Genomic DNA, 56,255 nt, shown 5'->3' on the forward strand with positions numbered 1-56,255 from the left:
CGAGCGCACGGTCAGCGCCACCGCCGGCCGGTCGCCCCGCCGCAGCGGGGTCAGCCGGCTGGGCAGCGCCACCGTCGCGCCCGGCTCGACGCGCACGAGCTGTCCCGGCGGCACGTCGGGGCGGGCGCCGGCGGAGGGCACCCAGGCGTCGCGGACGCGCGCCCGCAGCGTACGGCCGGAGGGGTTGTGCAGCAGCAGCGCGACGGTGGCGGTGCCGCCGAGCCGGACCGCGCGGTCCCCCTGCCGGGCGGCCGTGAGCGCTCCCGGCGGCGCGGCCAGCGCCCGGTCGAGCAGCACCAGCAGCAGCACCGCCCCGGTCATCACCAGCAGCCCGGCGAACGGCGACGGCCAGGCCGGCAGGGTCAGCGCGCCGACCGCCAGCAGGAGCGCCGCCCGCCAGGTCATCGCGGCGTCGGCACGGTGGCGAGCACCGTGTCCAGCACCTGGTCCACGCCGACGCCCTCCAGCTCCACCTCGGGGCGCAGCCGCAGCCGGTGCCGCAGCGTCGGCCGGGCGACCGCCTTCACGTCGTCCGGTACGACGTGGTCGCGGCCGGCCAGCCAGGCCCACGCCTTGGCCGTGTTGAGCAGCGCGGTGGCGCCCCGGGGCGAGGCGCCCAGCTCCAGCGCCGGGGTGTTGCGGGTGGCCCGGCAGAGGTCGACGACGTAACCGAAGAGTGGCTCGGCCACGTGCACCCGGCCGACCGCCGCCCGGGCCGCCGCCAGGTCGGCCGCGTCGGCCACCGGCCGTACGCCGGCAGCGGTCAGGTCGCGCGGGTCGAAGCCGGCGTGGTGCGCGCGGAGCACGCCCAGCTCCTCGTCCCGGTTGGGCAGCGGCACGGTGAGCTTGAGCAGGAACCGGTCGAGCTGCGCCTCCGGCAGCGGATAGGTGCCCTCGTACTCGATGGGGTTCTGGGTGGCGGCGACGATGAACGGGTCGGGCAGCGGCCGCCGTTCGCCCTCCACCGAGACCTGCCGCTCCTCCATCACCTCCAGCAGCGCCGACTGGGTCTTCGGCGGCGTCCGGTTGATCTCGTCGGCGAGCAGCAGGTTGGTGAAGACCGGCCCCTCGCGGAAGGTGAAGGCGGCGGTGCGCGGGTCGAAGATCAGCGAGCCGGTGACGTCGCCCGGCATCAGGTCCGGGGTGAACTGCACCCGCTTGGACCCCAGGTCGAGGGCGGTGGCGACGGTGCGGATCAGCAGGGTCTTGGCCACGCCCGGCACGCCCTCCAGCAGCACGTGCCCGCGGCAGAGCAGGGCGATGACCAGGCCGGTGACGACCGCGTCCTGCCCGACGACCGCCTTGGCGACCTCGGCGCGCAGCCGGTGCAGGGCGGCGCGGGGGTCGACGGGGTCGATGGTCGGCGGCTCGGCGGTACCGGCGGGTCGGGTCACCGGGGGTCTCCTTCGGCTCGGTGCGGGTGCGGTGCGGCTGGCGGGGGCGGCCCCACGGCGGGCGATGCGGCGGGCGGTGGCGGCCCGTAGGCGGCCGGTGGCGGCGTCTCGGCGGGTGGGGGCGGTCCGTCGGGGGCGTGCGGGGCGGCGACGCGGGTCAGCCGGTCCAGCGCGCGGGCCAGGTCCAGCAGGTCCTGGTCGGTCTCGGGCCCGGCGCCGTGCAGCACCTCGTCGGTCCACCGGGGGTCGTCGCCGGTGCGGGCGGCGACCGCGGCGGCCACGTCGGCCGGCGGCGCGGTCGGCGGCAGGTGCAGCCGGGGGGTCAGGCGGTCCAGGGCGGCGCTCCGCAGTGTCCGCGCGGCCGCGTCCCGGGCGCCCGCCTTCTCGTAGAGCCGCGCCCGGCCGAGCACCGTCTCCGCCGAGCGGACCGTGACCGGCAGCGGCTCCACCGCCGGCGGGCCGAGGCGGCGGGCCCGCCAGAGCGCGGCCAGCAGGGCGGCAAGGGCGAGCTGGGCCAGCAACGCCCACAGCCAGCCGGGGAAGGCCGACCAGAGCGGGTTCGGCGGGTCGGGCCTGCCGGCCCGGTCCTCGCCCCGGCCCTCGCTGTCGTCGTCGGTCTCCCCGCCCGGGTCGCCGGGCCGCCCGTCCCCGTCCCCGTCCCCGGTGCCGGTGCCGCCGCCCGGGCCGTCGTACCCGGTGGAGCCGCCCGGCGTCGGCGACCAGGCCGGGCTGCCGCTGCTGCCGTCGCCGAAGACCGGCGGGGGTTCGGGGCCGTCCAGGTCGAGCCACACCACCCGGCCGGTCCCGCCGAGCAGCGCGGTGGCGAACGCCCGGTTGTCCCACTCGTCGATCCGGTCGTTGCGGAACGGATCGCTGGCGCCCACCGCCACGGTGCTCTCGGGGACCCGGGGCAGCAGGGCGAGCCCGTCGGCGAAGCAGAACCCGACGGGCGCCGACGCGCCCGGGGCGAGCGCGTAGCGTTGCAGCCCGACCGCCACGCGTCCGAGCTGCCGCAACTCGGGCAGCGGGCAGGGCAGGCCCCGCGCGTCCGGCCCCACCGCCTGCGCGGCCCACCGGCGACCGGCCGGTTGCACCGGCAGCAGCCTGACCGCCTCCAGCACCCGTCGCGACGGGTCCACAAGCACCAGCCTGGTGGTCGAGGGCAGCGAGTCCAACGCGCCGACCGTGTCCGGGTGCAGCAGCGTCGGCGCGGGCACGAAGAGCGTGGCCGCCCCGCCGCGGGCGGCCAGCAGGGCGCGCAGCGTGTCCGTCTCCCGCTGCACGGTCACGCCCTGCCCGCGCAGCGCGTCGGCGAGCCGGCTGCCGCCGTCGTCCCCCGTCGCGACCGGCGAGAGGAAGCCCTGGTCGCCGGGGTCGGGCTGGTCGACCGCGTGGGTGATCAGGGTGGTGGCCAGCAGCGCAGCGGCCAGGCCCAGCGGGATCAGCAGCCGGTGCCAGCGGCGCCGCCGCCGGGGGGCGACGTCCGCGCGGGGCGCCGGTGGTACGGCGGTGGCCTGTGCGCTCATGGTCGTGGCCCGTCCTCGGGTCGCCCGGTCAGCAGCCGCTCCAGGTCGGCGGCGTGCTCCCGCATCCGGTGGTCGTGCTCGACGGAGGCGGGGCGCTGGCCGTACCAGAGCTCGGAGAAGATCGCGCCGGCGGCGCTCAGCGGTGGACCCACCTGGGGTCGGGTGTCCGTCGCGGCCCGCACCAGCTCGGCGACGGTCATGCCGGGCTGCGGCTGCACCACGTGCCGGGCGGCCAGCTCCCGGACCATCGCGCGCAGCCGCTCCCGGACGGCTTCGGCGTACCGGCCCTCGGCGGCGAACCGGTCCGCGAGGGAGACGTACGCGGCGGCGGGCAGCTCGGGCTCGCGGGGAGCGGGGACGACCGGCGGCGGGGCGTCCGACGGCGCGGTCTCCCTGCGGCGTCGACGCAGCCGGGGCAGCCGCCGGGGGACCCAGGCCGGGAACGTGTACCAGCCGACCGCGACCAGCACCGCGGCGAGCACCAGCAGCAGGGCGGCCAGGGGCAGCGGCACCCGGTCGCCGAGCGCCGCCGTGGTCTCGGTCCACCACCGGCTGAGGCTCATCGCCCGGCCGCCAGCAGGACGGTCTCCGGCGTGCCCGGCCGGGCCCGGGACAGCCGGATGTCCAGCCCCTCGGTACGCATCCGGGTCTCCAGGTGCAGCACCGCGTCCAGGCAGGCCAGGGTCGGGTAGGCGACGCTGTTCACGCCCGCCCAGACAGCCAGCGACAGCCACCCGGCCCAGGCGCGGTCGACGAGGTCGAACGAGTCCAGCCCGACGTAGACGCCGACGCCGAGGCCGACGCGCACGATCCACCACACGAGGTAGCCGAGCAGCCGGATCCAGCCGGCCCGGCCGGCGCCGCGGACGGCCAGGGCGGCGGCGCGCAGCGGGGCGCGCAGCGGATGCACCCGGTCGACGACCAGCGCCGGCGCCACGGCGCCGAGCAGGGCGAACCCGACGATCCACGCCGGCCCGAACAGCGCCACCCCGCACATCACCACGCCAACGAGCACGGCGAGCAGCGCGGTGGCGCCCCAGCGCGCGCCGGCCGGGCGGAGCAGTTCCCGCGGGCCCGGCGCGCGGCCGAACAGGGCGGCCCCGGCGGCCCGGGCGGCCGGATTTCCGAGCAGCAGGACGATCACCGCCTCGGTCGCCGCCCCCACCGCCAGCAGCAGCCAGTACGCGCCGAACCGCCCGAACTCCGGCAGCCAGGCGGGTGGCGCCGTGTCGGCGGCGAGCCGCAGCGGGTGCAGCAGGAGCTGCTCGGCCACGGCCAGCACGAGGGCGACCGGCACCAGCACCCGGGCCTGGCCCCGCAGCAGCAGGACCGCGGAGTCCAGCAGTTCGCCGACCGTGAGGGGACGGCGCGGGAGCACGGCGGTCGGGCCGGCGTCGGGCACGCGTACTCCTGGGGACGGACGGCGGTGGCGCGTGACGGCGCACGCGGGGATCATGGTGACACGCCCGTTCCGATCGGGTGGACCCGCACGTCGGGGCGGCGACGCCGGGCACCTGTTGCTGGGCGGCGACGTCCCACGGCAGTACCGTGCCGGGTGACGGGGATCCCACCAAACTGAAGGGGATGGAAACATTAACCCCATGAGAGCCCGGGTACTGGTGGTCGACGACGACCCCGCGCTCGCCGAGATGCTCGGCATCGTCCTGCGCAGCGAGGGATTCCTGCCCTCCTTCGTCGCCGACGGGGAGCGGGCGCTGGCCGCGTTCCGCGAGAACCGCCCCGACATCGTCCTGCTCGACCTCATGCTCCCCGGCATGAGCGGCATCGACGTGGCGCGGTCGATCCGGGCCGAGTCGGGCGTGCCGATCGTCATGCTGACCGCCAAGAGCGACACCGTCGACGTGGTGCTCGGCCTGGAGTCCGGCGCCGACGACTACGTGGTCAAGCCGTTCAAGCCCAAGGAGCTGGTCGCCCGGATGCGGGCGCGGCTGCGCCGGGGCGAGGACGTCGCCCCGGAGATGCTGACCATCGGGCCGCCCGGCAACCAGATCACCATCGACGTGCCGGCGCACACCGTCAGCCGCAACGGCGAGGAGGTGAAGCTGACGCCGCTGGAGTTCGACCTGCTGGTCGCGCTCGCCCGCAAGCCGCGCCAGGTCTTCACCCGCGAGGTGCTGCTGGAGCAGGTCTGGGGCTACCGGCACGCGGCGGACACGCGGCTGGTCAACGTGCACGTGCAGCGGCTGCGGGCCAAGATCGAACCGGATCCGGAGCGGCCGGAAATCATCCTCACCGTGCGGGGCGTGGGCTACAAGGCGGGCACCGGATAGCCTGGTCACACTGTGGCCACCTCCCCGATTCCGGACCCCCCGACGGCAGCTCCGCGCCGGCGTGTCGCCGCGCGGGAGCTGTGGCGTGGCGTGAGCGGCCGGGCCGCGCGCCTGCTCGCCGGGTTGCACCAGAGCTGGCGCCGGTCGCTCCAGCTGCGGGTGGTGACCATCACACTGGTCGCGTCGAGCCTGCTGGTGGGCGGTTTCGCCTACCTGATCGCCGACAAGATCACCGGCATCCTGGTGGAGAACGTCGAGACCGACGTACGGCTACGGCTGGGCAGCGGCGCGGACTACGCGGCGAAGCAGTTCGGGCTCTACAACCAGCCGCAGGAGGGGCAGCTCCAGGAGACCATCGACGGCACGGTCAACTACCTGGCCGGCGGTGATCCGCAGCAGACCACCGGCGTCATCGTGGCGCTCACCGCCGACAACCACACCGGGGCCATCCAGCCCCGGTCCTCGCCCGCGGTCAACGTCCGCCCGCTGATCAGCCGGGAGCTGCGCGAGACCGTCGCCGGGGGCAAGGTCGCCAGCCAGATCCGCACCGGGCGCCTCGGCGAGGAGCGCACGAAATACCTGGTCTACGGCTCGCCGGTGCCCACCCGGTTCGGCCAGGTGGAGCTCTACTACCTCGTGCCGCTGGCCCGGCAGGACGCCACGGCCGCCGACGTACGGGGCACCGTGGCCGCCACCGGAGCGGCCCTGGTGCTCCTGCTCGCCCTGCTCGCCGGCCTGGTCACCCGGCTGGTGGTGACCCCGGTACGGGTGGCCGCCCGCACGGCCCAGCGGCTCTCCGCCGGCCTGCTCGACCAGCGGATGGTGGTCAACGGCGAGGACGACCTCGCCCTGCTGGCGGCGTCGTTCAACCAGATGGCGACCAACCTGCAACGGCAGATCCTGCGGCTGGAGGAAATGTCCCGGCTGCAACGCCGCTTCACCTCTGACGTCTCGCACGAGCTGCGCACGCCGCTGACCACGGTCCGGATGGCCGCCGACCTGATCTTCGCCGAGCGGGACGAGTTCGACCCGGCGGTGGCCCGCAGCGCCGAGCTGCTCCAGGCCGAGCTGGACCGGTTCGAGGAGCTGCTCACCGACCTGCTGGAGATCAGCCGCTTCGACGCCGGCTTCGCAATGCTCGACTCGGAGCCGACCGACCTGGTGCCGGTCGTGCACCGGGTGGCCGACCGACTGGCCGGCCTCGCCGAGCGCGTCGGGGTGGCCATCGAGTTGGACGTCCCCGGCACCTCGGTGATCGCCGAGGTGGACCCCCGGCGGGTGGAGCGGGTGCTGCGCAACCTGGTCGGCAACGCCGTCGAGCACGGCGAGGCCAAACCGGTGCTGATCACGCTCGGGGTGGACGACACGGCGGTGGCGATCACCGTCCGCGACCACGGGGTGGGCCTCAAGCCGGGTGAGGAGAAGCTGGTGTTCAACCGCTTCTGGCGGGCCGACCCGTCCCGGGCCCGGCAGACCGGCGGCACCGGGCTCGGCCTGTCGATCAGCCTGGAGGACGCCCGGCTGCACGGCGGCTGGCTGGAGGCGTGGGGCGCGCCCGGGCAGGGCGCCCAGTTCCGGCTCACCCTGCCGTCGCGCGCCGGCGACCGGCTGACCACCTCGCCGCTGCGGCTGGTCCCGGCCGACGCCACGCTGCCCTTCGGCGGGCCCCGCCCGGGCGGGCGGCTGGCCATCGGCCCCGGCACCGGAGGCGCCCTCGCGATCGGCCCGGGCGCCGACGACGCGCTGGCCGTCGGTCCGGGGCGGCCGGGCAACGGCGGGCACGCGGAGGTGGGGTCGTGAGGCGTCGGCTGCTCGCCGGCCTGCTCGGCGGCGCGCTGCTGCTGGGCGGCGTGGCCGGCTGCGGCATTCCGGAGAACACCGAGGTCCGGGTGGACGGGCCGGGGCCGGCGGCGGAGGGCGCCTCGACCAGCGGCAGCCGGGGCGAGCCCCCGAGCCGCACCGCGGCCGGCACCGACGCCGAGCAGTTCGTCCAGAACTTCCTCTCCGCCGCGGCCGGCGAACCGGACGGGGCGTACCAGCGGGTCCGGCAGTTCATCGTGCCGGCCGACCGCGAACGCCTCCAGACCAAGCAGGGCAGCGAGGTCACGCTGGCCGTCGTCCGGCTCACCGAGGAGCCGGTACCCGTCTACGCCCCGGACCGCACCGAGGTCACCCTCAAGGTGCAGCAGGTCGGGCAGTTGCGTACGGACGGCACGCTGGCCCCGCCGGAGACGAGCACCACGACCTACACCTTCGAGCTGCGCAGCCAGGCCGGGCAGGACGGCCTGACGGACGGCGGGCTGTACGTGGCGAACCCGCCGACGGCGCTGCTGCTCAGCGTCGAGGCGCTGGAGACGTACTACCAGAGCCGGACGATCTACTTCTGGAACAACGACCGCACCCGCCTCGTCCCCGACCAGCGCTACCTGCCGCTCGCCGTGCCGGACGAGCGGCGGGTCAGCGAGGTGGTCAAGTGGCTGACCGCCGGCCCCTCGGCCTGGCTCGGCACGGCCGTACGCCGGCTGCCGGACGGCACCCGCCTGATCAACAACGCCACCCGGACGGACGGCCGCTGGGAGGTCGACCTGGAGATGCCGGAGGACAAGGCCCGGCTGGAGCAGCTCGGCACGCAGCTCGCCTGGTCGCTGTCGGACCTCGACGGGCCGCTCGACATCAAGATCCGCAACCAGTCCCAGGAGTTGATCCCCGACCTGGAGCGGCGCCGCCGGGACCGCCCGGTGCACCAGCTCCCGGAGAGCTTCCAGCGGTTCTGCGTCTACGAGGGCGCCGTCCACCCGCTGGCCTACCCGGGAGAGCCGACCGGTCCGGTGCCCGTGGACGCCAAGGCGAACCGTAACGTCGTCTCCGCCGGGCTCAGCCGCGCCGACAACCAGATCCTGGCGGCGCTGGTGGTCTCCGACGCAAGCCGCCAGTGGCTCTCCGTCGGCACCGGCACCGACCCGGTGGCCGCCTTCACCCGCAGCGCCAAGGGGTACGCCGCCATGGGCCAGCCGGTCTGGCTGCGCTCCACGTACCGGGGGCAGCCGGCCGGGCTCGTGGTTGCCGATGGCAGCCTCTACCGCTTCGACGCCCAGGCGCAGCTCACCGCCGTGCCGCTGGGCGTGCCCGGCCCGGTTACCGCGGTGGCGGCCTCGCTGGACGGGCACCGGATCGCCGTCATCGCCGGGGGCACGCTCTACGTCGCCGCCCTCAGCCCCGACGGCGCGGGGGCGACGCCCGGCCCGGCCCGTCGGCTGCACACCCGGCTGACCAGCCTGTCGGCCGTCGACTGGTACGGCGAGAACACCCTGGTCCTCGCGGGTGCGGTCGGCCGCCCGGCGGTCTACGAGGTCAGCGTGGACGGCGCGCGGGAGAGCCGGCTGGAGGACAAGATCGGCGCCCGGGTGACGCACCTGGCCGCGTACCCGGCGAACGCCGTGGGGCGCGTCGGCGCCGCGATGTACGAGGCGAACGGGGTGGCGTACCGCAGCGGCCCGTTCGAGCGGATCCAGCCCGAGCAGGTGCAGGAGGTCGCGCCGCCCTCGGCCGGGGCGCGCGCCGGCAACCCGACCGCCCCCTTCTTCCTCTACTGATCTCCGTGCGGGATCTCGGCGGGCTCTGGGCGGACCTCACCGACCTGGTGCTGCCCGTGGAGTGCGCCGGTTGCCGCGAGCGCCGGCCGGGGCTTCGGCACGGCGTCTGCCCGGAGTGCGTGGCGGCGCTCGGCGCGCTGCGCCCCCGGGCCGTACGACCCACTCCTGCCCCGCCCGACCTGCCGCCCTGCGTCGCCCTCGGCCCGTACGCGGGCCCGCTGCGGGAGGCGTTGCTGGCGTACAAGGACCACGGCCGGCACGGGCTGGCCCGGCCGCTGGGGGCGCTGCTAGCCGAGGTCGTGGCGGCGGCGGTGGGCGGGGTCCGCCCGGTGACGCTGGTGCCGGTGCCGGACACCGCGGCGGCGGCCCGCGCCCGGTACGGCGACCACCTCGGCCGGCTGACCCGGCACTGCGCGGACCGGCTGCGCCGGGCGGGCTGGCCGGTGCGGGTACGGCGGCCGCTGCGGGCCCTGCCCCGCCCCGACTCGGTGACGCTGGACAGCGCCGGCAGGGCGGCGGCGGCCGAGGCGGCCTTCCGGGTCCGCCCACGGGTCCCGTCCGCGCCCGACGGGGCGGCGGTGGTGGTGCTCGACGACATCCTGACCACCGGGTCCACCCTCGCGTCCGTGGGGCGGGCGCTGACCGCGAGCGGGCTGTCACCGACGGTCGCCGCGGTGCTCGCCGCGACCGAGCGACGGCGCACTTTGTGACGGTGCGTGTTTCCGTTTCACCCGTTGGTGTATGAGCTGTGAAAAATTGTTGGCTGTCCCGGCGACCGGGGGTGACTGTCGAGGGAACAGGAGTTAGCGTTTTCGTGTCGGGGGTAGGAGGTGTTTCCATCCGCCCCCGGTGGTGAAAGGAGGCGTAGCCGCACTGACCGGTCGACGCCGAGTGGGGCCTCCCCCAGGGCGCGCGACCGGATGCCGGAACGAACGACCGTCCGAACTAGGGAGGTCACATGGACATCGTGGTCAAGGGCCGTAACGTCGAAGTGCCGGATCATTACCGGGTGCACGTGGCGGACAAACTCGCGAAGATCGAACGCTACGACCATAAACTTATTCGTGTCGATGTGGAGCTGTTCCACGAGCGCAATCCGCGCCAGGCCGACCACTGCCAGCGCGTCGAAATCACCTGCGTTTCCCGTGGCCCGGTGATCCGGGCGGAGGCCTGCACGAACGACTTCTACAGCGCGCTCGACGCGGCCATCGCCAAGCTGGACACCCGGTTGCGCCGGGCGGCCGACCGCCGCCGCGTCCACCGGGGCCGGCACGCGCCGCTCTCCGTCGCCGCAGCCACCGCCGGCCTGCCGGTGGCCGGCCTCGACGCGCCGCTGGGCGCGTCCCCCGACGGCGTCGGGACGGCCACCGCCGTCGCCGAACGGGTCGAGGAGGAGGAACACGACCAGCCCTGGCACATCGCGCGGGAGAAGGTGCACCCCGCCGAGCCGATGACCGTCGACGAAGCCCTGTTCCAGATGGAACTCGTCGGCCACGACTTCTACCTGTTCCAGGACAAGGAGTCCGGCCGCCCGAGCGTCGTCTACCGGCGGCACGCCTACGACTACGGAATCATCTCCCTCGCCGTCTGACCCTCCGGCGCCGTGGTGGCGGCCCACCCGCCAACCACGGCCGCCGAGGGCGGGCGGGTCAGCGGAGTTCGTCGGGGAGCAGCCCGAAGACCAGGTCGTCGATGCGGCTGCCGGCCAGTCCCGGCAGCCGCCCGAGCAGCAGACCCTCCCGGCGGAATCCCACCCGCTCCAGCACCCCGTGCGAGGCGGTGTTGGCGGGCACGGTGCCGGCGACCAGCCGGGCGATCCCGGCCGGACCGAACGCCCAGCCGGCCAGGAGCCGTACCGCCCTGGTGGCCAGCCCGCGTCCCCGCTGGTCGGGCAGCAGCGCGTAGCCGACCGAGCCTTCGCCGGCCGCCGGGTCGGAGAGGCTGAGCCCGCAACTGCCCGCCGGCTCGCCGGTGACCGCGTCGACGATCAGCAGCCGGGCGATGCTGCCGGTGAGCCATGCGCTCTCGGCCAGCAGGCAACGCCGCTCGACGGCCGCCCGGGTCGGCGGCACCGGCGGGGCCTGGTTCGCCACCACCTCCGGACGCGTGTGCAGGCGGTACATCACGTCGACGTCGTCCGGGCCGAGCCGGCGCAGGGTCACCACGCCGTCGGTGAGCCGGCCGTCGGGCAGGTCCGGCAGGAGCCGGGGGGCGGGACCGGGTGGGTCGTCGGCGAGGCGTACCCACGCGAGCAGGTCCGTCCGGCCGCCGCCCCGCAGTTGGCCGGCCGCCCGGCGTACCCCCTCGTGGGTGAAGCCGGCGGCGAGCGCCACCCGCTGGCTGGCCGGGTTCTCGGCGTGGGTCATCAGCTCCAGCCGGTGGAGACCGTGCCGGAGCGCGGAGTCGGCCAGGGCCCGCGTCGCGGCGCTGGCGATCCCGCGCCGCCGCGCCCACGGCGCGACCCAGTAGCCCACCTCCGCCTGCCGGCGCGGCGGCACGACCTGGCCGATGCCCGCGCCGCCGACCAGCCGGTCGGTGGTCCGGTCGGCGATGGCGTACGCGGCCCCGCCGGTGGCCCAGGCCGCCGGGGCGCCCTCGGTGATCCACCAGCGGGCGTCGGCCTCGGTGTACGGCTGCGGCATGCCGGGGTTGAACCGCAGGTTGACCGGGTCGCCGCAGCCGGCGGCCAGGTCGGCGGCGTCGGCGGGGCGGAACTGCCGCAGCCGCACCCCGTCGGCCTCGATCACCTCGGGCGTCACGTCAGGTCCCCGGCGAGCAGTGCGCCGACCCAGACGTCCACCCGCTCGTCGCGGTGGGTGAGCCCGCCCCGGGCGACGCCCTCGACCGTGAAGCCGGCCTTCTCGGCGACCCGACGGGAGGCGGTGTTGCCGACGTTTGCCTTCCATTCGATCCGGGCCAGGCCCAGCGTGGTGAAGCCCCAGGCGCTGAGCGCGGTCAGCGCGGCCGACAGGTAGCCCCGGCCCCGGGCCGCGGGGGCGGCCATGAAGCCGACGTCGGCCAGCAGCGGGTCGGCGGGGGAGAGCCGCAGGTCGATCGTGCCGACGTACCGGTCCTCGGCGTCGGCGACCACGAAGCAGGCGCTGGTGCCGCCGGCCCAGGTGCCCCGGCCGAAGTGCAGGTACGACTCGGCGTCCGCCCGCTCGTACGGGTCGGGCACGGTGGTCCACCGGATGCTCTCCGGGTCCCGGCAGGTGTCGACGACCGCGTCCAGGTCGCGCTCCTCCATCGGGCGCAGCCGCAGCTCGGTGGCGCCGGCGGTGGCGAAGAGGACGGGCTGGGGCCCGCCGAAGATGGCGGCGCGACGGGCCTCCAGGGTGCCCGATCCGGCCGGACCGGTCTCCCCGGGGGCGGGCACCTCGCCGGGGAGCAGGGAGCCGATCCAGCCCTCCGCACTGCCGCCGGGGGCGGGGTCGGCGAGCCGCAGCCGGCCCTCGACGCGGAAGCCCGCCCGGAGCGCGACCAGGCGGGAGGCGTGGTTGCCCACCTCGGCCTGCCAGATCAGCCGGCGCAGCTCCAGCGCGTCGAACGCCCAGCGGGCGACGGCCCGGCTGGCCCGGACGGCCACGCCCGCGCCCCGGGCCCACGGCGCGGTCCAGTAGCCGATCTCGCCGGAACGCAGGCCGGTGTCGATCGAGACGAGCCCGCAGGAGGCGAGCAGTTCGCCGGTGGCGGCGTCGCAGACCGCGAACGGCGCCCCGGCGCCCGTCGCCCAGTCCGCCGGGGTCACCTCGGTCACGAACCGGTGCGCGTGTTCGGGCAGGTACGGGCGCGGTACGGTGGTCCAGCGCTGGATGTCCGGGTCCTGGCACGCCCGGTGCACCGCGTCGGCGTCGGTCGCCCGCCAGGGTCGCAGCAACAGGCCGTCCTCGGTGATCTCGACAGGTTCCACCCGAGCCATCGTGCCGGACCGTTCGCGGACGGCGTAACCGGATTTCGGCGGGGCGGCGCGAGTCGGGCGTGTTATGTCGGTTTCGCCGGCTCGGAGGGCCGCCACCAGTGACCATCGCGCCGATGGAGCGCCTACGATGGTTCGAGACTGTCTAGGGGAGCGTTGATCCGTGTCGATTCTGGAAAAGGTCCTCCGCGCGGGCGAGGGCCGTATGGTGCGCCGGCTCAAGGCCATCGCCGCCGCCGTCAACTCGATCGAGGACGACTACGTCAACCTCACCGACGAAGAGTTGCGCGGCATGACCGACCAGTTCAAGGAGCGGCTCGCCGACGGCGAGACCCTCGACGACCTGCTGCCGGAGGCGTTCGCGGTCTGCCGCGAGGCGGCCGCCCGGGTGCTCGGCCAGCGGCCCTACGACGTCCAGGTCATGGGCGGCGCGGCGCTGCACTTCGGCAACATCGCCGAGATGAAGACCGGTGAGGGCAAGACCCTGACCTCGGTCATGCCGGTCTACCTCAACGCGCTCTCCGGCAACGGCGTGCACGTCATCACGGTCAACGACTACCTGGCCCAGCGGGACGCCGCCTGGATGGGCCAGGTGCACGAGTTCCTCGGCCTCACCGTCGGCGTGGTGCTGCCCAACCGGCCGGCCACCGAGCACCGGGCCGCCTACGAGTGCGACATCACCTACGGCACCAACAACGAGTTCGGCTTCGACTACCTGCGCGACAACATGGCGTGGTCGAAGGAAGAGCTGGTCCAGCGCGGCCACAACTTCGCGGTGGTCGACGAGGTCGACTCGATCCTCATCGACGAGGCCCGCACCCCGCTGATCATCTCCGGCCCGGCCGAGCACTCCGCCCGCTGGTACGGCGAGTTCGCGGGCGTCGTGGCCCGGCTCCAGGCCGGCAAGGACGGCGAGGGCGACTACGAGGTCGACCACTCCAAGCGCACCATCGCCGTCACCGAGCGCGGCGTGGCCAAGGTCGAGGACCGGCTGGGCATCGACAACCTCTACGAGTCGGTCAACACCCCGCTGGTGGGCTACCTCAACAACGCCATCAAGGCCAAGGAGCTCTACAAGCGCGACAAGGACTACATCGTCAGCGACGGCGAGGTCCTGATCGTCGACGAGTTCACCGGGCGCATCCTGCACGGCCGCCGCTACAACGAGGGCATGCACCAGGCGATCGAGGCCAAGGAGGGGGTGGAGATCAAGCAGGAGAACCAGACCCTGGCCACCATCACCCTCCAGAACTACTTCCGCCTCTACGAGAAGCTCTCCGGCATGACCGGTACCGCCCAGACCGAGGCGGGCGAGTTCAACAAGGTCTACAAGGTCGGTGTGGTGACGATCCCGACCCACCGGCCGATGGTCCGCCAGGACCGGCCGGACGTGATCTACAAGACCGAGAAGGCCAAGTTCAACGCCGTGGTGGAGGACATCGCCGAGCGGCACGCGATGGGTCAGCCGGTGCTCGTCGGCACCGTCTCGGTGGAGAATTCCGAGATCATCTCCCAGCTGCTGCGCCGGCGCGGCATCCCGCACTCCGTGCTGAACGCCAAGTTCCACGCCCGTGAGGCCGAGATCGTCGCCCAGGCCGGCCGCAAGGGCGCCGTCACCGTCGCCACCAACATGGCCGGTCGTGGCACCGACATCCTGCTCGGCGGCAACGCCGAGTTCCTCGCCGCCAACGAGCTGCGCCAGCGCGGCCTCGACCCGGCCGAGCAGGAGGAGGAGTACGCCAAGGCGATGGAGGAGGTCCTGCCCCAGTGGAAGCAGGCCTGCGACGCCGAGGCGGAGGAGGTCGCCGCCGCCGGTGGCCTCTACGTGCTGGGCACCGAGCGGCACGAGTCCCGGCGCATCGACAACCAGCTGCGCGGTCGGTCGGGCCGGCAGGGTGACCCGGGCGAGTCCCGCTTCTACCTCTCGCTCCAGGACGAGCTGATGAAGCGCTTCCGCTCCGGCGCCGTCGAGGCGGTCATGGAGCGCTTCAACATCCCGGAGGACGTGCCCATCGAGTCGAAGATGGTCACCAAGCAGATCAAGAGCGCGCAGGCCCAGATCGAGGGCCAGAACGCCGAGATCCGCAAGAACGTCCTCAAGTACGACGAGGTCATGAACAAGCAGCGCCAGGTGATCTACGCCGAGCGGCTGCGGGTGCTCAACGGCGAGGACCTCTCCGACCAGGTCCGCAACATGATCGACGACGTCGTCGACGCGTACGTGCGGGGGGCCACCGCCGACGGCTACGGCGAGGACTGGGACCTGGAGCAGCTCTGGGCCAGCCTGAAGCAGCTCTACCCGGTGGGCATCACGATCGAGGAGCTGGAGGAGGAGGCCGGCGGCTCGCGGGCCGGCATCGACGCGGACTTCCTGCTCTCCCGCCTCAAGGAGGACGCGCACGCCGCGTACGACCGGCGTGAGGAGCAGCTCGGCGAGGAGGGCACCCGCCAGCTGGAGCGGATGGTCCTGCTCCAGGTCATCGACCGCAAGTGGCGCGAGCACCTCTACGAGATGGACTACCTCCAGGAGGGCATCAGCCTGCGGGCGTACGCCCAGCGCGACCCGGTGGTGGAATACCAGCGCGAGGGCTTCGACATGTTCGCGACGATGATGGACGGCATCAAGGAGGAGACGGTCGGCTTCCTCTACAACCTCGAGGTCCAGGTCAACGAGCCGGAGCCCGAGGCCGAGGAGGTCCAGCTGCTCGACAAGCCGGTCGAGATCCGGGCCAAGGGCCTGGGTCGGGCCCCGCAGCAGCAGGGCCTGCAATACTCCGCGCCGACCATCGACGGCGAGGCCGGCGCCGGTGCGGTGGCCGTCGAGCACGCCGAGCAGCAGGCGCCCGCGCTGGGCGTCGGTCGTCCGGCACCGGCCGCCCCGGCCGCGCCGGGCACGACCGCCCCGGCGGCGCCGCAGCGTCCGGCGTCGGGTCTGCGTGGCCCGGGCGTCCCGGCCGGCAACAACCGGCGGGCGGCGTCGGGGCAGGCGGAGGCCGGCAACGGCCCGTCCCGCAACGCGCCGTGCCCGTGCGGGTCCGGCCGGAAGTACAAGCGCTGCCACGGCGCCCCCAACGGCGGCGCGTGACAGGCAGCTGAGCGGGCCAGCGCCCGCCGGAGCAGTCGAGCCGTGGTCCTCGTGGACCACGGCTCGCTTCCGTCTCGGCCACCGTCCGGGCGGCTGGTCACCCGGGCCGGGGGGTGCGCACCTCGGCGACCGCCGGGTCGGCGCGCACCAGGTCCACCCCGGGATCGTGGGTGAGCACCGTGCGCGCCTGGCCGGAGCCCGATGGCTCAGAGCACCTGGAGGGCCGTGCAGAGCCAGCTGCCCCGGCGGTGCTCCAGGCGCAACGCCATCGCCCAGGTACGCCCGCCCGTGCTGGTGAGCACCGCGGCCACCTCGACGGCGGCGGTGCGCGGCTCGCAGACCCGCAGCCGGAGCAGGCGTACGGCCGGGCGGGTCGACCGGCGGCGGAGCGGGCCGGAGCGGGCGGTGGCGCGGGCCAGCTCGGGCAGCAGCCCGGCTGCCCGCGCCGGGTCGAGCAGCGGCCTGAGCTGCCCGGGCGAGCGGTAGCCGTTGAGCACCTCCAGGCAGGTGCGGACGAACCGGTGCGCGGCCCGGGTCGCCTCGGGGGTGGCGGTCACCAGCGCGTCCAGTGGCAGCGGGGCGGCGGGCCGACGGCCGGGGCCGGTCGGTACCGGCCGCTGTCGTCGGCCGGGCGGCCGGTCGGCCTCGCGCCGGGACGGCTCGAACAGGTCGAGGACGAGCTGGGCGTGGCCCGGGGCCGGCCAGTGGGCGGCGTCGTCGTCGGTGAACGGCGGCTCGAACGAGGGGGCGGGGCGTAGCCGCACGGGAGGGCGCGCCGGCCCGGGTCGGCGGTGATCGGTCATCCGGGAACCTCCCACGATCTTGCGTTTGCCTTCGTTTGCCTTCGACAAGCTTCATTCTCGGGCACGGCAGAGCTCGCGGTCAATGCCCCTGCGGAGTGGTCCAGCTACTCCGGGTCGCGGTCGGCCAGCGGGTTGCTCCGCACCCAGTCGGCCGTCTCGGCGTACTTGCGCTCGATGTACTCCTCCAGCCGGGCGCGTTCCACCCGCCACTGGCCGCGCCCGCCGATCTTGATCGCGGGCAGCTCGCCGCTGCGCACCATGTGGTAGACCTGCGAGTCCGACACGTTCAGCTCGGTGGCCACGTCGGAGAGCAGCAGGAACCTCGGCTCCACGGAAACCCCCGGGGTTGGCGTCGTTTGCTTCAGTTTGCCACCGACGGCCGACATGGCCCAGCCGCCCGGCCGCGACCTGCGCCGAGCCGCCCCGGGACACACCGGTGGGACGCTTCCACCGCAGAAGGTGCGCGGTGTATGACGGTCACGGCGATAGGGCATGATCGGCCGGGGCCGGCGGAAGCCGGCGCAGGGACCTGAGCGGGGGAGACGAGCGGTGACCGAGGAGCTTGTCCGGGTGTACGTGCCGGCGACCGTCCCGATGCTGACCCTCCTGCGCGGCGCCGGGCTGCCGGTGGCCGCCGCGCACGCGGTGACCCCCACCCTGCGGGAGTGGTACGCCGAGGGCGACGAGGAGGAGCTGGAGTACGTCGCCTTCACCCGGGCCGCTCAGGACGCGTTGCAGCTGCTCCGGGCCGACCCCGACGCGCCCCGCCGCCGGATCGTCGTCTCGGTCGACCTGCCCGCCTCGGCCGTGGGCCGGGGCGACGGGGAGCTGGGCTCCAGCGCGGTCGAGCTGAGTGCCCCCGTGCCGGTGGGCGCCGTCGCGGCCGTCCACATGGACGGCGCCGACGCGGTCGAGGACGTCTCCGCCGCGGCGGAGGCGGTCACCGAGGCCCTGGCCGGCGACCCGGACGCGCAGTTCACGGTCGACGGCGCCGAGGACCACGAGCTGGAGTGGTACGACGTCACCGAGCTGGACCTGCTGCTCCGCGCCACCTCCTGACCTCCCGCGCGCCGCCTGCGCCGCCCGACGGGCGGAATGTCGGCCGGTGCCGGGTGCCGCGAGGTCAGCGGGTGGGGGCGGCCTCGACCGGCTCGTCGTCGTCGGCGTGGGCCGGCCCGAGGGTGCGGCCGAAGGCGATCATCGCGGTCAGGGCGCCGACGAAGAGCACCCAGATGGCGTTGTCGATCCGGGAGGTGCCCAGCGAAGTCTGGGCCACCGCGTCCGCCTCGCTCAGCGCCCCGGCCAGGTCGAGCAGGGACCGCCCGCCGACCCGGATGATCACCTCGGCGACGATCAGGAGCAGGCCCGGGCCGGCGCCGGCCAGCAGGTAGGCGGGCCAGCGGGGCGCGGGCGCCGCCGCGTCGAGCCGGGCGGACCGGCGGCGGGCCAGGGTCAGGTACCCGAAGGCCAGCAGCCCGGCCACCAGGCCGGCGAGCAGGGACTCGGTGCGGGACACCCACTTGGCCGCGCTCAGCAGCGACTCCTGGCCGTCGCCGCCGCCGAACAGGTCGAAGAGCGGGTCGCGGGCCCGGCTGAAGGCCACCACGAAGATCAGCGTGCCGAGGGCGGCGGCCACCACGGCCCCGACCACGGACCCGCTACGCGCGCCGGCGACGGCCCCGCCGACGGTCGCCGCTGCGGCGGTGGTGGCGGCGATCACGTTGGTGGTCGCGTTGTCGGCGTACGTCAGATTGATCGCGAACGCGGCGGCGAGCCCGACGAGCAGGCCGGTGCCGATCGCCGCCACGAAGCGCAGGGTGACCCGCTCGCTGCCCCGGCGGGCGAGCAGGTCGACACCGAAGAGGGCGAAGCCGGCGCCGGCGACCAGCGCCGCCGAGATCACCCCCGGCAGGGCGAACGCGGAGAGGCTGATGGCGGTGAGCCCGGCCGCCGCGGAGCTGATCACCTCGCGGGTCGACCAGAGCATCGCGGCCAGCCACCCGAGCGCCAGGAGCGCCAGCACCGGCGCACCGGGCGCGAGCGGCAGCGCCGTCCCGCCCCGCGGGTCGACGGAGGGGCCGGCCCCGGTCGCGTCGGTCTCGTCCACCGGTGCGGCGCCGGTGGCGTCCCGCGCTTCGGCGGCGGTGTCCCCGGCGGCGTCCGTCGCGGCGGCGGCGGTTTTCCCGACGGCGTCCGTCGTCTCGGGAACGGCGTCGCCGGCCGGCGCCGACCGGTCCGACTCCGCGGCTGCGGAGCTGCCGGGCTGCTTGGTCATCGTGTTCCCTCCGACGGACGCCCGGCCCCGGTGGGCCGGCAGTTCACCGGCCACCCAGCGTACGCGTCCACCACGCCCGCCCCCGTCGCCCGCCCCGCGCAGGGTGGAAGGGCCGGGGGTGGGGCGTGGAAGAATCGGGGAGAGGTCCCGCTGCCGTGACCGGTCAACCCGGCACGGCGTCGGCGCCGGTCACCCGGCCGGTGCCCGCGGGTCCGGTTTCGCCACCGCTGTCGAGATCGCCAGGAGCCTTGATGGACGCTGTGTTCTCCGTACCCGAGCCGCGCAACGAGCCGGTCCGCAACTACGAGCCGGGCGGTGCCGACCGGGAACGGCTCCAGCGGCGGCTGACCGAGCTGGCCGCCGAGCGGATCGACCTGCCGATGACCATCGCCGGTGAGCAGCGGATGGCCGGCGGCGAGTCGATCAACGTCGTGCAGCCGCACAAGCACGCGCACGTGCTCGGCGTCACCGCACACGCCACCCACGACGACGCCCGCGCCGCCGTGAAGGCCGCCAAGGACGCCGCCGGGATGTGGCGGGCCCTGCCGTTCGAGGAACGGGCCGCGATCTTCCTGCGCGCCGCCGAGCTGCTCGCCGGCCCGTGGCGCGACACGCTGAACGCGGCCACCATGCTCGGCCAGTCGAAGACCGTCATCCAGGCCGAGATCGACGCGGCCTGCGAGTTCATCGACTTCCTCCGCTTCAACGTGCACTTCGCCCGGGAGCTGCTCGAGGCGCAGCCGATGTCGTCGCCGGGGGTGTGGAACCGCTTCGACCACCGCCCGCTGGAGGGCTTCGTCTACGCGGTCACCCCGTTCAACTTCACGGCCATCGCCGGCAACCTGCCCTCGGCGCCGGCCCTGCTGGGCAACACCGTGGTCTGGAAGCCGGGCCCGACCCAGCAGTTCGCCGCGCACTTCACCATGCGGCTGTTCGAGGCGGCCGGCCTGCCCCCCGGCGTGATCAACATGGTCACCGGGCGCGGCGAGGAGGTCTCCGACGTGGTGCTCGCCGACCCGGACCTGGCCGGCATCCACTTCACCGGCTCCACGAAGGTCTTCCAGCACCTGTGGCGGACCGTCGGCGAGAACATCTCCCGCTACCGGGGCTACCCCCGGCTGGTCGGCGAGACCGGCGGCAAGGACTTCGTCGTCGCGCACACCAGCGCCGACGTCGACGCCCTGCACACCGCCCTGATCCGTGGCGCCTTCGAATACCAGGGCCAGAAGTGCTCGGCGGCGTCCCGGGCGTACGTCCCGCGGTCGCTGTGGGAGGGCGGGCTGCGCGACCGGCTGGCCGCCACCGCGGAGTCCCTCACCTACGGCGACGTCACCGACTTCGGCAACTTCGGCGGCGCCGTGATCGACGCCAAGGCGTTCGACCGGCACCGCGCCGCGCTGGAGCTGATCTCCGGCGACGACGCCTGCCGGGTCCTCGCCGGCGGCACCGCCGACGACTCCGTCGGCTGGTTCGTCCGGCCCACGCTGTTCGAGTGCACCGACGCGGCGCACGAGACGTTCACCACCGAGTACTTCGGGCCGATCCTCGGCGTGCACGTCTTCGACGACGGCCGCTTCGACGACGTGGTCAACCAGGCCGAGTCGATCGCGCCGTACGCCCTGACCGGGTCGATCTTCGCGACGGACCGCCGGGTGGTCGACGCGGTCGCCGAGAAGATGCGGTACGCGGCCGGCAACTTCTACATCAACGACAAGCCGACCGGCGCCGTGGTCGGGCAGCAGCCCTTCGGCGGCGCCCGGGCCAGCGGCACCAACGACAAGGCCGGCTCCTGGCACAACCTCGTCCGGTGGATGTCGCCCCGGACGATCAAGGAGACCTTCGTCGCGCCGACCGACCACACCTACCCCCACATGGGCTGAGGTCGAGGTGTAAGGAAGGGCCCTTTCTCCACGCCTCGTGCACAGGAAGGGGCCCTTCCTTGCCAGCGGGCGGGGGTGGGGCGGCGGCGGTACCGTGGCCGCTGTGACCCACCCCACCCCCGCGCAGGATCCCCACTTCGGCGAGCAGGGTGGCCTGCTCACCTACACCGACTACCTGCGGCTGGCCGACCTGCTGGCCGCCCAGGTGCCGGAGTCCGACCCGGCCTCCCACGACGAGCTGCTCTTCATCACCATTCACCAGGTCTACGAGCTGTGGTTCAAACTGCTGCTCTCCGAGCTGACCGACGCCCGGGACCGGATGCTGGACGGCGAGACCTACCTGCCCCGGGTGCGGCTGGAGCGCTGCCACGTGGTGGAACGGGTCCTGATCGGTCAGGTCGACGTGATCGACACGATGACCCCGCAGGACTTCCTGGCCTTCCGCACCAAGCTCGCCCCGGCCTCGGGCTTCCAGTCCGCCCAGTTCCGGGAGATCGAGTTCCTCTCCGGCCTCAAGGACCCGGACTACCTGCGCCGCTTCCGGGGGCTTCCCGACGTCGAGCGGGAGCGCCTGGAGCGGCGGCTGGCCGAGCCGAGCCTCTGGGACGGCTTCCTGGCGGTGCTGGGCAGGGCCGGTTTCGACGTCACCGAGGAGGAGTCGCGCTTCGCCGCGTACGCCACGATCGCCGGGGACCGGGAGCGGTTCGGGCCGCTGTGGGACCTCGCGGAGGCGCTTGTCGCCCACGACCAGGCGTTCTCGCTGTGGCGGGCCCGGCACGTGCTGATGGCCGAGCGGCAGATCGGCACGAAGCCCGGCACCGGGGGCTCGGCCGGCGGGGCTTATCTGCGCTCCCGGGTGGAGACCCGGTTCTACCCGGAGCTGTGGGAGCTGCGTAGCCGACTGTGACCGTTCCGCGCCTCCTCGACGCACTGTCTCGCGCCGACAGTGCACATAGGAACCCGACCGGGTGGCGAAAATGCCAAATCCTGGACGCCGCGTCGGCAAAGTGGCAGCGTGAGGGGCATGGCGGATTCCGGAGTCAACCCCACGGCGGCGGCCCTGCTCGGGCTGCTCCACGAGGGCCCCATGACAGGTGGCCAGTTGATGGCCGCCGCCGAGCGCCGACTGGCGCCGTACTGGTCGATGACGCGTAGTCAGGTCTACCGGGAGCTGCCGGTGCTGGCCGAGCGGGGCCTGGTCCGGATGGGCAAGCCCGGCCCGCGCTCAAGCCAGCCGTACGCGATCACCGCAGCGGGAAAACGGACATTCTCCCGCTGGTTGGCCGAGGAGCCGGGGCGGGACACCATCCGTAACCCGATCGCCCTGCGGATCGCCTTCGGCGAGCTGCACTCGGCCAGCCAGCTCAAGAACCTCCAGGCCGCGGCCAACGAATACCACACCGAGGCCCTGGCCAAGGTCCGGGAACAGGTCAAGAACGCCAAGAAGGAGGGCGACGCGTACGACGCCAGCGCGCTGGAGTTCGCCGTCGCCTACCACAAGGCCGCCCTGTCCTGGCTGAAGAGCGCCCCGGTCGCCTGACCACAGGGCATCCCACCGGAACCTTTTTGGCTCGTGACTGCGGGGCTCGCAAGCTCACTCCTCGCACGAGCTGGGTCTTTTTGGCTCGTGACTGCGGGGCTCGCAGGCCCGCTGCTCGCACGAGCTGGGTCTTTTTGGCTCGTGACTGCGGGGCTCGCAAGCTCACTCCTCGCACGAGCAGTACCCTTGTCTGTCGTGACCGCTGCCGATTACGCCGAACAGCTCAAGGGCCTCGACGCCACCCTGCGCAACATCGAGGCGGTGCTCGACATCGACCGGCTGCGCGCGGACAAGGACCGCCTGGAGCAGGAGGCCTCCGCGCCCGACCTGTGGGACGACCAGGCGAAGGCCCAGCAGGTGACCTCCCAGTTGTCGTACGTCAACGGCGAGATCAGCAAGCTCGGCAGCCTCCGCTCCGGGCTCGACGACGCCAAGGTGCTGCTGGAGCTGGCCGAGGCGGAGTCCGACCCGGGAGTGCTCACCGAGGTCGAGGCGGAGATCGCCTCACTGGGCAAGGCCATCGAGGAGATGGAGGTCCGCACCCTGCTCTCCGGCGAGTACGACTCCCGGGAGGCGCTGGTCGCCATCCGGGCCGGCGCCGGCGGCGTGGACGCGGCGGACTTCGCCGAGATGCTGCTGCGGATGTACCTGCGCTGGGCGGAGCGGCACGGCTACCCGACGGAGGTCTACGAGACCTCCTACGCCGAGGAGGCGGGCCTGAAGTCGGCCACCTTCACGGTCAAGGTGCCCTACGCGTACGGCACGCTCAGCGTCGAGTCGGGCACCCACCGGCTGGTGCGGATCAGCCCCTTCGACAACCAGGGGCGCCGGCAGACCAGCTTCGCCGGCGTCGAGGTGCTGCCGGTGGTCGAGCAGACCGACAGCATCGAGATCCCCGAGAACGAGATGCGGGTCGACGTCTACCGCTCCTCCGGCCCGGGCGGGCAGAGCGTCAACACCACCGACTCCGCCGTGCGGCTCACGCACATCCCGACCGGCATCGTGGTCACCTGTCAGAACGAGAAGTCCCAGCTGCAGAACAAGGCGTCCGCGCTGCGGGTGCTCCAGGCCCGCCTGCTGGAGCGCAAGCGCCAGGAGGAGCAGGCCAAGCTCCAGGGCCTCAAGACGGACGCCGCCGGCTCGTGGGGCGACCAGATGCGGTCGTACGTCCTGCACCCGTACCAGATGGTGAAGGACCTCCGGACGGAGCAGGAGACCGGCAACCCGACCGCGGTCTTCGACGGCGACCTGGACAAGTTCCTCGAGGCGGGCATCCGGTGGCGCAAGCAGCAGCAGCTCGCCGGCGACGCTGCGTGATCAACCGTGGGCGGAGCGCGTCGTCGATCTTCCCGGTACGCCCGAATTGGATGACGCGACTCGCAACGGCGGGGCGTGGGGCTTGGCTCCTCGGTTACACCGCGTAGACTCACGACCCGTGATTCAGCTTGAGCAAGTGACGAAGACGTACCCGAAGGCGTCCCGGCCTTCGCTCGACAACGTGTCCGTCTCGATCGAGAAGGGTGAGTTCGTCTTCTTCATCGGTCCATCCGGCTCCGGCAAGTCCACCATCATCAAGTTGCTGCTGCACGAGGTCTCGCCCAACAAGGGCCGGGTCGTCGTCAACAGCAAGGACGTCACGTCGATGCGTTCCTGGAAGCGACCTCACTTCCGGCGTTCCATCGGCTGCGTGTTCCAGGACTTCCGGCTGCTGCCGAACCGCACCGCGTACGAGAACGTGGCGTTCGCCCTCGAGGTGATCGGCAAGACCAAGGCGGTCGCCCGCCGGGTCGTGCCCGAGGTTCTGGAGCTGGTCGGACTCGGTGGCAAGGAGCACCGTTACCCGCACGAGCTCTCCGGTGGTGAGCAGCAGCGGGTCGCCGTCGCCCGGGCGTTCGTGAACCGTCCGCTGATCCTGCTCGCGGACGAGCCGACCGGAAACCTGGACCCGGACACCTCGATCGAGATCATGCGCCTGCTGGACCGGATCAACCGCACCGGCACGACCGTCGTGATGGTCACGCACGACTCCAACATCGTGAACCAGATGCGCCGCCGGGTCATCGAGATCGAGAGCGGCCGCATCGTGCGCGACCAGGCCCGCGGCGTCTACGGCTGAGTCGACGCCACCCCTGCGCAGCCTGACGACGAACACCTCATGCCGGAGACCCGGAGGAAATCCCGATGCGCGTGAAATACGTCCTGTCCGAGGTACTGGTCGGACTGTGGCGCAACGTGACCATGACCATCGCGATGATCATCACGATGGCGGTCTCGCTGACCATGCTCGGCGCCAGCGGTCTCATGTACCGCCAGGTCGACGACATGAAGGACCTCTACTACAAGAACATCGAGGTCTCGATCTTCCTCACCCAGGAGGTGAGCCCTGAGCAGCGCGGCGCGTTGGAAACCCAGCTGAAGGGCGACCCGCTGGTCAAGGAGGTCCTCTACGTCAACAAGGACGAGGCGTACAAGCGCTTCCAGGAGATGTTCCAGGACGCTCCGGACCTGCTCAGCGCCGTCAAGGCGGACAGCCTGCCCGAGTCGTTCCGGCTGAAGCTGAACAACCCGGAGCAGTACAAGAACATCTACGACCAGTACAAGGAAGTCGAGGGCGTCGACGAGATCGTCGACCAGAGCCGGCTGCTGGACAAGATCTTCGACATCCTCACCGCGATCCAGAACATCGCCCTGGCCGCCGCGATCGTGATGGCCGTCGCCGCCCTGCTCCTGGTCGCCAACACGATCCAGGTGGCCGCGTACAGCAAGCGGCGTGAGGTCGCGGTCATGAAACTGGTCGGCGCGTCGAACTGGTTCATCCAGGCGCCGTTCGTACTGGAGGCCGTGGTCGCCGGCCTGATCGGCTCGTTGCTCGGCCTGGTGGCCCTCATCGCGGCCAAGTACCTGCTCTTCGACGGGTCGCTCCAGGCGCTGCAGGGCCTGCTCTCGCCGATCAGCTGGGGCGACATCCTGTTCATGTTCCCGCTGATGGCCGGCGTCGGTGGCCTGGTCAGCGCGATCACCGCCTGGGTCACGCTCCGCTTCTACCTGCGGGTCTGACGCCCGTACGGCTCGACGACGGCCCTCCCGCGCCAGGAACAAACGGCGCGGGAGGGCCGTTGCCGTTCGGGTAGCATGATCTCCGCCCCGCGGCCGGTCACGTCCGGCGCGGATCACCGGAAGGGGGTGGCGCCGATGCCACGGGAAAAGGGACGCAAGGTCGTCGCCTCCAACAAGAAGGCCCGGCACGACTACGCGATCCTCGACACCTACGAGGCGGGCATGGCGTTGACCGGCACCGAGGTCAAGTCGCTGCGGGCCGGGCGCGCGTCGCTGGTCGACGCGTTCGCGCAGGAGCGCAACGGCGAGCTCTACCTGCACGGGATGCACATTCCCGAGTACACGCAGGGCACCTGGACCAACCACGAGCCCCGGCGGACCCGCAAGCTGCTGCTCAACCGGCTGGAGATCGACCGGCTGATCGGCAAGACCCGCGAGGGCGGCCTGACCATGGTGCCGTTGCAGGTCTACTTCTCCGACGGCTGGGCCAAGGTGGAGATCGCCCTGGCGAAGGGCAAGAAGTCGTACGACAAGCGGCAGGACCTCGCCAAGCGGGACGCGGACCGGGAGATCGCCCGGGTCGCCGGCCGGCGTGGCAAGGGCATGGACGACTGAGATGTCCGTCCTGTCCGGTCCGGCGCGCCCGCCGGGGGCTCGGGATGAAACCCGTTGCGGGAGGCGTTACGCTTGTCAGTGCCGCCACATTGGCGGCCTGTCGAGGGGGTGACTGGTTTCGACTTCGTACGCAGCGACAGGGGAAGCGAGCCGAGGAAGCCGACGTCGTCTCGAGAATCGGTCGTCGGAAACCAATAAGCGCCAAGAACAATCGCGCTGACTTCGCTCTCGCCGCCTGAGGCGAGTAGTGAGTCTGTCGGCCTGGGAGCGCCTTCGACCCAGTTAGCCGGCATCAGCTAGAAGGCTGGCCAATCGGACCCGGTCGCGGGGTCCGTGCGGCGAGATCAATCAGCGACTGGGCCCGTCACACCAACTTGCTCGCGTGAGCGGTGGGGCCGAGTAGAGGCACAGCGAGCTGCGCTCGGAGAAGCCCTGACAAACCGGCGAAGGACCCGGGTTCGATTCCCGGCACCTCCACCACCAGACGATGCGCCCCGGTCCACCGGACCGGGGCGCATCGTCGTGTCCGGACCGGTCGGCCCTGGGGCGGCCGGGTCGCACGGGACAGGAGGGGCGGATGGGACCGATGAGGTCCGTCCCGCCTCTGGACAGGGCGGACGCGCGGGTCCACCATCGCTGTACGCGGTCAGACGCGACGCGGGAGGTGCCCATGGTCACCGGTCCGATCCAGCAGCCGCCCACCCCGCCCGGAGGGCTCCGGCCGCGCGCCGCGCGCCGGCTCCCCGGCACCCCGCCCGGGGACCTGCACCCGCTCGCCCGGGCGCTGGCCGTCGCGCCGGCCGGGCCGCGCTGGCGGGAACGTTTCCTCGTGGGGCTCGGCCCCGTGCGGCGGGGCTTCACGGAGCACGTCCGGGTCACCGAGGGGCCCGCCGGCCTCTACGCCGAGGTGCTCGGCCAAGCGCCCCGGCTGGAACGCGGGGTGCGCCTGCTGGCCCGGGAGCACGTCGCCATCACCGCCGGGCTGAGCGCCCTCCAGCAGGCGGCGGAGCTGCCGGACGCCTCGCTCGACGACCTCCTCAACCGGGCCGCGCACCTGCTGCGGGCCCTCGCCCGGCATCGGCAGCGCGGCGCGGACCTGCTCTGGGAGGCGTACGAGACGGATCTCGGCGGAGAGACCTGACCAGGGGGAACCGGTGTGGGCGTACCCACGTCCAACCCACATGCGCCGTACCGCCGCCCTGCTGGGCCTTCCGCTGTTGATGATCGTCGCCGGGTGCGCGCCGGCCGGCTCCGACCCGGCCGTCGACCCGGTCGACTCCGACCCCCGTCGCGACGCCTTCGCCCAGCGGGCCACCGAGGTGGCCGACTCGTGGCGACCGCTTCCGGCGTGGAAGTCCGGTTACGTGCCGATGCAGGACCCGACGGTGCTCGTCGGCGACCCGGGCTTCACCGGGGAGACCAAGATCGCCTTTCTCAACGGCTGGTACCGCGACCAGGTCGACATGCCCGTCGCGCAGCCCGCCGACGGCACCATCACGTTCCCGGACGGCACGCTTACCGTCCCGCTGGTCAGCGCCGCCACCGCGTACGGGCAGCTGGACCAGGGCGACCCGCCGCCGTGCGACGGCCGCCCCAAGGACCCCGGGACGAAGCTCCCCGGTGGCGGCCCCACCATCGAGCCGGGCCCGGACGGCCCGGTGAGCAGCAACTCGCAGACCGCCTGCGTCCCGCTGACGGTCACGGCCGTGAAGCTGGGCACCGCGCCGGTGCGCACCAGCCGGGGCGAGGCGCAGGTGCCGGCGTGGCTGTTCACCGTCGAGGAGATCACCGCGCCGGTGGCCCGACTCGCCGTGGCGCCGCAGGCCGTCACCGCCCCGCCCGAGCCCGCCCCGCCCGCCCAACCGGCCCCGGAGGGGCTGGTCGGCGCACAGGACGTCCAGTCCGTCAACGGCACCGAGCTGACCTGGCGGCTCGGCGTGGGCAGCTGCGACACCGCAATCACCCCGATGGTGCAGGAGCGCGACGACGTCGTGGTGGTGGGCGGCAGCGTGATCCGCGCCACCGGCGTGTGCAACGCGATGCTGAAGATGGAACCGGTCACCGCCACGCTGAAGGCGCCGCTGGGCGACCGGCCGATCCTCGACGTGCTCACCGGCGCGCCGCTGCGCCTCGCGACGCGCTGACGGGGGCTACCGGGTGGCGGCTCACAGGAGGCGGGGCACCTCGGTGCTGACCGGCACCGGCAGCACCGTCGGGCCGTCGGCGCGCAGGCCGGCGGCCAGGGCGTCGCCGAGCTGCTCCGGGGTCTCCACGACGGTGGCCGTGCAGCCGTAGCCCCGGGCGATCGCGGTGATGTCCAGCCCCGGCAGGTCCAGCCCGGGCACCCCCGGGGTGTCCTTGAATTCGGCGAAGGCCTTCAGGATCGCGTACTGCTGGTTGACCGGCACCACCACGACCAGCGGCAGGCGCAGCCGCGCGGCGGTCCAGAGCGCCTGCACCGAGTAGTGGAACGAGCCGTCCCCGATCACCGCGACCACCGGCCGTCCCCGGCCGGTGTCGCGCTGCGCGAGCGCGATGCCGACCGCCGCCGGCAGGCCGTACCCGAGGCCGCCGCTGGCCATCGTGAAGTACGACCCGGGGCGGGTGGCGCGCAGCCGGCGGCGCAGCGCCGGCAGGCTGGACGGCGACTCCTGGACCAGGATCCCGTCGGCCGGCCAGTGCCGGGCCAGGGCCGCGAAGAGGGCGTCCGGGGCCAACGGCAGCCCGTCCGCCGGCGGGGGCGGATCGGGGCGCGCCGGCGGCGCCGGCCGGTCCACCGCCGGGAGCAGGTCGACCAGGGCGGCCAGGGCCAGCCCGGCGTCGGCGAGCAGGCTGTCGCCCACCGGCGCGCGGGCGGCCTCGTCCGGGTCGTCGGTGACGTGCAGCAGGCGGGCCCCGGCGGGCAGGTGGTCGCCCGGCACGTGCGGGTAGTAGCGGAACACCGGAGCGCCGACCACCAGCACCGTGTCGTGCCCGTCCAGCGCCTCCGAGAGCGGCCCCATCGCGAACGGGAGCACCCCCCGGAAGTGCGGGTGGTCCTCGGGAAAGGCGGCCCGCTCCGGCGCGGGCGCCGACCAGACCGGCGCGGCGAGCCGCTCCGCCAGCGCCACGGCGGCGGGCCAGCCGTCGGCCCGGTCCACGGCCGCGCCGAGCACCAGCGCGGGCGCGCGGCTGGCGGCCAGCACGGCGGCGAACTCGCGCAGCCGGCGCGGGTCGGGCGCGAACCGGGTCGCCACCGTCCGCACCGGCGGTGGCGGGTCGGCCGGCTGCGCCCAGTCGTCGAGGGGCAGCGAGAGGAAGACCGGCCCGGCGGGCGGCTGCACCGCCGTCGCGTACGCCCGCATCAACGCCGCCGGGACGTCCTGCGCGCGGACCGGCTCGTGGCTCCACTTCACGTACGGCTGGGGCAGTTCGGTGGCCCGCCGGCTGGCCAGCCGGGGCTCGATCAGCAGCATCTCCCGGGTCTGCTGGCCGGCGGTGACGATCAGCGGGGTGCGGTTGTGCCACGCGGTGACCAGGTTGCCCATGCCGTTGCCCGTGCCGGGGGCGGTGTGCAGGTTGACGTGCGCCGCCCCGCCGGTGGCCTGCGCGTAGCCGTCCGCCATGCCGACGGCCGACGCCTCGTGCAGGGCGAGCACGTAGTGGAAGTCGTCCGGGAAGTCGCGCAGGAACGGCTCCTCCGTGGAGCCGGGGTTGCCGAAGACCGTGGTCAGGCCGAGGGCCCGGAGCAGGTCGTACGTGGTGTCGCGGACCGTAGCCATCGCCTCTGAATCTATCCGGACGACTCAGGCGACTAGGGCTTTTCGCCGCTGCTCCAGGTGTAAGGAAGGTGCCCTTCCTTCACCTCAGGGGAGCGCGAAGGGGAGGGTGATGCCGTCCAGCGCGTGCCCGCAGGCGCAGTCCCGCTCGGCCGGCAGTGCGGCGACGGCCGCCAGCAGCAGGCCCCGCAGCCGGTCGGTGTTCTCCCCGAAGACCCGGAACACCTCCTCCTGCGTCACCGCGCCGCCGCCCTCCACGCCCGCGTCGAGGTCGGTGACCAGGGCGATCGAGGAGTAGCACAGGGCCAGCTCGCGGGCCAGCACCGCCTCCGGGTGGCCGGTCATGTTGACCACCGTGCCGCCGATCGAGGCGTACCACCGCGACTCGGCACGGGTGGAGAAGCGCGGGCCCTCGACCACCACCACCGTCCCGCCGTCCACCGCGGGCACGTCCCGGCCGGCCGCGGCGGCCAGCAGCGTACGCCGGCCCGAGGGGCAGTACGGGTCGGCGAAGGAGACGTGCACCGCGCCCCGGTCGTAGTAGGTCTGCGGCCGTCCGCTGGTGCGGTCGATCAGCTGGTCGGGCACCACGAACGTGCCCGGCCCGAGATCCGGCCGCAGGCCGCCCACGGCGCAGGGGGCGAGCACCTGGCGTACGCCGAGGGAGCGCAGCGCCCAGAGGTTGGCCCGGTAGGGGATCAGGTGCGGCGGGTGGCGGTGGTCCCGGCCGTGGCGGGGCAGGAACGCCACCCGCCGGCCGCTGACCTCGGCGATCGTCACGGCGTCGGACGGCGGCCCGAAGGGCGTCTCCACCACGTGCTCGGTCGCGTTGTCGAGCAACGCGTAGAGCCCCGAACCGCCGATCACCGCGAGTTCAACCGTGGGACCCATCGGCCCTCCCTCGTGTCCGCCGATCTACCGCACGTCAGACCTTAGCCACCGCCCCGGGGGCAGGCTATGGTGCCAGGCATGGCGTTCACAGCGCGGATGACACCGGTGCCCCCGGGCGTCCCGGTCCGGTCGGTCTGACGGGTGTCCGGCATGCAGGGAGAGGGGCAGGCGATCGGCGGGCGGGCGACGGGGTCGATGACCGGGCGGCTGCTGGTCGCGACGCCGGCGCTGAAGGACCCGAACTTCGACCGTACGGTGGTGCTGCTGGTGGCGCACGAGCCCGGCGGCGCCCTCGGCGTGGTGCTCAACCGGGCCACCGAGGTGCCGGTCGCCGACGTGCTCGGCGACTGGAGCGACCTGGCCCGCGACCCGGCGGTGCTCTTCGAGGGTGGCCCCGTGCAGCCCGACTCGGCGATCTGCCTGGCCCGGATGCGCCACCCGGTGCAGCGGCTCAGGGGATTCCACCAGGTCTCCGGGGCGGTCGGGACCCTCGACCTCTCCGTCGACCCGGGGCCGCTGCGGGAGGGCATCACCGGCATCCGGGTCTTCGCCGGCTACTCCGGCTGGGGCACGGGGCAGTTGGAGCAGGAGATCGAGGACGGCTCCTGGTTCGTGCTGGACGCGCTGCCCGGCGACGCCTTCGTGGACCGGCCGGACGACCTGTGGCCGATGGTGCTGCGCCGCCAGGGCGGCATGATGGCGGCGGTCGCGCACTTCCCGCCGGACGTGGCGCTCAACTGAGCCGCGTGGGGTGGGCCCCCGCGAGATGACCATGCGGCGGTCGCTGTGTATAGTTCTCTCGTGCCCGGGTGACCGGGACGAGGCAAGGGGCCGTGGCGCAGCTGGTAGCGCACCACACTGGCAGTGTGGGGGTCAGGGGTTCGAGTCCCCTCGGCTCCACCCTTGTTTTACAGGTCAGCGGCCTGGTCGAGAGCGATTCGACCAGGCCGCTGATTCGTTCTCCGGCCGGTCAGGCGGCGCGCCGGGCGCGGCGGCGGGCCTGCATGAAGGCGGTGTCTCCGCGTACGCGGTCCCACCAGGCCCACGGAACGCCTGTCACGTACCGGCCGATCGAGGCGAAGACCGGCGCGGCGTCGGCGTCGCGGCCGGTGCGCGCCAACCCGTACGCCAGGATGTTCGCGTCGTTCAGCCAGTCGGCGTGCCGGGTGGCCGGCTGGTGGAACCACCGGGACAGCGCGTTGTCGAGATCCGACTGCATGACCGGGTCCTGCCGCCACCGCTCGCTGACCTCACCGGCGGCGCTGCCCTGGGATGCGCGCTCCTGCTCCCACAGCGCCCACTCGGCGGCGGCCTGTACCGGCAGCACGTGCAGCGGCGAGCCCGCAGGGGCCGCGGCGGCGACCGACCGGGCGAAGCCGAACATCGCCTCGTGCGAGCCGCTCCACTTCCTGCAGTGGTAGGTCAGCTTGAGCATGTGCCCCTCCCGATGCCAGGGGTCGCGCCGGGTCAGCTCACGCCACGTCTCCTCGACGTCCTCCCGGGGCGTGCTCTGGCCGATCATCAGGTCCAACAGGTTCACGTACGGCGTGGGGTCCTCGGGGGCGAGCCGCATCGCCAGATCGTTCACCTGCCGGGCCAGTTGCAGCAGGCGGTTGAACTCGGTCCACTGCGCCGGGCGGACGCTGGCGGCCCAGTCCCCGCCGCGCACCTCCCAGGCTCGTGCCACCAGGGACCGGGCACGTACGAGTTGCGCATCCGGACTGGTGGGCGTGCGCGCCGCCCAGCGGTCGGTCCAGGCGGCCGAGGTGTCGACCCGGCCGGTCGCGGGGTCGACCCGGGAGCCAAGCCCACCGGCGGTCGACTCGGCCATGACGCGGACGTACCGCGCCCGACGGTCGTGGTCACCGCGGGTGGCAGCCAGAGCCTTCCGGGCGGATTCGCTGTCGGAGCCGTACCGCGCCTGCGTGCACGCCTCGCGCAGCACGGCGTCGTCCTGGGCCGGGTTCGTATCGATCTGGCGGGTGAGCAGCCGCCACACGGTCGAGATCACAATCCTGGATGGTAGGCGTCGGCTGGCGTCCTCCTCGGGCCCGGACCTGGTCCCCCTCGGAATAGGGGTCCCGTCGCACAAGTGAGGCGTTGTCGCGCACCGTGCCTTCTGTCACGATCGCCCCACTGGAGGCCTTTCCCCCGCCGGGTGGTTGGGCTCGATCCCGTGCGGCCAGCGAAGGAGCCGATGGTGGACCACCCCCACGCGTTGACAGCCGAGCAACTGGACCAGTTCCGGCGCGACGGGCACCTGATCCTGCGGGGCGTGCTCCCGACCGGGACGCTGGACGCGCTGCACGGCTCGTTCAGCCGCGTCGTGGACCACCTCGCCCGGCAGTGGCAGGAGCGCGGGGTGATCACGGAGACCTTCGCCGACCTGCCGTACGACCAGCGCTACCTGCGCCTGATCGAGTCCAGCCAGGTCCGCGTGCCGGCCGCCTGGCGGCGGATCCTGGTGGGCCGGCCGGTGTACGACCTGTGGCGTACCCCCGAGCTGCTCGGCCCGGTGCGCAGCCTGCTCGGCGACGAGGTCTACGCGCACGGCGTCTGGAACGCCCGGCCGCGCGACCCCCACGGCCGCACCCAGCAGGTCGCCTGGCACCAGGACGCCTACTACTACAAGGGTTGGGACGCCTCGGTCGGGCCGCTGCTGTCGGTGTGGATCCCGCTGGTGCCCGTCGACGAGGACACCGCCTGCCTCCAGTTCGTCACCGGCTCGCACACCCGGGGCTGGATCTCCCGCGATCGCCTGCCCAACGGTGAGTACGGCACGTCGGACGAGGCTGTCGGGGACGGCCCCGTCAGCACCGCCCGGATGGAGCCCGGCGACGTGGTGATCTTCACGGACACCACGCTGCACCGCTCGACGCCCAACGTGTCGGACCGCATCCGGTGGAACATCGACATCCGGTTCGCCCCGGCCGTCGACGAGGTGATCCGGAACTCGCCGCGCGGCTACCGCTGCTTCAGCGCCGCCGACCCGGCACAGGTCGAGTCGTTCGAGACCTGGGCCGGGCGGTACCGGTACGAGCCGGAGGACCTGCTGACGGAGCTGACGAACTTCGAGGAGGGCTACGACCTGGACGTGCTGAGGGCGTTCTCCCGGGCGTCGCCGTACGCCGACATCTACTGAGGCCGCCGCGGCTCAGCCGAGGTGGCGCTCGATCTCGGCCAGCTCGTCGGCGCCGAGGTCCAGGTCGTCCAGGGCGGCGACGTTCGCCTCCAGCTGCGGCACGCTGCTCGCCCCGATGATCACGCTGGTCATCCGCGGGTCGCGCAGCGCCCAGGCGAGCGCGAGCTGGGCGAGTGACTGGCCGCGCCGCTCGGCGATCGCGCCGAGCGCCCGGATGGTGGCCATCTTCTCCTCGCCGAGGTCGCTCTCGCTGAGGAAGACGCTGGTGCGCACCCGGGAGTCCGCCGGAATGCCGCCCAGGTAGCGGTCGGTGAGCAGGCCCTGGGCGAGCGGGCTGTACGCGATGCAGCCCGCGCCGACGCGCTCCAGCGTGTCCAGCAGGCCGTCGTTCTCCGTCCAGCGGTTGAGCATCGAGTACGACGGCTGGTTGATCAGCAGCGGCGTACCCAGGTCGCGCAGGATCGCGGCGGCCCGCTCGGTCTGCGCGGAGTCGTAGTTGGAGACGCCGACGTAGAGCGCCTTGCCGGCCCGGACGACGGCGTCGAGGGCGCCCATCGTCTCCTCCAGCGGGGTGTCCGGGTCGAAGCGGTGCGAGTAGAAGATGTCGACGTGGTCCAGCCCGAGGCGGCGCAGCGACTGGTCCAGCGAGGAGACCAGGTACTTGCGGGAGCCCCACTCGCCGTACGGGCCGGGCCACATCAGATAGCCGGCCTTCGTGGAGACGACGAGTTCGTCCCGGTACGGCCGCAGGTCGGTGGCGAGCATGCGGCCGAAGTTCTCCTCGGCGGAGCCCGGCGGCGGCCCGTAGTTGTTGGCCAGGTCGAAGTGGGTCACGCCCAGGTCGAAGGCGCGGCGGACGACGTCGCGCTGCCGCTCGTACGGCCGGTCGGGGCCGAAGTTGTGCCACAGCCCGAGCGAGATGGCGGGCAGCCGCAGTCCGCTGCGCCCGCTGCGCCGGTAGGTCATCTGGTCGTAGCGCTCATCCGCGGCGAGGTAGGTCACGGTCACCGACCCTATCCCCGCCGGTGGCGGGCGTGCGCGGCGAACGGGCCTGCGACAACGGACTCCGGGGTAGTTTCGGGACCATGCGTTTCGTCCCGCTCGACACCCCCAAGCCCCTGTCCAAGATCGGCCTCGGCACCTGGCAGTTCGGGTCCCGGGAGTGGGGCTACGGCCCCGAGTACGAGCGCCGGGCCGCCGACATCGTCCGGCGCGCCGTCGACCTCGGCATCACCGTCTTCGACACCGCCGAGCTGTACGGCTTCGGCCGCAGCGAGCGGATCCTCGGCGAGGCGCTCGGCGACGACCGGCCGAAGGTCGTACTCGCGACCAAGATCTTCCCGATCCTGCCGGTCGCCCCGGTGGTGCAGCAGCGGGCGGTCGCCTCGGCCGCCCGGCTCGGCGTCACCCACCTCGACCTCTACCAGGTGCACCAGGCCAACCCGCTGGTCGCCGACCACACCACCATGCGCGGCATGCGCGCGTTGCAGGACGTCGGGCTGGTCGGCGAGGTCGGCGTCAGCAACTACGGCCTGCGCCGCTGGCAGGTCGCGGAGGCGGCGCTCGGCCGGCGGGTGCTCAGCAACCAGGTCCGCTACAGCATGGTCGACCGCGGGCCGGAGCACGACCTGCTGCCGTACGCGAAGCAGGCCGGCCGTGTCGTCATCGCGTACAGCCCGCTGGCCCAGGGCTTCCTCTCCGGCCGGTACGACGCGAAGAACCCGCCGAGCGGGGCGGTACGCCGGGCCAACCCGTACTTCCTGCCGGAGAACCTGGAGCGCGGCGCGACGCTGATCGAGACCCTGCGGCAGGTGGCCGACGCGCACGACGCCACGCCCAGCCAGATCGCCCTCGCCTACCTGCTGCGCCACCCGAACGTGCTGGCCATCCCCGGCGCGTCCGGCGTGGAACAGGTCGAACGCAACGCGGCTGCCGCCGACATCGACCTGACCGACGACGAACACGCCGCGCTGGCCCGCGCGGCGAAGGAGTTCCGCCCGATCACCGGCCTGGCGGCGGCACCCCGCCTGCTGCGGGCCCGAGCCGGAAGGTGAGCCGATGGACGACATCACCGCGCTGATCCTCGACGACCACGCGGCCTTCCGCCGGGGCTTCGCCCGCCTCGACGACGCCCGCGACGAGCACGAGCTGCTGGCGATCTGGGACGCGCTCGCCCTGCACCTGGACGTGCACGCCGAGGCGGAGGAGGCGATCCTCTACCCGCACCTGGTGCGCCACGGCGACGACGGCGAGGCCGAGACCGTCGACGCGATCGGCGACCACAACAAGATCCGCGACGCCGTCGCCGAGTCCAAGCTGCACCCGGTGGGCTCCGACGAGTGGTGGGCGGCGGTGCGTACCGCCCGCCGGGAGAACAGCGAGCACCTCGCCGAGGAGGAGGACGAGGCGCTGCCCGACTTCCGCCGGCACGCGAGCGTCGAGCTGCGGGCCGAGCTGGGCCGCCGCTGGCTGACCTTCCACGGCGAGCACAAGTTCGGCCGCGACCTGGCCTTTGCCGACAAGGACCCGCAGCGCTACGTCGACGAACACCGCCACTGACCGGACGCCGGCGCGGACGCCGATCTCCCCGACGCGGGGGAGTCGGCCCGGGGCGTGACCGGGACAGAATGGGCGGGTGAAGCCCCGCACGGTCCTCGCCCCGCTGACGGCCGGCAGCACTTGGCGGCGCGGCGTGTTCCTGCTGCTCGGCGGGGTGCTCGCGCTGCCGTACGCGCTGCTGGCGGTGGCCTTCGCCCAGCTGCTGACCCGGTCGGACATCCCCCGGCCGCTGGTGCTGGCGCTGCTCGGCGTCGCGGCGATCATCGCGGCGGTCCCGGTCTTCCTCGACGGCCCCCGGGCACTGGAGATCGCCGCCGCGCGGACCCTGCTCGGCGTCGACCTGCCGGACCCGGCCCCCGGGCACGTCGCCGACCGGGAGACCCGGCTGCGCTCGGCGCTCTGGATCGGGCTGCACCTGGTCAGCGGCGGGCTGGTGGTGGCCGCCCTGTTCAGCGCCGTGCCGATGGCGCTCGCCTTCATCGGGCAGCAGTTCGGGCTCGACACCGGCGTGACCGGCGGCGACCGGTTCGGGCCGCTCGACGGGCGGGACACCGGCTGGCTGACCCTCGCCGGCGTCGTCGTGCTGGTGGCGCTCGGCTACGCCGTGGCCGGGCTGGGCGCGCTGGCGGTGTCGATGGCCCCGGTGCTGCTCGGTCCGGCCCAGGCGGAACGGATCGCGGCCCTGGAGGCGCGCAGCGCCCGGCTCGCCGAACGCAACCGGCTGGCCCGGGAACTGCACGACTCGGTGGGCCACGCCCTCACCGTCGCCACCCTCCAGGCCGGGGCCGCCCGCGAGCTGCTCGACCGGGACCCGGAGTTCGTCCGGCGCGCGCTGGGCGCGATCGAGGAGGCCGGGCGGACCGCCATGGACGACCTCGACCACGTGCTGGGGCTGCTCCGCGAGCCCGACGGCCGGCGGGCCGCGCCGGCGCCGCAGCGTACGCTGGCCGACCTGGACCGGCTGGTGGCCGACACCCGCGCGGCCGGCCTGCCGGTCGAGGCCCGGCGCACCGGCGACCCGGCCGACCTGCCGGCGGCGGTCTCCCGGGAGGGCTACCGGATCGTCCAGGAGGGGCTGACCAACGCGGCCCGGTACGGGCGGGGACCGGTCACGCTGCGCCTCGACGTGCACGCCGACGCGCTGGAGCTGGAGCTGGACAACGCGGTCAGCCGGCGCCGCCGCGCCGACCCGGGGCGGGGCGGCCGGGGCCTGGACGGGATGCGGGAGCGGGTGCTGCTGCTCGGCGGCCGGCTGACCGTCGGGCCGGACGGCGACCGCTGGCGCATCCGGGTGCGACTGCCGTTCGAGGGGACCTCATGACGACCGGAACCGCGACGACCGGCGTGCTGATCGTCGACGACGACGAGCTGATCCGGGTCGGGCTGCGGGCCATCCTCGACGCCCAGCCCGACCTGCGGGTGCTCGGCGAGGCCGCCGACGGCGCGGAGGTACCGCCGCTGGTCGCCCGGCTGCGCCCCCGGGTGGTGCTGATGGACGTGCGGATGCCCGGCATCGACGGCATCCAGGCCACCCGGCGGCTGCTCGCCACCTCCGCCGACCCGCCCCGGGTGCTGGTGGTGACGACGTTCGCCAACGACGAGTACGTCTACGACGCGCTCCGCGCCGGAGCGAGCGGGTTCCTGCTCAAGCGGGCCCGGCCCGCCGAGGTGGTGGAGGCGGTCCGGGTCGTCGCGCGGGGCGAGTCGCTGCTCTTCCCCGCCGCCATCCGCCGCCTCGCCGGGGCGTACGGGGGGCGGGGCGCCGACCGGCTGGCGGCCGCCCGGCTCACCGAACGGGAGGCCGAGGTGCTGCGGCTGATGACCACCGGGCTGTCCAACCCGGAGATCGCCGGGCACCTGGTGGTCGGGGTGGAGACCGTGAAGACCCACGTCGGCAACGTGCTGGCCAAGCTCGGCGTCCGCGACCGCACCCAGGCGGTGATCGCGGCGTACGAGTCGGGGTTCGTCACCCCGTCGGGCTGAGCGCTCCCTCCCGAGGGGGAGCCGGTTCACCGCCGCACGGGAGGGCGTACGCGGCCCGCCGGCCGAGGCTGGGAAGCATGACGACGACCAACGTTCCCACCCATCGCCCGGCCCCGAGCCGGCTGGACCGGCTCGCCCCGCTGGCCGCCGGCTGGCTCGGCCTCTGGGGGCTGCTCGCCCTGGTCTCCGCCGTCACCGGTGCCGGCTACCCGTTCGGGGCGAACGATCCGGTCGACGGCGAGGCCAACCTGCTCCGGCTGGTCCCCACCGACGTCGGCGCGCCGCTGTTCGCCGTGCTGCTGCTCGGCGCCGCGGTGGCCGCGCTCGCCATGGCCGGCCCGGCCCGCCGCCGGGCCCGACCGCTGAACACGCTGCTGTCGGCGTACGCCTGGACTGTCGCGTTCCTGCTCGCCGTCGTCGTGCCGGACGTGAAGGTGCTGGTCATCCTCGGCTACCTCCCGATCCTGATCGTCGGCGCGCCGTTCGGCTGGCCGCCGGTGGACTACGCCGACGTGTTCACCTGGGCGCTGTTCGCGCGGTGCGCGGCCATGGTCGGCGGGGTGCTGCTGGCCGGGGCGGTGCTGCGCTGGCAGCGGCGCACCGCGGGCGCCTGCCCGACCTGCGGGCGCGACGGCGCCGACCACGGCTGGGCCTCACCCGACTCTGCCGCCCGCTGGGGGCGCGTGGCGGCCTGGACCGCGGCCACCGTTCCCGCCCTGTACGCGGTCACCCGGCTCGCCTGGGCGGTCGGCGTCCCGCTCGGCGTCGAGCGGTCGTTCCTCGACGAGATGCGCGACTCCGGGCTGGTCTGGGCGGGCGCCGGGCTGGGCGCGTTCGCCCTGGTGGGCGCGGTCCTCACCCTCGGGCTGGTGCAGCGGTGGGGCGAGCGGTTCCCGCGCTGGATGATCGGCCTGGCCGGGCGCCCGGTGCCGGTCCGGCTGGCCGTCGTCCCGGCGACGCTGGTGGCGGTGGCGGTCACCGCGGCGAGTCTCGGCCTGCTCGCCACCCCCGCCTTCTGGGACTTCTCCGGCGGGTTCAGCCTCGCCACCGCGCCGATGCTGCTCTGGCCGTTCTGGGGCGTCGCGCTCGGCGTCGCCACGTACGCGTACCACCTGCGCCGCCGGGGCACCTGCCGGAGCTGCGGACGCGGCTGAGGCGGGGGTGCCCGGTCGACGGACCGGGCACCCCCGCTCCCGTGAGCTAGCGTTGGTCGGGTGACTGCGCCTTCCCCGGTTACCCCGGCACCTCCGGCCGACCTGCCCGGCACGCTCGGCGCGCTGCGGGCGGCCGGCCACGCGTACCGCACGGTCAAGCAGGAACTCCGCGACAACCTCCTGGCCCGGATGCGTTCCGGCGCCGACCGCTTCCCCGGCATCGTCGGCTACGACGACACGGTGCTGCCCGAGGTCGAGCGCGCCCTGCTCGCCGGGCACGACATGGTGCTGCTCGGCGAGCGGGGCCAGGGCAAGACCCGGCTCATCCGCTCGCTCGTCGGCCTGCTCGACGAGTGGACCCCGGTGATCGCCGGCTCGGTGCTCAATGAGCACCCGCTGCACCCGCTCACCCCCGGCTCTCGGGCGCTGGTCGCCGAGGCCGGCGACGACCTCCCGGTGGCGTGGCTGCACCGCTCGATGCGCTACGGCGAGAAGCTCGCCACCCCGGACACCAGCGTCGGCGACCTGATCGGCGACGTCGACCCGATCCGGATCGCTCAGGGGCGCACCCTCGGCGACCCGGAGACGATCCACTTCGGTCTCGTCCCGCGTACCAACCGGGGCATCTTCGCCGTCAACGAGCTGCCCGACCTGGCCGAGCGGATCCAGGTGGCGCTGCTCAACGTGCTGGAGGAGCGGGACATCCAGGTCCGCGGCTACCAGCTGCGGCTGCCGCTGGACCTGTTCCTGGTGGCCAGCGCCAACCCGGAGGACTACACCAACCGGGGCCGGATCATCACCCCGCTGAAGGACCGCTTCGGCGCCGAGGTGCGTACCCACTACCCGGTCGACCTCGACCTGGAGCTGGCCCTGATCCGGCAGGAGGCCGACCTGGTCGCCGAGGTGCCGGAGCACGTGCTGGAGGTGCTGGCGCGGTTCGCCCGCGCGGTGCGCGAGTCGCCGTCGGTGGACCCGCGTTCGGGAGTCTCCGCCCGGTTCGCCATCGCCGCCGCCGAGACGGTCGCCGCCACCGCGCTGCGCCGCGCCGGCCTGCTGGCGGCCACGGAGCCGGCTGACGGGGTACGCCCGGAGGCGGCGGTCGCGCGGGTGGGGGACGCGGTTTCCGTGACCAGCACTCTGCGCGGCAAGGTCGAGTTCGAGAGCGGCGAGGAGGGCCGGGAGGTCGAGATCCTCGGCCACCTGCTGCGCACCGCGACCGCCGAGACGTTCCGGGCCCGGCTGGCGGGACTGGACCTCTCCGGCTTCACCGCCCTCGTCGACGAGGACGCCGTCATCGAGACCGGCGAGCTGGTCAGCTCCGCCGAGCTGCTGCGCCAGGTGGGCACCGTGCCCGGCCTGGCCAAGGCGCTGGACCGGCTCGGGCTGGGCGAGGCGCCCACCCCGGAGCAGGTCGCGGCCGGCGTGGAGTTCGTCCTGGAGGGGCTGCACCTGACCCGCCGGCTCGGCAAGGACGTCACCGACTCCGGCCGGACCCGCTACGGCGGCCGGGCCTGAGCATGGCCGGCGACCGGTTCCGGTACGGGCAGTGGCGGGGCGGCCCCGACCCGCTCGCGCCCCCGTACGACGTGCGGGGGGCGGTGGACGCCGTCGGCGCCGAGGTGCTGGCCGGCGGCAGTCTCCGGGAGGCGCTGCGGGACCTGCTGCGGCAGGGGCCCCAGGGGCGCGGCGGACTCGACGACCTCGCCGCCCGGGCCAGGCGGCTGCGCCGGGAGGCGTTGCGCCGGGGCGACCTGGACGGGGCGGTCACCCGGGCCCGGGCCCTGCTCGACCAGGCGCTCGCCGCCGAGCGGGACGAGCTGCGCGGGCGCGACGGCGACGACGCGCGGTTCGCCGAGGCGGTGTTGGACAACCTGCCCCGCTCGACGGCCCGCGCCGTGGAGGAGCTGACCGGCTACCGGTGGAGCAGCGACGAGGCCCGCCGGACGTACCAGCGGATCCTCGACGGGCTGCGCGACGACGTGCTCGGCCAGCGCTTCGCCGGGCTGCGCGACGCGGTGCGCGCCTCGGCGGACCCGGCCGCGCAGCAGCGGCTGGCCGAGATGATGCGCGACCTGAACGACCTGCTGGCCCGGCACGCCCGGTCGGAGGACACCACCGACGCCTTCGCCGAGTTCATGCGCCGGCACGGCGCGTTCTTCCCCGAGCAGCCGGCCGACGTCGACGAGTTGGTCGACGTGCTGGCCCGGCGCTCGGCCGCCGGTGAGCGGCTGATGCGCTCGCTCTCCGACCGCCAGCGTGAGGAGCTGGCCGGCCTGATGCGGCAGTCGCTCGGCGACCGGCTCGCCGGCGAGCTGTCCGCGCTGGACGCCAACCTCCGGGCGCTCCGCCCCGACCTGCACCGGGGCCCGGGCGAGCGGGTGCGGGGCGAGCGGCCGCTCGGCTACGGCGAGGCCGCCGGCGCGCTCGGCGAGATCGCCGAGCTGGACGAGCTGCTGGACCAGCTCGACCAGGAGCATGCGGGCGCCACCCTGGACGACGTCGACGTCGACGCGGTGGCCCGGACGCTGGGCCGCGACGCCGCCGACGACGTACGCCGGCTGCGGGAGCTGGAGCGGGAGCTGCGCCGGCAGGGTTGGGTGAGTCGGGACGCCGACGGGCTGACCCTGAGCCCGAAGGCGCTGCGCCGGCTCGGCGGCACGGCGCTGCGGCGGGTATTCGCGGACCTGACGGCCGGGCCGCGCGGCCAGCACGACCTGCGCTCGGCGGGCGCCGCCGGCGAGGTCAGCGGCGGATCGAGGCCATGGGAGTACGGCGACGAGCAGCCCCTGGACGTGGTGCGGACGCTGACCCGGGCGGTCCGCCGCGCCGGCTCCGGTGTGCCGGTCCAGCTGGCCGTCGAGGACTTCGAGGTGGTGGAGACCGAGCGGCGGGCCTCGGCGGCGGTGGTGCTCTGCGTCGACCTCTCCTACTCGATGATCTCCCAGGGCCGGTGGGGCCCGATGAAGCAGACGGCGCTGGCGCTGGCGCACCTGATGGCCACCCGGTTCCCCCAGGACGCGTTGCAGATCGTCGGCTTCGGCCTGGAGGCGCTGCCGCTGACCCAGCAGGAACTGGCCGCCGTCGAGCCGGACCTGCGGCAGGGCACGAACCTCCAGCACGCGCTGCGGCTGGCCGCCCGGCACCTGCGGCGGCACCCGGACGCCGAGCCGGTGGTGCTGGTGGTCACCGACGGGGAGCCGACCGCCCACCTGGACCCGGACGACGGGGAGGCGCTGTTCCACTGGCCGCCGCTGCCGGAGACGATCGCGGCGACCGTGGGCGAGGTGGACCGGCTCACCCGCTACGGGGCCACGCTCAACCTGTTCATGCTCGGTGACGATCCCGGCCTGCGCCGCTTCGTCGACGCCGTGGCCCGCCGCTCGAAGGGCCGGATGTTCACCCCCGACCTGGAGGATCTCGGCGAGTACGTCGTCTCCGACTACCTCCGCACCCGGCAACCACGCCGTCGCTGACCTGGCGGATTCGACGGGCCCGGGCGGCTGCGCCCCGTGTCCAGCCCTTCGGCGTTCCGGCACGCGTTTCCGGCCGGTCCCTTCCGGGTGAACCGTCCGCGGGAACGCCGGGCCGGACAGCGCGGGCCGGGATTGACTGGGGACATGGACAGCGGGGCGTTGCGGGGGGCGTACGCGGAGGTGCTCGCGGAGGTCGACGCGGGCGGGTTCGGGCCGCCGCCGGCCGGGCAGTTGAGCGCCGAGCAGATCGTCGCGCACCTTGCCGCCAACGACGAGTTGATGACGGAGGCCACCGAGGCGGTCCTCGCCGGTGCGCCGTTCGCGTACTACGACCTGGAGACCATCCACCGTCCCCAGGTGGACGCGCTGGTCGCCGAGTGCGGTGGGCTGGACGGGCTGGCCACCCTGCTGCGGGCCACCAGTCAGAAGCTCTGTGCCCTGACCGATCGGCTCGGCCCGGCGGCAGCCCAGACCCCGGTGGAGACCCATCTGCGCGAGGGCTTCGACCTGGTCGTGGACGAGCCGCTGCCCTGGGCCCGCACGTTGGACCTGCACACCCGGGTGCACCTGCCGAAACACCTGGCCCAGTTGCGCATGCTGCGTACCGGGTGACCGGACGGGTCACGCCGTGCCGGCAGCGGTGGCCGTGGCGGCGGCCACCTACCCTCGCGACGTTACGCGGTTGCGGCGGGCGGTGATGCGGCGGGTCGATCACGTGTGGGATCTCGGTTGGGCCAACCTGTTCGGGGCGGCGCTGGTCGGCTTCTTCCTCTGGCTGGCCCTGATGCCGCTCGGCGACGGCATCGACCAGCTGCGGGCCGAGAGGTGGGGAATCGGCGGAACCGTCAGCCTCTCCCGGTGCGCGATCGACGACTGGGCCAGGGGTGACCCGTGGCGGTGCGGGGGCACGTTCGTCTCGGCCGATGCCACCGTACGGATCGACGGTGTCGCGTACGAGGAGAGGTTCGACGACGACCCGCGGATCGCGGGGGAGCCGGTGAGCCGCGCCGCCCGGGTGAGCGGGTCGGGCGCGTCGAGGGCGTGGCCGCCGGGGGACGGGTGGCAGGCGTCCCTGATCGGCGGGATCTTCTGCCTCTTCCTGACGGCGATGGTCCTCGGGTGGTGGGTCCACCCGGGCGGGGGCCGACCGGCTCCGGCCCCGACGACCCGTCGGGGGCCCCGGTCGGCCAAGCCGCCCGCCCGGCTGCGAATGCGGCGGCGGCGTCGGTGAGCCGGCTGTCGTCGACCGATGACGCGAGGTCCGCGCGTCCCCGTCGGCAGGCGCGTCAGTCGACGACCCGGACGTCCTTCCAGAAGGCGACCCGGTCGCGGACCATCTCCGCCTCCGGCTTCGGCTCGGGGTAGTACCAGACCGCGTCGACGCTGGTCCGGCCGTCGTGCTCCAGCGTGTAGTAGGACGCGGTGCCCTTCCACGGGCAGACGGTGTGCGTGTCGGACTCGCGGAGCAGGTCGTCGCGCAGGGCGGCGCGCGGGAAGTAGTGGTTCCCCTCGACCAGCACGGTGTCGTCGCTCTCGGCCACGACCAGGTCGTTCCAGACGGCTCTCGGCATGGCTCCCACGCTATGTCGCCGGCCCGGCGGCGGCCAGTGCTCCGATCACGTCGCGGACGCACCAGTGGACGTCCCCCGTCACGGGGGTTTCAGCGCGTACAGTGACCGCATGTGTGCGGTCCGTGTGGATCATCATCCGGTCGACCACGACGGTGCGGTGGCCCAGTTGCGACGGTCCTACGCGGCGGTGCCCGCGGGCGCGCCGGTGCGGCTGGCCAAGCGCACCTCCAACCTGTTCCGTCCCCGGTCCGCCCCCCGCGCGCCGGGCCTGGACGTCACCGGGCTCACGGGCGTGCTCGCCGTGGACCCGGTCGCCCGCACGGCCGACGTGCAGGGCATGTGCACCTACGAGGACCTGGTCGACGCGACCCTGCCGCACGGGCTGATGCCGCTGGTCGTGCCGCAGTTGCGCACCATCACCCTCGGCGGGGCGGTGACCGGTCTCGGCATCGAGTCGACCTCGTTCCGCAATGGCCTGCCGCACGAGTCGGTGGTCGAGATGGACGTGCTCACCGGGGCCGGCGAGATCGTCACCGCCCGCCCGGAGGGGGAGCACGCCGACCTCTTCGCGGCGTTCCCCAACTCGCTGGGCAGCCTCGGCTACGCCACCCGGCTGCGCATCGAACTCCAGCCGGTACGCCGCTTCGTGGCCCTGCGCAACGTCCGGTTCACCCGGCTGGAGGCGCTCGCCGACGCGATCGCCGAGGTCACCGCGACCCGGTCCTGGGCGGGGGAGGCGGTGGACGCGATGGACGGGGTGATGTTCAGCCCCGGCGAGGCGTACCTGGTGCTGGGCGCCTTCACCGACGACGCGCCGCCGCCCAGTGACTACACGGGACAGGACATCTACTACCGCTCGCTGCGCCGGCGCACGCACGACGCACTGACCACGTACGACTATCTGTGGCGCTGGGACACCGACTGGTTCTGGTGTTCGGCGGCGTTCGGGGTGCAGCACCCGGTGCTCCGGCGGGTCTGGCCGGCGCGGTGGCGGCGCAGCGACGTCTACCACCGGCTGGTCCGGTGGGAGCACCGGCACGGCGTGGCCGCCCGGATCGACCGCCTGCGGGGCCAGCCGGCGCGCGAGCGGGTGGTGCAGGACGTGGAGATCCCGCTGGAGCGGATGGCCGGGTTCCTGCGCTGGTTCGCCGGCACCGTCGGGATGACCCCGGTCTGGCTGTGCCCCTTGCGGCTGCGCGAGCCGTCCGGTCCCGGATCGGCCCGGGCCTGGCCGCTCTATCCGCTCCGGGCCGGGCAGAACTACGTGAACGTCGGCTTCTGGGGCAGCGTGCCGATCGCGGCGGGGGCCGCCGACGGCGACGTCAACCGGGCGATCGAGCGCATGGTGTCGGAGTCGGGCGGCCACAAGTCGCTCTACTCCGACGCGTACTACGACCGGGAATCCTTCGACCGGCTCTACGGCGGCGCGACGTGGCGCGCGGTGAAGGACCGTTACGACCCGGACCACCGGCTCACCGGACTGTACGAGAAGGCGGTAGCGAGAGCATGAGCCTGACCGATCGAGACCAGGGGGCGGCGAGCGCTCCCGCCAGCCCGCCGGCGGGGAGCCGGCGACCGGGTCCGACCGTGGCGGACGTCGTCCGCGCGTTGACGACCGGTGCCCTGCCGGTGCGGGTCACCGGGTACGACGGCAGCGCGGTCGGCCCGGCCGACGCCGGCATCACCCTGTCGATCCGTTCCGAGCGGGGCCTGACCTACCTGCTCACCGCCCCGGGCGACCTGGGCATGGCCCGGGCGTACGTCGGCGGCGACCTGGCGTTGCAGGGGGTGCACCCGGGCGACCCGTACGAGGCGTTGCGGGTGCTCAAGGACGAGCTGCGGCTGCGTACGCCGTCGCTGGCCGAGGGGCTGGCCCTGGTGCGCGGGCTGGGCTGGGAGCGGCTGATGCCGCCGCCGCCCCCGCCGCAGGAGGCGCTGCCGCGCTGGAAGCGCGTGGTGAACGGGCTGCGGCACTCCCGCAGCCGGGACAGCACCGCGATCTCCCACCACTACGACGTCTCGAACGCCTTCTACGAGAAGGTGCTCGGCCCGTCGATGACGTACACCTGCGCGGTCTTCCGCTCGCCCGACGACACGCTGGAGCAGGCGCAGGCGGCCAAGTACGACCTGGTGGCGCAGAAGCTGGCGCTGAAGGCCGGGATGCGGCTGCTCGACGTGGGCTGCGGGTGGGGCGGCATGGTCCGGCACGCGGCCCGCGAGTACGGCGTGAAGGCGCTCGGGGTGACCCTGTCCCGGGCGCAGGCCGAGTGGGCCCGGGCGGCGATCGAACGGGAGGGGCTGACCGGCCTGGCCGAGGTGCGTCACCTCGACTACCGGGACGCGCCGCGCGAGCAGTTCGACGCGGTCTCCTCGATCGGCCTGACCGAGCACGTCGGGGTGCGCCACTACCCGGCCTACTTCGGGGCCCTGCGGGACCGGCTGCGGCCGGACGGGCGGCTGCTCAACCACTGCATCACGCGGGCCGACAACCGCGCGCCGCACCGGTCGGGCGCGTTCATCGACCGCTACGTCTTCCCCGACGGGGAGCTGGCCGGCCCGGGGCGCCTGGTCGGCGAGATCCACGACGTCGGGCTGGAGGTGCAGCACGAGGAGAACCTGCGGCTGCACTACGCGCTGACGCTGGCCGGCTGGTGCCGCAACCTCGTCGCGCACTGGGACTTCTGCGTCTCGGAGGTGGGGCCGGGCACGGCCCGGGTGTGGGGCCTCTACATGGCCGGGTCCCGGCTGGCGTTCGAGCGCAACGGCATCCAACTGCACCAGGTGCTGGCCACCCGCCTCGGTCCGGAGGGGGCGAGCGGCTACCCGCTGCGCCCCGACTGGCTGCCCTGATCCGCCGTCGACAGCCGCGCCGCCCGCCGGCGCGGCTGTCGCCGAAGCCATTGACAAACAAATTTTGTACGTACAAACTGATTTTGCCATGAGAGACGTCCTGTACCTGGAACAGATCGAGCAGGCCGAGGTCCTGCTCAAGCCGCACCGCGTCGAGGTGCTGCGACAACTGGCCGAGCCGCGCACCTGCACCGAGGTCGCCACCCGGCTGGAGCAGACGCCGCAGCGCGTCTACTACCACGTCAAGCAGCTCGTCGCCGCCGGGCTGGTCGAGCTGGTCAGCGAACGCAAGGTCCGGGGCATCACCGAGGGCATCTACCAGGCCGCCGCCCGGTCCTACTGGCTGTCTCCCCGGCTGGTCGGCCGGATCGGCCTGCGCCGGGCCCGCGACGAGCTGAGCCTCGGCTACCTGTTGGACCTGATGGAGGAGGTCCAGGAGGACATCGCCGGGCTCGACCGTGCCGCCCCCGAGCTCCCCTCGGTCGGGGTCGCCGGCGAGATCCGGGTGCCGGCGGAGCTCCGCCAGCAGTTCCTGCACGACCTGCAGAGCACTCTGCAGGACCTGTTCACCCGCTACGGGGGCGCCGAGGGCGACGCCTTCAAGCTCGCCGTGGCCTGCTATCCGAAGGGGAAAGAACGTGACTGAACCGATGAGGCTGCCCGTCCGTCTCGCCGCGCCGGCCGAGGCCGTCCGCCGCGCCCTGACCGACCCGGCCGAGCTGCGCGTCTGGCTCGCCGAGCACGCCGAGGTCGAGCTGCCGCGACGGTACGAGTTCTGGGGCCGCCACACCCCGGAGGGCGACGCGCCGCACCAGCGGCTGATACACGTCGACGACGACACGCTGCGCTTCGCCTGGCTGCTCGACGGGGTGGAGACCACCACCGAGTTCGCCCTGCGCGCGGAGGGCCCCGGGACCACGGTGCTGACGCTGACCCAGAGCCACTTCGACTTCGCCGAGGCGATGAGCGGCAGCACCATCCGGGGCGTGCTCCAGACGTTCTGGAGCCTGTCGCTCGCCAACCTGGCCGCCCACCTGGCGGGGCAGTCGCTGCTGCCGAAGGTCGACTTCGCCTCCGCCGAGATGCGCGGCGAGCTGCTGATCGACGCGCCGGCGGCGAAGGTGTTCGAGTCGCTGACCGACTCCGAGCAGGCCAGCGCCTGGTTCGGCTACCCGATCGGCATCGAGCCCTGGGTCGGCGGTCGCTACGCGATGGGCGGCTTCGAGCACGGCTACGCGGCGAAGGTCGTCGACCTGGAGCCGGGCCGGAAGCTGTCGGTGGACTGGGGGCCGACCGGCGTCAGCACCTGGGAGCTGGCCGAGTCGCAGGGGAAGACGAAGCTGACCTTCGTGCAGTCCGGCTTCGACGAGCAGAACCCGCCGTACGGGGCGTGGGCCGGGTCGGTCTCGTCGCTGTTCGAGCTGCGCCGGTTCCACGAGATGAAGGACTGGCAGCCGATCTGGCTCCCCGCGGAGGTGCCGGGCCTGGAACCCGTGCCCGCGAAGGCGACGAGCTGACGTACGCCCCCCGGGGCGCGCTCCAGGCGGAGCGCGCCCCGGGCGGTCGAAAGTCGCAGGTGATAGTCGGGCCTCTGGTGGGTACTGGGGGGCGATGTTCTTCATCTTCGGGCTCCGCACCAAGGTCAGCCAGTCCGGCGTGGTGCAGCAGGTCTGCCGCAACTGCCACAACCAGGCCGCGCAGGTGATCACGCGCCGATCGACGAAGTTCAGCCTGTTCTTCGTGCCGCTCATCCCGATCCGCACCCGCTACGTGCAGCAGTGCACCTTCTGCGGCGCCCAGTACGACATCTCCCGGTCGGAGGCCGAGCGCCTCCCGGTCGGCTGAGCCCACCGATGGCCCGTTTCCTCTGCTGGCTGATCGGCCGGCAGCCCGCCGTGCCCGCGCCCGCGCCCGTGCACACCGTCTCCCGGCCGCCGTGCACCCCCGGCCGCCGCCGTCGTCGCCGCGACCGCCGGCCGCTGGCCGGCACCGCCCTGCCCCGTTCGCCCTGGAACCGCTCCGCCGGGCGCTGACCGGTTCGTGCTCCGCCGAGGCGCGGCGGACTGGTGGGACCGTGCCAGGATGTGGCGGTGTCGTACCCCCCTCATGCGTCGTACCCGCACGTGCCAGGCGCTGTGACGCCGATGGTGTACCCCCACCCGATCGCGCCCCCGCCCGGCTACGCGGTGCTCGCCGTCACGGTGAACCGTGGCCCGTACATCGTGCCCGCCCCCGCCACGAGCAAGTTCAAGGTCAACGGCCAGGCGGTGCCGATCCCGGGCGAGGGCACCTGGTACGTGGTGATTCCTCCCGGGTCACTCGACGTGCGGTACACCGATTTCATGGGCCTGCCGCTGATCACCACCACGCTGGTCGCCCATCCCGGCGCGGCCTACCACCTGTCGTTCCGCTTCGGCGGTTGGCGAAACCGCGCCTACGACGGGTACGGCACCGACGTGACGAAGTTCGGGCTCTGGTCGAACTACAGCATCGCGCTTGTCACGTTGGGCGCCTTCGGGCTGATCTGCTGCGGTTTCCTGGGGCCGTTCACCACCCTGCTCTGAGCCGGTTCCGCGCGGCCGGGCCCCGGGCCGACGGCTGCGGCGGGTGCCACCGGCCGGGGCGGCGCCGGGCGCGGGCGGCGGCGACCGCCTATCGTGGCGGATCGTGACGAGCACCGAGGAACGACTGGCCGCGATCCGCGGCGGCGTGCCACCGAGGCGGCACAACGCGCGCACCATCGCCGCCCTGACCGGCAACCCGGGCTGCACCCGGCGGGCCGTGCTGGACGGCGCGGGGGTGGACAAGCCGAAGCTGGCCGAGCGGATCGGCTTTCCCGCCCGGTTCGGGCAGTCCCGGTTCGCCATCACCCGGGGCAACGCGTTCGAGGCGCAGGTCAAGGCCGACGGCGGGGCCGAACTGCTGCGGCTGGTCGCCGAGCGGCTGGGCGTACCGGTGCCGGCGGCGGCGAGTTGGACGGACCTCGGCGACGGCGTCGAGGACGACACGGCCGCCCGGCACCGCCGCTCCGCCGCGCTGCTGACGGGCGCCACCCCCGGCGGGACGGACGACACCGCCGCACTGTTCGACCACCCGTTGCTCGGCCTGGAGGTCGCCGGTCGCCGGGTGCACCTGGAGCCGGACCTGGTCGCCGCCCGGCTCGCCGGCCGGTTCCACGTCGTCGAGATCAAGTCGTTCCCGGTGGTCGACGGCCAGGCCGACCCGGCCAAGGTGTCCGGCGCCGCGATCCAGGCCGCCGTCTACGTGCTGGCCCTGCGCGAGCTGCTCGCCGCCGCCGGCCACGACCCGGAGCTGGTGTCGCACGACGCGGTGCTGGTCTGCCCGCGCGACTTCGCCAACCAGCCGGTGGCCAGCCTGGTCGACGTGCGCAAGCAGCTGCTGGTGCTGCGCCGCCAGCTCGACCGGATGGCCCGGGTCGACGCGCTGCTGGCCGCCGTGCCCGAGGACTTCACCGCCGACCTGACGGTCGAGCCCGCGGCCCTGCTCGCCGCGCTGTCGCAGGTGCAGGCCCGCTACGCGCCCGACTGCCTGGCGGCCTGCGAGCTGGCGTACTTCTGCCGGCACGAGGCGCGCGGGCACACCGGGGCGCTGGGCCGGCCGGTCCGGGAGGCGCTCGGCGGGGTCGCGGAGGTCGACGAGGTGCTGGCGCTGGCCGCCGGCGAGCGCGCCCCGGAGCCCGGGCAGGAGGAGGCCGCCGCGCTGCTGCGGGCCGCCGCCCGGTTGCGCGCCGACGCCCTCACCGGGACCCCCGCATGAGTACGCCCCGCGACTCCGTCGCTGCCCGGGCGTCGGCCGCCGGGCGGGGCGGGCCCGCGTGAGCACGCTCCGCGCGTTCGCCCGGGCCCAGGCGCTCGCCGCCGGGGTGGCCCAGCCGGTGGCGACCGTCCGGCACCTGCACCTGTCCGGGCGGCCGCTGGTGCTGGTGCCGCTGGCGATGGCCGGCGAGGCCAACGCGCCGCTGGCGGCGCTGGTCGGCGACGCCCCGGACGCGGCGCGGCTGCTGATCGTGCCGCAGCCCCGCAACCGTGATCAGCGGTTCGCGTTCGCCGCCGAGCTGGCCGGGATCGTGCTGCCCTACCTGGACGGTTTCCGGGGCGTCTCCGAGGCGGTGCCGGTCGACCGGGGCAGGGACGTGCGGTACCGCCACGTCGACGCCCCGCAGCTGCTGGTGCCGAACCCCGCCGGGATCACCTTCCTGCGGCTGTTCGGCCGCTCCACCCGCTTCCGCCGGCCCGACGGGGACTATCCGGTGCACCCGTCGGTGCCGGTGCTGGGGCGCTGGCTGACCTTCTTCGCCGAGCGGGCCGAGCATCCCGGCTCGTCGGCGCTGCTGGCGATGACCGACGCGCTGGCCCTGCACTGGGCCACGGGGCAGAGCGTGGTGGAGGACCTGCACCTGCCGGCGCTGCTCGGCTGGATCGACCCGCCCGCCGGGCTCACCGGCCCCGAGGCGGCGGCCCGGGCCGAGGACCCGGCGACCTGCCCGCCCGCCGGCCCGGCCACCGACCCGGACTTCGACAACCGGTGGCTCGCCCCGGCCGTCGCCGCGTACGCCGCCGCCGAGGACGACCCGGTCGCGCGCGCCGGGGCGTACGCGGAGCTGGAACGGCTGCTGCGCGACCAGCTCGCGCCCACCTGGGAGCTGATGTGGCGCGGCGTGGGGCTGCTGCGCTGCCTGCCTCCGGGCGCCCGGGTGGCCGGCCGGTGGGACGGCGACAAGGACGCCTTCACCGGCTACGCCGAGCACGTCGACTCCGGCGGCGCGCCGCAACCCCGCCGGGACGGGGCGGTCGCCGCCGCCCAGCGGCTGCACCGGCTGGAACGGGCCCTGACCTCCTACGCGGTGCAGCGCGCCTACGACGACCCGCTGGTGATGGCGGAGCACCGGCTGACCGGGGAGGCGTTCGTCGGCGAGGTGACCCTGGCGGACCCGAAGCGGGTGGACGACACCGGGAAGCGGCCGGTGCTGCGCCCCCGGATCCAGCTGGTCACCACCGAGCCGGTGGCGGTGCCGGTCGGCGCGACGCTGTACTCGCCGGCCCGGCCGGCGCAGAAGGCCCGGGTGGTCTTCGTGACTCCGGCGGCGGACGGCAAGACCGAGGTGGTGCTGGAGCTCTCCGGCGGGATGGGCCGGGGGCTGACCGCGCCGCCGGGCAGCGTGCCCGAGGTGGGGGAGCGGCTCTGCTACACCACGCTGTCGGACGCGTTCATGCCGGCGGGGGCGTTCCCGGCGGTCGACGAGACACCCTGGACGCACGGCGGACCGCCGGTCGCCGCTGGCGACGAGACCGGGGACGCCGCCGACGGTTCGGCGTCGGAGGAGCACTGACGACCCGCACCCGACGGCCCTCTTGTCCCGTCTCGGACGCCTATGCGCGCAGGGGTCTCCCCGCCGTGGCAGCCCCGATAGCATCCACCGAGATCGAATCGGCTGCGGTCGGTTCGGGCACGAGTCTGCTCAACTCACGGGGGATGCATTGTCAGTTCACCGAACGCGTAGATGGGGCGCCGCCCTGCTCGCCGCCACGGTCACGGCGGGCCTGCTGGGCGGGGCCTCCGCCCAGGCCGTCACGGGGGCCCAGCCGGTCCCGGACGGCACCTACCGGTTCAGCGCCAAGGTCACCTTCGGCGATCTCCGCGCCTGCTCGGGGGCGCTCGTCGACTCCGACTGGGTCCTGACGGCGAAGAGCTGCTTCGCCGAGGGCAACGCGCCGGTCGCCGCCGGCGCGCCCAGCCGGCCGAGCACGGTGGTGGTGGGTCGCGCGGACCTCACCGGCACCGCCGGCCACCAACGTGTGGTGGCGGCGGTCGCCCCGCATCCGGACCGTAACGTCGCCCTGGTCCGCCTCGCGGCCCCGGTGATCGACGTGCCGCCGGTGACGCTCGCCAGCACGCCGCCGTCGGCCGCCGAGACGCTCCAGGTCACCGGCTACGGCCGGACGGCCACCGAATGGGTGCCGGATCGCCTGCACCAGGGCTCGTTCACCGTGCAGGACGTCGACGCCACGTCGATCGGCCTGCTCGGCGCGTCGGCCGGCGCGACCCTCTGCAAGGGCGACGCGGGCGGACCGGCGTTCCGCGACGGCACCCAACTGGTCGCGATCGTCAACACCTCGTGGCAGAAGGGGTGCCTGGGCGAGACCGAGACCCGCGACGGCGCCACCGCCACCCGGGTCGACGACCTCGAACAGTGGATCCGCTGGCAGACCGCCGACGTCCACCTCTTCGCCGTCGTGCAGGACGGCACCGACTTCCGGCTGGTCTCGCACGCGCTCGACACGGGCGTCGACACGGTGCGCGCCACCCGTACGGCCGCCGCGGCGCTGCCCTTCCAGCCCAAGGCGATGGCCACGCTCAACGCCGACACCATCCTGATGACCGACCAGGTCGGCAACCTGCACCGGGTGGACGTCGCGGACGCCGTCGAGCTGACCTACACGATGACGCTGCTGGGCGACGGTTGGACCCACGACCGGCTCGTCTACGACGGCTACGGCTCGCTGTACGGCATCTTCTCCGGCTCGTCGCTGCGGCGCTACACCGTGACCAGCGCGAAGCCGACGCTGGCCCAGATCGGCACCTACACCACGATCAGCAGCGGCTTCGGCCTGAAGACGCTCGCCTCGCCTGGTGCCGGGCGGATCCTCGGCACCCTCAGCACCGGGTACCTGATCTCCTACAAGATCAATGGCAGCGGCGCCAACGCGTGGGTGCGCGCCGACCTGAAGACCACCGGCTGGGACCAGCCCACCATCCTGACCTCGCCCGGTGGCGGCGTCTACTACGTCCTGCACCCGGTCGGAGGGCTCCAGCGCTACCGTGACGCCAACCCGTACGACGGCAGTGGCGCGGACCTCGTCTTCGAGGGCGCTGCCCGCGTCACGGTGGGCGCGTGGAGTGCGCACCGGCTCATCTCCGCGCGGCCCTGGGCCGGCGTCGTGTCGGTCTTCGGCACGAAGCCGGATGGGCGGCTGTCGCACACGACGTTCGACCCGGCGACCGGCGCGCGGCGCACGGTTGTCTCGGCGGAGCCGCTCGGCATCACCCCGAAGGCGATGGCCGCTCTCAACGCCGACACCCTCCTGGTGACCAGCGCCGAGGGGCAGCTCTACCGGGTGGACGTCACCGGCACCGACCCGCTGACCTTCACCAGGACGGAATCCCTGTCGGGCGGATGGACGCACGACCGGCTGGCCTACGACGGGAACGGCTCGCTCTACGGCCTCGCCGGCGCCGCCCTGCGCCGCTACACGGTGACCAAGCCGAAGCCCGTCTACGCCGACATCGTCAACGCGAAGTCGATCACCGGCAACTTCACGTTGACCTCCCTGGCCGCGCCCGGCCCGGGCCGCATCCTCGGCACGACCAGCGGCGGCAAGCTGCTGACGTACGTCATCGACGCGGCCGGGACGTGGACGCCCACGGATCTGGCCGCGAGCGGTTGGGGCGACACGAAGTCGCTGTTCAGCCCGGGCGGTGGCCTCTACCACAAGCGGCTCGACTCGGGGCAGGTCCTCACCTACCTCGACGCCAGCCCGTTCGACGGCAGCGGCGCGGACATCAAGCCACACCTGGCCGACGCCCCGGCCAGCACGGGCTGGGACCCGATCCTGTCGGCCCGCCCGTACGACGCCTGGCCGGACGGCCGCCGCTGGTGACCGCCTGACCGCCTGACCGCCTGACCGCAGTGACCGTGCGGGCCGCCCGATCCTCGGGCGGCCCGCACCGTCGTCTCCGGCCGGCAGCGCCCCGGGAACCGCCCCGACCCGGCCCGGGACGGCGAATGCGCCGGCCGGCGGGGCGCAGAATGGATCGGGCTTGACCCTCACGTAACGGCAGGCGGGAGCCTCGGTGGCGGAAGGGAGGGAACCATGGCCTACACGGTGGGACAGGTCGCGAAGGCGGCCGGCGTGACCGTGCGCACGCTGCACCACTACGACGGGATCGGACTGCTCTCGCCCAGTGACCGCAGCAGCACCGGCTACCGGCGCTACGACGACGCCGACCTGGACCGGTTGCAGCACATCCGCTACTACCGGGAGCTGGGGTTCCCGCTGGAGGAGATCGCCGCGATCCTCGACGACCCGGCGAGTGACCGGGCGGCGCACCTGCGTCGCCAGCACGAGCTGCTGTCCGTACGGATCAGGAAGCTCCAGGAGATGGTCGCGGCGATCGAGTTCGCAATGGAGGCGAGCAAGTTGAACATCCCACTCACCCCGCAGGAGCGGTTCGAGGTCTTCGGCGACTTCGACCCGGACGCGCACACCGAGGAGGTCGAGCAGCGCTGGGGCGACACCGACGCGTACCGCCAGTCGAACGAGCGGGTCGCCCGCTACACCAAGGACGACTGGCAGCGGAACAAGGCCGAGAACGAGGACTGGGCGCGGCGGTTCGTCGAGGTGATGGCATCCGGGGCGCCCGCGGACGGGCCGGCGGCCATGGACCTGGCCGAGGAGCACCGGCAGCTGATCAGCCGCTGGTTCTACGACTGCCCGTACGAGATCCACACCGGGTTGGCCGACATGTACGTGGCGGACGAGCGGTTCACCGCGTACTTCGAGAAGATCAGGCCGGGGATGGCCGCGTACCTGGGCGAGGCCATCCACGCCAACGCCATCACCCGCGCCTGACGCGCGGCCGTCCCCGGAGGTCAGCAGTGTTCATCGTCGCCGGCAGTCTCTACGTCGACCCGGACCAGCGGGACGCCTACCTGGCCGACTGCGTGGAGGTCGTCCGGCAGGCGCGGTCCGCGCCGGGCTGCGTCGACTTCGCGATCGGCGCGGACCTGGTCGAGCCGGGGCGGATCAACGTCTACGAGCGCTGGGAGTCCGAGGAGCAGCTGCTCGACTTCCGGGGCTCCGGCCCCTCGACGGAGCAG

54 protein-coding genes, 1 tRNA gene and 1 other RNA gene (2 of these 56 cut by a window edge) are annotated in these 56,255 nt (G+C 73.8%); 41 read left to right on the forward strand and 15 right to left on the reverse strand.

Going from position 1 to position 56,255, the window contains the following annotated elements:
- The 5 genes in view from AB0B83_RS01305 to AB0B83_RS01325 are tightly spaced (each overlapping or abutting the next) and all read right to left on the reverse strand, a layout consistent with a single transcriptional unit that may run on beyond the window.
- A protein-coding gene (locus AB0B83_RS01305; RefSeq protein WP_357576453.1) for a DUF58 domain-containing protein crosses the window boundary here: on the reverse strand, window positions 1-405 show its 5' portion. The gene continues 906 nt to the left of window position 1, outside the view; the window shows 405 of its 1,311 coding nt (coding positions 1-405); the start codon lies at window positions 403-405; the stop codon falls past the left edge of the window.
- On the reverse strand, window positions 402-1,394 hold the full coding sequence (locus AB0B83_RS01310; RefSeq protein ID WP_207913964.1) for a MoxR family ATPase: 993 nt from the start codon (window positions 1,392-1,394) through the stop codon (window positions 402-404). The genes AB0B83_RS01305 and AB0B83_RS01310 overlap by 4 nt, the downstream gene beginning before the upstream one ends.
- Window positions 1,391-2,920: a DUF4350 domain-containing protein gene (locus AB0B83_RS01315; RefSeq protein WP_357576454.1), complete on the reverse strand. Its 1,530-nt coding sequence runs from the start codon at window positions 2,918-2,920 to the stop codon at window positions 1,391-1,393. The genes AB0B83_RS01310 and AB0B83_RS01315 overlap by 4 nt, the downstream gene beginning before the upstream one ends.
- Window positions 2,917-3,483 (reverse strand): DUF4129 domain-containing protein, encoded by a 567-nt coding sequence (locus tag AB0B83_RS01320; RefSeq protein WP_357576455.1) that lies wholly within the window; start codon window positions 3,481-3,483, stop codon window positions 2,917-2,919. Before AB0B83_RS01320 ends, AB0B83_RS01315 begins: the two co-directional genes overlap by 4 nt.
- The gene (locus AB0B83_RS01325) at window positions 3,480-4,322 is read right to left on the reverse strand and encodes a hypothetical protein (RefSeq protein WP_357576456.1); all 843 of its coding nucleotides are present in this window, start codon (window positions 4,320-4,322) and stop codon (window positions 3,480-3,482) included. The genes AB0B83_RS01320 and AB0B83_RS01325 overlap by 4 nt, the downstream gene beginning before the upstream one ends.
- A gap of 199 nt (window positions 4,323-4,521) precedes the next feature.
- On the opposite strand from AB0B83_RS01325, the gene mtrA reads away from it, so the two are divergent.
- From mtrA to raiA, 5 genes are all read left to right on the forward strand, one after another.
- The gene (gene mtrA / locus AB0B83_RS01330) at window positions 4,522-5,211 is read left to right on the forward strand and encodes an MtrAB system response regulator MtrA (RefSeq protein ID WP_089001893.1); all 690 of its coding nucleotides are present in this window, start codon (window positions 4,522-4,524) and stop codon (window positions 5,209-5,211) included.
- Between the two features lie 12 nt (window positions 5,212-5,223).
- The gene (mtrB, locus tag AB0B83_RS01335) at window positions 5,224-7,011 is read left to right on the forward strand and encodes an MtrAB system histidine kinase MtrB (RefSeq protein WP_357576457.1); all 1,788 of its coding nucleotides are present in this window, start codon (window positions 5,224-5,226) and stop codon (window positions 7,009-7,011) included.
- Window positions 7,008-8,804: an LpqB family beta-propeller domain-containing protein gene (locus AB0B83_RS01340; protein WP_357576458.1), complete on the forward strand. Its 1,797-nt coding sequence runs from the start codon at window positions 7,008-7,010 to the stop codon at window positions 8,802-8,804. Before mtrB ends, AB0B83_RS01340 begins: the two co-directional genes overlap by 4 nt.
- Window positions 8,805-8,809: 5 nt before the next feature.
- Window positions 8,810-9,514, forward strand: coding sequence for a ComF family protein (locus AB0B83_RS01345; protein WP_357576459.1), 705 nt, complete (start codon window positions 8,810-8,812; stop codon window positions 9,512-9,514).
- A gap of 248 nt (window positions 9,515-9,762) precedes the next feature.
- Window positions 9,763-10,395, forward strand: a complete 633-nt coding sequence (raiA, locus tag AB0B83_RS01350) for a ribosome-associated translation inhibitor RaiA (RefSeq protein ID WP_357576460.1) — start codon at window positions 9,763-9,765, stop codon at window positions 10,393-10,395.
- Between the two features lie 58 nt (window positions 10,396-10,453).
- On the opposite strand, the gene AB0B83_RS01355 is transcribed toward raiA, so the two are convergent.
- Window positions 10,454-11,563, reverse strand: a complete 1,110-nt coding sequence (locus AB0B83_RS01355; RefSeq protein WP_357576461.1) for a GNAT family N-acetyltransferase — start codon at window positions 11,561-11,563, stop codon at window positions 10,454-10,456.
- The gene (locus AB0B83_RS01360; RefSeq protein ID WP_357576462.1) at window positions 11,560-12,723 is read right to left on the reverse strand and encodes a GNAT family N-acetyltransferase; all 1,164 of its coding nucleotides are present in this window, start codon (window positions 12,721-12,723) and stop codon (window positions 11,560-11,562) included. The genes AB0B83_RS01355 and AB0B83_RS01360 overlap by 4 nt, the downstream gene beginning before the upstream one ends.
- 160 nt (window positions 12,724-12,883) lie before the next feature.
- On the opposite strand from AB0B83_RS01360, the gene secA reads away from it, so the two are divergent.
- Entirely contained in the window at window positions 12,884-15,805 is a 2,922-nt protein-coding gene (secA, locus tag AB0B83_RS01365; protein ID WP_357576463.1) for a preprotein translocase subunit SecA, read from the forward strand.
- Between the two features lie 206 nt (window positions 15,806-16,011).
- Here the strand turns inward: secA and AB0B83_RS01370 are convergent, their stop codons facing one another.
- Both AB0B83_RS01370 and AB0B83_RS01375 read right to left on the reverse strand, forming a co-directional pair.
- A complete protein-coding gene (locus tag AB0B83_RS01370; RefSeq protein ID WP_357576464.1) occupies window positions 16,012-16,608 on the reverse strand; it encodes an Rv3235 family protein in 597 nt (198 codons plus the stop codon).
- Window positions 16,609-16,712: 104 nt separating this feature from the next.
- Complete coding sequence (locus AB0B83_RS01375) at window positions 16,713-16,940, reverse strand: helix-turn-helix domain-containing protein (RefSeq protein WP_121396459.1); 228 nt, start codon at window positions 16,938-16,940, stop codon at window positions 16,713-16,715.
- A gap of 217 nt (window positions 16,941-17,157) precedes the next feature.
- On the opposite strand from AB0B83_RS01375, the gene AB0B83_RS01380 reads away from it, so the two are divergent.
- Window positions 17,158-17,667: a hypothetical protein gene (locus AB0B83_RS01380; RefSeq protein ID WP_357576465.1), complete on the forward strand. Its 510-nt coding sequence runs from the start codon at window positions 17,158-17,160 to the stop codon at window positions 17,665-17,667.
- A gap of 64 nt (window positions 17,668-17,731) precedes the next feature.
- Here the strand turns inward: AB0B83_RS01380 and AB0B83_RS01385 are convergent, their stop codons facing one another.
- Window positions 17,732-18,883, reverse strand: coding sequence for a hypothetical protein (locus AB0B83_RS01385; RefSeq protein WP_357576466.1), 1,152 nt, complete (start codon window positions 18,881-18,883; stop codon window positions 17,732-17,734).
- A 251-nt stretch (window positions 18,884-19,134) separates the two neighbouring features.
- On the opposite strand from AB0B83_RS01385, the gene pruA reads away from it, so the two are divergent.
- From pruA to AB0B83_RS01435, 10 genes are all read left to right on the forward strand, one after another.
- Entirely contained in the window at window positions 19,135-20,763 is a 1,629-nt protein-coding gene (gene pruA / locus AB0B83_RS01390) for an L-glutamate gamma-semialdehyde dehydrogenase (RefSeq protein WP_357576467.1), read from the forward strand.
- A gap of 103 nt (window positions 20,764-20,866) precedes the next feature.
- Entirely contained in the window at window positions 20,867-21,670 is an 804-nt protein-coding gene (locus AB0B83_RS01395) for a tryptophan 2,3-dioxygenase family protein (RefSeq protein ID WP_151456887.1), read from the forward strand.
- Between the two features lie 117 nt (window positions 21,671-21,787).
- Complete coding sequence (locus tag AB0B83_RS01400; protein ID WP_357576468.1) at window positions 21,788-22,303, forward strand: PadR family transcriptional regulator; 516 nt, start codon at window positions 21,788-21,790, stop codon at window positions 22,301-22,303.
- Between the two features lie 195 nt (window positions 22,304-22,498).
- The gene (gene prfB, locus AB0B83_RS01405) at window positions 22,499-23,620 is read left to right on the forward strand and encodes a peptide chain release factor 2 (protein WP_311414173.1); all 1,122 of its coding nucleotides are present in this window, start codon (window positions 22,499-22,501) and stop codon (window positions 23,618-23,620) included.
- 118 nt (window positions 23,621-23,738) lie between these two features.
- Window positions 23,739-24,419 (forward strand): cell division ATP-binding protein FtsE, encoded by a 681-nt coding sequence (ftsE, locus tag AB0B83_RS01410; protein WP_089001878.1) that lies wholly within the window; start codon window positions 23,739-23,741, stop codon window positions 24,417-24,419.
- Window positions 24,420-24,484: 65 nt separating this feature from the next.
- Window positions 24,485-25,360, forward strand: coding sequence for a permease-like cell division protein FtsX (gene ftsX, locus AB0B83_RS01415; RefSeq protein WP_357576469.1), 876 nt, complete (start codon window positions 24,485-24,487; stop codon window positions 25,358-25,360).
- Window positions 25,361-25,495: 135 nt separating this feature from the next.
- Complete coding sequence (smpB, locus tag AB0B83_RS01420) at window positions 25,496-25,975, forward strand: SsrA-binding protein SmpB (protein WP_088964850.1); 480 nt, start codon at window positions 25,496-25,498, stop codon at window positions 25,973-25,975.
- A 104-nt stretch (window positions 25,976-26,079) separates the two neighbouring features.
- Window positions 26,080-26,455: a transfer-messenger RNA gene (gene ssrA / locus AB0B83_RS01425) on the forward strand.
- A 190-nt stretch (window positions 26,456-26,645) separates the two neighbouring features.
- Entirely contained in the window at window positions 26,646-27,116 is a 471-nt protein-coding gene (locus AB0B83_RS01430; RefSeq protein WP_357576470.1) for a hypothetical protein, read from the forward strand.
- Between the two features lie 40 nt (window positions 27,117-27,156).
- Entirely contained in the window at window positions 27,157-28,119 is a 963-nt protein-coding gene (locus AB0B83_RS01435) for a hypothetical protein (RefSeq protein ID WP_357576471.1), read from the forward strand.
- Window positions 28,120-28,140: 21 nt separating this feature from the next.
- Here the strand turns inward: AB0B83_RS01435 and mdlC are convergent, their stop codons facing one another.
- Together mdlC and AB0B83_RS01445 are read right to left on the reverse strand one after the other, a co-directional pair.
- A complete protein-coding gene (mdlC, locus tag AB0B83_RS01440) occupies window positions 28,141-29,736 on the reverse strand; it encodes a benzoylformate decarboxylase (RefSeq protein WP_357576472.1) in 1,596 nt (531 codons plus the stop codon).
- An 84-nt stretch (window positions 29,737-29,820) separates the two neighbouring features.
- Entirely contained in the window at window positions 29,821-30,624 is an 804-nt protein-coding gene (locus tag AB0B83_RS01445; RefSeq protein WP_357576473.1) for an S-methyl-5'-thioadenosine phosphorylase, read from the reverse strand.
- Window positions 30,625-30,774: 150 nt separating this feature from the next.
- Between AB0B83_RS01445 and AB0B83_RS01450 the strand changes: the two genes are divergently transcribed.
- Together AB0B83_RS01450 and AB0B83_RS01455 are read left to right on the forward strand one after the other, a co-directional pair.
- Window positions 30,775-31,365: a YqgE/AlgH family protein gene (locus tag AB0B83_RS01450; protein ID WP_089001872.1), complete on the forward strand. Its 591-nt coding sequence runs from the start codon at window positions 30,775-30,777 to the stop codon at window positions 31,363-31,365.
- Between the two features lie 86 nt (window positions 31,366-31,451).
- Window positions 31,452-31,524 (forward strand) — tRNA-Ala (locus tag AB0B83_RS01455).
- Between the two features lie 70 nt (window positions 31,525-31,594).
- Here the strand turns inward: AB0B83_RS01455 and AB0B83_RS01460 are convergent.
- The gene (locus AB0B83_RS01460) at window positions 31,595-32,635 is read right to left on the reverse strand and encodes a DUF4034 domain-containing protein (protein WP_357576474.1); all 1,041 of its coding nucleotides are present in this window, start codon (window positions 32,633-32,635) and stop codon (window positions 31,595-31,597) included.
- A gap of 189 nt (window positions 32,636-32,824) precedes the next feature.
- Here AB0B83_RS01460 and AB0B83_RS01465 point away from each other — a divergent pair, with 189 nt between their 5' ends.
- Window positions 32,825-33,766: a phytanoyl-CoA dioxygenase family protein gene (locus tag AB0B83_RS01465; protein WP_357576475.1), complete on the forward strand. Its 942-nt coding sequence runs from the start codon at window positions 32,825-32,827 to the stop codon at window positions 33,764-33,766.
- Between the two features lie 12 nt (window positions 33,767-33,778).
- Here AB0B83_RS01465 and mgrA read toward each other — a convergent pair whose 3' ends face one another.
- Window positions 33,779-34,774 (reverse strand): L-glyceraldehyde 3-phosphate reductase, encoded by a 996-nt coding sequence (gene mgrA / locus AB0B83_RS01470; protein WP_357576476.1) that lies wholly within the window; start codon window positions 34,772-34,774, stop codon window positions 33,779-33,781.
- Between the two features lie 77 nt (window positions 34,775-34,851).
- Here mgrA and AB0B83_RS01475 point away from each other — a divergent pair, with 77 nt between their 5' ends.
- From AB0B83_RS01475 to AB0B83_RS01515, 9 genes are all read left to right on the forward strand, one after another.
- Window positions 34,852-35,820 (forward strand): aldo/keto reductase, encoded by a 969-nt coding sequence (locus tag AB0B83_RS01475; protein ID WP_357576477.1) that lies wholly within the window; start codon window positions 34,852-34,854, stop codon window positions 35,818-35,820.
- A gap of 4 nt (window positions 35,821-35,824) precedes the next feature.
- On the forward strand, window positions 35,825-36,325 hold the full coding sequence (locus tag AB0B83_RS01480; RefSeq protein WP_357576478.1) for a hemerythrin domain-containing protein: 501 nt from the start codon (window positions 35,825-35,827) through the stop codon (window positions 36,323-36,325).
- A gap of 76 nt (window positions 36,326-36,401) precedes the next feature.
- On the forward strand, window positions 36,402-37,646 hold the full coding sequence (locus tag AB0B83_RS01485; RefSeq protein ID WP_357576479.1) for a histidine kinase: 1,245 nt from the start codon (window positions 36,402-36,404) through the stop codon (window positions 37,644-37,646).
- Complete coding sequence (locus AB0B83_RS01490; protein ID WP_357576480.1) at window positions 37,643-38,308, forward strand: response regulator transcription factor; 666 nt, start codon at window positions 37,643-37,645, stop codon at window positions 38,306-38,308. Before AB0B83_RS01485 ends, AB0B83_RS01490 begins: the two co-directional genes overlap by 4 nt.
- A gap of 77 nt (window positions 38,309-38,385) precedes the next feature.
- Window positions 38,386-39,462 (forward strand): hypothetical protein, encoded by a 1,077-nt coding sequence (locus tag AB0B83_RS01495; RefSeq protein WP_357576481.1) that lies wholly within the window; start codon window positions 38,386-38,388, stop codon window positions 39,460-39,462.
- Between the two features lie 60 nt (window positions 39,463-39,522).
- Window positions 39,523-40,977, forward strand: a complete 1,455-nt coding sequence (locus AB0B83_RS01500) for a magnesium chelatase (RefSeq protein WP_357576482.1) — start codon at window positions 39,523-39,525, stop codon at window positions 40,975-40,977.
- 2 nt (window positions 40,978-40,979) lie between these two features.
- Window positions 40,980-42,935, forward strand: a complete 1,956-nt coding sequence (locus tag AB0B83_RS01505; RefSeq protein ID WP_151455162.1) for a VWA domain-containing protein — start codon at window positions 40,980-40,982, stop codon at window positions 42,933-42,935.
- A 144-nt stretch (window positions 42,936-43,079) separates the two neighbouring features.
- Window positions 43,080-43,547, forward strand: coding sequence for a hypothetical protein (locus AB0B83_RS01510; protein ID WP_357576483.1), 468 nt, complete (start codon window positions 43,080-43,082; stop codon window positions 43,545-43,547).
- Window positions 43,548-43,650: 103 nt separating this feature from the next.
- Window positions 43,651-44,166: a hypothetical protein gene (locus AB0B83_RS01515; RefSeq protein ID WP_357576484.1), complete on the forward strand. Its 516-nt coding sequence runs from the start codon at window positions 43,651-43,653 to the stop codon at window positions 44,164-44,166.
- Window positions 44,167-44,221: 55 nt separating this feature from the next.
- On the opposite strand, the gene AB0B83_RS01520 is transcribed toward AB0B83_RS01515, so the two are convergent.
- Window positions 44,222-44,506, reverse strand: coding sequence for a DUF427 domain-containing protein (locus AB0B83_RS01520; RefSeq protein WP_357576485.1), 285 nt, complete (start codon window positions 44,504-44,506; stop codon window positions 44,222-44,224).
- Between the two features lie 109 nt (window positions 44,507-44,615).
- On the opposite strand from AB0B83_RS01520, the gene AB0B83_RS01525 reads away from it, so the two are divergent.
- The 12 genes from AB0B83_RS01525 to AB0B83_RS01580 all read left to right on the forward strand — a co-directional run.
- A complete protein-coding gene (locus tag AB0B83_RS01525) occupies window positions 44,616-46,016 on the forward strand; it encodes an FAD-binding oxidoreductase (RefSeq protein ID WP_357576486.1) in 1,401 nt (466 codons plus the stop codon).
- A complete protein-coding gene (locus AB0B83_RS01530; RefSeq protein ID WP_357576487.1) occupies window positions 46,013-47,356 on the forward strand; it encodes a cyclopropane-fatty-acyl-phospholipid synthase family protein in 1,344 nt (447 codons plus the stop codon). Before AB0B83_RS01525 ends, AB0B83_RS01530 begins: the two co-directional genes overlap by 4 nt.
- An 88-nt stretch (window positions 47,357-47,444) precedes the next feature.
- Entirely contained in the window at window positions 47,445-48,002 is a 558-nt protein-coding gene (locus AB0B83_RS01535; protein WP_357576488.1) for a helix-turn-helix domain-containing protein, read from the forward strand.
- Window positions 47,995-48,873 (forward strand): SRPBCC family protein, encoded by an 879-nt coding sequence (locus tag AB0B83_RS01540; RefSeq protein ID WP_357576489.1) that lies wholly within the window; start codon window positions 47,995-47,997, stop codon window positions 48,871-48,873. Before AB0B83_RS01535 ends, AB0B83_RS01540 begins: the two co-directional genes overlap by 8 nt.
- A 94-nt stretch (window positions 48,874-48,967) precedes the next feature.
- A complete protein-coding gene (locus AB0B83_RS01545) occupies window positions 48,968-49,201 on the forward strand; it encodes a zinc-ribbon domain-containing protein (protein WP_132233650.1) in 234 nt (77 codons plus the stop codon).
- Window positions 49,202-49,209: 8 nt separating this feature from the next.
- A complete protein-coding gene (locus AB0B83_RS01550) occupies window positions 49,210-49,389 on the forward strand; it encodes a hypothetical protein (protein WP_121396430.1) in 180 nt (59 codons plus the stop codon).
- Window positions 49,390-49,500: 111 nt separating this feature from the next.
- On the forward strand, window positions 49,501-49,920 hold the full coding sequence (locus AB0B83_RS01555) for a hypothetical protein (RefSeq protein WP_357576490.1): 420 nt from the start codon (window positions 49,501-49,503) through the stop codon (window positions 49,918-49,920).
- A 103-nt stretch (window positions 49,921-50,023) separates the two neighbouring features.
- Entirely contained in the window at window positions 50,024-51,133 is a 1,110-nt protein-coding gene (locus tag AB0B83_RS01560) for a hypothetical protein (protein ID WP_357576491.1), read from the forward strand.
- Between the two features lie 58 nt (window positions 51,134-51,191).
- A complete protein-coding gene (locus tag AB0B83_RS01565; RefSeq protein ID WP_357576492.1) occupies window positions 51,192-52,706 on the forward strand; it encodes a hypothetical protein in 1,515 nt (504 codons plus the stop codon).
- A gap of 148 nt (window positions 52,707-52,854) precedes the next feature.
- Window positions 52,855-55,035 (forward strand): S1 family peptidase, encoded by a 2,181-nt coding sequence (locus AB0B83_RS01570; RefSeq protein ID WP_357576493.1) that lies wholly within the window; start codon window positions 52,855-52,857, stop codon window positions 55,033-55,035.
- A gap of 213 nt (window positions 55,036-55,248) precedes the next feature.
- Entirely contained in the window at window positions 55,249-56,007 is a 759-nt protein-coding gene (locus AB0B83_RS01575; protein ID WP_357576494.1) for a MerR family transcriptional regulator, read from the forward strand.
- 26 nt (window positions 56,008-56,033) lie between these two features.
- On the forward strand, window positions 56,034-56,255 hold the 5' portion of the coding sequence (locus tag AB0B83_RS01580) for an antibiotic biosynthesis monooxygenase family protein (protein ID WP_132233662.1). It continues 63 nt past the right edge of the window; the window shows 222 of its 285 coding nt (coding positions 1-222); it begins with the start codon at window positions 56,034-56,036; its stop codon lies beyond the right edge, outside the window.

This window comes from Micromonospora sp. NPDC049060 (assembly GCF_040649055.1).
Lineage (GTDB): Bacteria > Actinomycetota > Actinomycetes > Mycobacteriales > Micromonosporaceae > Micromonospora > Micromonospora reichwaldensis.

Bases quoted from the DNA above. Each gene is read 5' to 3' on its own strand.
- AB0B83_RS01525 (WP_357576486.1), top strand. From the start codon at position 44,616: ATGTGTGCGGTCCGTGTGGATCATCATCCGGTCGACCACGACGGTGCG.
- AB0B83_RS01475 (WP_357576477.1), top strand. From the start codon at position 34,852: ATGCGTTTCGTCCCGCTCGACACCCCCAAGCCCCTGTCCAAGATCGGC.
- AB0B83_RS01435 (WP_357576471.1), top strand. From the start codon at position 27,157: ATGCGCCGTACCGCCGCCCTGCTGGGCCTTCCGCTGTTGATGATCGTC.
- AB0B83_RS01550 (WP_121396430.1), top strand. From the start codon at position 49,210: ATGGCCCGTTTCCTCTGCTGGCTGATCGGCCGGCAGCCCGCCGTGCCC.
- AB0B83_RS01315 (WP_357576454.1), bottom strand. From the start codon at position 2,920: ATGAGCGCACAGGCCACCGCCGTACCACCGGCGCCCCGCGCGGACGTC.
- AB0B83_RS01450 (WP_089001872.1), top strand. From the start codon at position 30,775: ATGCAGGGAGAGGGGCAGGCGATCGGCGGGCGGGCGACGGGGTCGATG.
- AB0B83_RS01510 (WP_357576483.1), top strand. From the start codon at position 43,080: ATGGACAGCGGGGCGTTGCGGGGGGCGTACGCGGAGGTGCTCGCGGAG.
- AB0B83_RS01430 (WP_357576470.1), top strand. From the start codon at position 26,646: ATGGTCACCGGTCCGATCCAGCAGCCGCCCACCCCGCCCGGAGGGCTC.
- AB0B83_RS01400 (WP_357576468.1), top strand. From the start codon at position 21,788: ATGGCGGATTCCGGAGTCAACCCCACGGCGGCGGCCCTGCTCGGGCTG.
- AB0B83_RS01505 (WP_151455162.1), top strand. From the start codon at position 40,980: ATGGCCGGCGACCGGTTCCGGTACGGGCAGTGGCGGGGCGGCCCCGAC.
- AB0B83_RS01385 (WP_357576466.1), bottom strand. From the start codon at position 18,883: ATGACCAAGCAGCCCGGCAGCTCCGCAGCCGCGGAGTCGGACCGGTCG.
- AB0B83_RS01490 (WP_357576480.1), top strand. From the start codon at position 37,643: ATGACGACCGGAACCGCGACGACCGGCGTGCTGATCGTCGACGACGAC.
- ftsX (WP_357576469.1), top strand. From the start codon at position 24,485: ATGCGCGTGAAATACGTCCTGTCCGAGGTACTGGTCGGACTGTGGCGC.
- AB0B83_RS01370 (WP_357576464.1), bottom strand. From the start codon at position 16,608: ATGACCGATCACCGCCGACCCGGGCCGGCGCGCCCTCCCGTGCGGCTA.
- AB0B83_RS01535 (WP_357576488.1), top strand. From the start codon at position 47,445: ATGAGAGACGTCCTGTACCTGGAACAGATCGAGCAGGCCGAGGTCCTG.
- AB0B83_RS01480 (WP_357576478.1), top strand. From the start codon at position 35,825: ATGGACGACATCACCGCGCTGATCCTCGACGACCACGCGGCCTTCCGC.
- AB0B83_RS01320 (WP_357576455.1), bottom strand. From the start codon at position 3,483: ATGAGCCTCAGCCGGTGGTGGACCGAGACCACGGCGGCGCTCGGCGAC.
- AB0B83_RS01555 (WP_357576490.1), top strand. From the start codon at position 49,501: ATGGTGTACCCCCACCCGATCGCGCCCCCGCCCGGCTACGCGGTGCTC.
- mdlC (WP_357576472.1), bottom strand. From the start codon at position 29,736: ATGGCTACGGTCCGCGACACCACGTACGACCTGCTCCGGGCCCTCGGC.
- AB0B83_RS01445 (WP_357576473.1), bottom strand. From the start codon at position 30,624: ATGGGTCCCACGGTTGAACTCGCGGTGATCGGCGGTTCGGGGCTCTAC.
- raiA (WP_357576460.1), top strand. From the start codon at position 9,763: ATGGACATCGTGGTCAAGGGCCGTAACGTCGAAGTGCCGGATCATTAC.
- AB0B83_RS01575 (WP_357576494.1), top strand. From the start codon at position 55,249: ATGGCCTACACGGTGGGACAGGTCGCGAAGGCGGCCGGCGTGACCGTG.
- AB0B83_RS01530 (WP_357576487.1), top strand. From the start codon at position 46,013: ATGAGCCTGACCGATCGAGACCAGGGGGCGGCGAGCGCTCCCGCCAGC.
- AB0B83_RS01495 (WP_357576481.1), top strand. From the start codon at position 38,386: ATGACGACGACCAACGTTCCCACCCATCGCCCGGCCCCGAGCCGGCTG.
- AB0B83_RS01520 (WP_357576485.1), bottom strand. From the start codon at position 44,506: ATGCCGAGAGCCGTCTGGAACGACCTGGTCGTGGCCGAGAGCGACGAC.
- smpB (WP_088964850.1), top strand. From the start codon at position 25,496: ATGCCACGGGAAAAGGGACGCAAGGTCGTCGCCTCCAACAAGAAGGCC.
- AB0B83_RS01360 (WP_357576462.1), bottom strand. From the start codon at position 12,723: ATGGCTCGGGTGGAACCTGTCGAGATCACCGAGGACGGCCTGTTGCTG.
- pruA (WP_357576467.1), top strand. From the start codon at position 19,135: ATGGACGCTGTGTTCTCCGTACCCGAGCCGCGCAACGAGCCGGTCCGC.
- mtrA (WP_089001893.1), top strand. From the start codon at position 4,522: ATGAGAGCCCGGGTACTGGTGGTCGACGACGACCCCGCGCTCGCCGAG.
- AB0B83_RS01545 (WP_132233650.1), top strand. From the start codon at position 48,968: ATGTTCTTCATCTTCGGGCTCCGCACCAAGGTCAGCCAGTCCGGCGTG.